Source organism: Nonomuraea sp. NPDC049758, from assembly GCF_040674635.1.
Taxonomy (GTDB): domain Bacteria; phylum Actinomycetota; class Actinomycetes; order Streptosporangiales; family Streptosporangiaceae; genus Nonomuraea.
In genome coordinates this window covers 1-57671 of record NZ_JBFAMZ010000018.1, presented here as the reverse complement: position 1 = coordinate 57671, position 57671 = coordinate 1, and the positions used below count along the sequence as shown (strand labels likewise).

Below are 57671 nucleotides of genomic sequence, written 5' to 3'. Positions count from 1 at the left end.
CTCGATGAGGTCCTGGTGGCGCAGCCGGCGGCTGCGCACCCCCTCCCCGATGGCCCAGGCCGCGCCGAGCTGAAGCGCGTTCTCGACCAGGCTCTTGACGATCGCGAAGGTCAGCCCGGACCTGATGAGGTCGGGAACGAGGATGCCCGCCATCAACACCAGGGCCAGGACGCCGTCACGGTAGCCCGCCCGGCGGTAGGCCGCGACGGTGTAGAGGCTGACCAGCACCGGCGGGGCCTGGAATCCGTTGGGGTAGCCGGCCAGGCCGCAGCCGATCAGGCCCACCGTGATCACCGCGAGGACGAGGATGGGGTGGCGCCTGCGCAGCACCAGCGGCGCGCTGGTGAGCACCGCCAGCAGGTACGCCAGCACGACCGGGTCATGGGCGGACAGGGCGGCCTGCGTCACCGCCAGCGCGGTCGACACACCGGCCAGGAGGCTGTCGGCGACCATCACCGGCAGGCCGCGCCACCAGCGGCCCCATCGTCGCACCACGTTCATGAGACGAAGGTAGCCGCCAGCGCGACCCGCTTTGTCCTCCTTTGGGAGGAGTCGTCGTTAGGGCAGCAGTTGCAGAGAAGCGGGCGGTTGGTGTGCCGGTGGCAGGGCCCGGATCGACCTTCCGCACGATGTCCGGGGGCTGCTCAGGCCCCTAGTTTGGATACAGCCGGCGATCAGTGATCAACAGGGGGCGCCCCTGAGACCGGACACATCACTACCGGAGCGTCGAAATCCGACGCGCGCCGGATCCGCACGAAACAACCCCTTCACCAAGGAACGACGCATGCTCCTCATCAAGAGTGGAACGGCTGCCGCAGTGGCACTCACGGCCGGAATCGGATTGGGCGCCGCAGGACCGGCGCAGGCGGCCACCCCCCTGGACCGCTTCCACCATCAGACGATCACCTGGGGCGCCTGCGCAACCGGACCCGGCGATCAGATGGGCGAACAGATGGACGCCGCCGGTGCTCGATGCGCCACCGTCCTGGTCCCGATGGACTACCGCAGACCGCAGGGGCGGACCCTCTCCATCGCGCTCTCCCGGATCAAGGCCACCGACTCCGCCCGGCGCCGCGGCGTCCTGCTGCTCAACCCCGGCGGGCCGGGAGGCGCCGGCCTCCCGATGCCCCTCCTGGGCAAGGAGATGCCCGAGGTCGCGGCCCGTTACGACCTGGTGGGCATGGACCCCCGATTCGTCGGCCGCAGCACACCGATCAGCTGCCGGTGGCAGACCGACACCTTCCTCCGCTCGGCGGGACCCGACCGGCGCACCTTCGATGAGGGGGTGCGCCTCGCCGAACAGCTGGCGGCGGGCTGCGCCGAGGGCAATCTCCAGACCCTGCCGTACGCCACGACCAGGAACACCGCACGCGACATGGACGTGATCCGGGCCGCGCTCGGCGAGCAGAAGCTGTCCTACCTCGGTTACTCCTACGGCACCTACCTGGGTGCGACCTACCTGCAGATGTTCGGCTCGCGGGCCGACCGGGTGGTGCTCGACAGCGCCGTCGACCCGCAGGTGTACGGCCCGCGCATGTTCTCCCGCGCCGCCCCCGCGATGGACGCCGCGCTGCGGCGCTGGGCGTCCTGGGCCGCCTCACACGACAAGGAGTACGGGCTGGGCGGGACACGTGACGCCGTCCTGGCGACCGTAGAGAAGATCAACCGGCATCCCGTGAAGATCGGCGCATACCGCGTCGATGCCCATGTCGTGCCGTACTGGCTGTTCGCACGCCTCTACAGCGACGGCCCGCAGTCCTATGCCGTCCTCGCCGAGGAGGCGCGGGCGCTGAGCCGCGGCGGCGAGACACCGCCGCCCGCCTCGCTGAAGGAATTCCTCGACGGCCTGTTCACCGGTTCCGGAGAGGCCTCGGACCGGGCGGGCACGGCGATCCTGTGCGGTGACCGGGCCGCACCCCGCGACCCGGCGACCTACTACCGCGACATCCAGCGGCACCGCACCGCCGAACCACTGTTCGGACCGCTCGTCCGCAACATCTCCCCGTGCGCGTTCTGGCCGGTCAAGCCGCTTGAAGCGGCCACGAGGATCGGCAACTCCGTACCGGCGTTGGTCGTCGGCGCGACCGGCGACCCCGCGACGCCCTATCCGGGCCAGCAGGCCATGCACCGGGCGCTGACCGGCTCCCGCATGATCACATTGAACGACGCCTTCCGCCACGGCGTCTACCTCGCGGCGGGCAGCGCCTGCGTCGACACCAAGGTCACCAGCTACCTGGTCGACGGTGTCCTGCCCGGTGAGGACGTCACCTGCGGCCGCCCGGCCGTCTGACACGTTCGCGCCCCTGGGGCCGGCGACGGCGGTGGGCAAGATCAGTTCTGGTGTCCCTCGCGACTACTGTGCGGCTGGTGACACGAACCCGGGCCGCGGCCCTTCCAGGAGCGGCAGGCCCGCCGCGTACCGTCGGAGGAAGCCGGCGGTCGGGGTGTTCGCGGTTGCGACGGCGTCCGGGGTGCCCTCCGCGACCACCGCGCCCCCGTCCGGACCGGCCCCCGGCCCCAGGTCGATCACCCAGTCCGCGGACGCGGCGACGGGGATGTCATGTTCGGCCACGACGACGGTGTTGCCCGAGTCGAGCAACACGTCGAACGCATCGACCACCCGCTGGATGTCAGAGGGGTGCAGGCCCGAGACGGGTTCGTCGAGAACGACAAGACCGGCTTTGCGGCCCGCGGCGCCGCGCTGGATGGCGGACGCCAGCTTCAGCCGCTGCGCCTCGCCGCCGGACAACTCTGTGGCGCTCTGGCCGAGCTGCAGATAGCCGAGCCCGACCTGGTTCAAGGCTTCCAGGGTCTCGGCGAGTTGCCGGGGTTCGGAGAACTGCTCCACCGCCTCGGCGACGGTCAGCTCCAGCACCTGATCGATGGCCAGTCCCTGGTACTTGATCTCCAAGGCCTCCGGCGTGTAGCGCCGCCCCTGGCATGCGTCGCAGACCACCCACACATCCGGCAGGAAGTGCATGTCGACCAGCTTGCGGCCATAACCGGTGCAGGGTTCGCAGCGGCCACCGCCCGCGGTGTTGAAGCTGAACCAGGACGCATTGACCCCACGTGCGCGTGCCATGTCGGTACCCGCGAACAGCTTACGGACGACGTCGAACGCCTTGCTGTAGGTGGCCGGGTTGGATCGCGGCGTGCGCCCGAGCGGTTCCTGATCGACGACGGCGACCCAGTCGAACCCCTCCAGGCCGGTCACCTGTCGCACGGTGTCGATCGCCGTCCCGTTCAAAGCGGCCTCCACGCTCGCCGCGAGCGCGCCGAGCAGGCTGCTCTTGCCGCTGCCGCTCACCCCGGTCAGGCAGGTGAGCCGGCCGGCGGGGAAACGCACCACGTCTGCGGTCACGTTGTGCGCACGCAGGCCGTGCAGCTCCACCCAGCCGGTGTCAGCCCCGGCCGGACGGCGGGTCCGGCGCAGCCGTGGCCCCTCACCGGCCAGGTAGCGTCCGGTCAGTGACGTGGGGTGGGCGGCCGCGTCGGCGGGAAGCCCCGACACCAGGATCTCACCGCCGAGGCGGCCCGCGCCGGGCCCCATGTCGATCACCCAGTCGGCCCGGGCGATCAGTTCGGGGTCGTGCTCGACCAGGAGCACCGTGTTGCCGGCCTCGCGCAGCTCCAGGGCGATGTCGAGCAGGTGCGCCTTGTCCGCCGGATGCAGCCCGGTCCCGGGCTCGTCCAGGACGAAGACGATGCCGCTCAGCTCGGTGCTGAGCTGCGCGGCGAGCCGGGTTCGCTGCAACTCGCCCCCGGACAGTGTCGCCGCGCTCCGGGACAGCTGGAGATGGGCCAGGCCGAGGCGGTCGAGGATCCCGAGTCTGCGGCCCAGGTCCTGCAGCAGCGGCTCACCCACCTCGCGTTGCCGGGCGTCCAGGTCGCCGGCCACCCGCTCGGCCCAGCCGCGCACCTCCCGTACGTCCACCTGGAGCAGGTCGGGAAAGGTCAGCCCGCCGAGCCGCACGGACCGGGCCACCTGGTCGTACCCGCTGCCGCTGCAGGTGCCGCACGGCTGCTTGCGCATGTACGGCAGGTAGCGCTGCTTGGCGCTGGCGGTCTGGGCGTTCAAGAACACCCGCTCCACCTCGGCCAGCGCCCCCCGCAGCGGCTGGCTGGAGGTGTAGGTCACCGAGACCGTCTCCTTCTTGCTGGTCATGTCGACGGTCGCCTCGACCTTCTCCTCACCTGTGCCGTACAGCACGCAGCGGCGGAACTCCTCCGGCAGCGACCGCCATGGCAGGCCGAGGTCCACGCCGCGCTTGTCGGCGAGCGCCGGCACGAACGCGTGCTCCCCCGACCGCCACTTGGCGTACCAGGGCGAGGCCCCCTCGAAGAGGGGAAGCTCCGGACGGGTGATGACGAGGTCCTCCTGCGCCTGCCAGCGCCCGCCCACGCCGTGACAGTCCGCGCAGCTGCCTTCCGGGGTGTTGCGGTCGAAGTGAGCGGTCGTCAGATGCCCGTTGGCGCTCTGCGCCGCCGGGTCCGGGCCGATCCCCGGAAGGCGCGAGTACAGCAGCCCCAGATGCCCGTCGATGCCGGTGATCGTCGCGACCGTGGACCGGGGGTTGCGGTTCAGGCGGCGCTGGTCGACTGCGAGCGTCGCGCCGAGTCCCAGGATGCGGTCGACCTTCGGCCGATTGCGCTGGGTGATGTACTGCCGTACGAACGGCGAAAGCCCCTCCAGGTACCGCAGCTGAGCCTCGTTGTGCAGGGTGTCGACGGCCAGCGAGGTCTTGCCGCTGCCGCTCACCCCGGTGAAGGCGGTGAGCCACCCCTTGGGGATGCTCACCGACACGTCCCGCAGATTGTTGGTACGAGCCCCCACCACCTCGATGGCCTCTCGCCCCATACTGGCGACGTCCCGTACGAACGCAGTCAACCTTGATCCACCCTCTCGCAACACAGCAGAACACAGGCGGACGGACTCCCGCCCATGTCGAACACGTTGATTCCGCCACTACGCGGCCGTTCGACCAGATCCCTCGGCACGTGGCCGGTCCAGAGTCGGCCCGTGCCGCAGATCAAGACCGGGACACCCCGGTGAGCTTGTCGATGCCTGGGGCTACGCAGCCGGCAGTAGTACGCGAGCAGGTACGGCCGGTCCGCCGCCGGCTCCCCGTCCTCGGGGGTGAGGATTCCACTGTGCCGTGCGTGAACACGCCCAGATCGTCACCGCGCATGTGTGCGGCGCCGGCGGCGGGACGGGCGGCCAGGTGGCGGGCCTTGGCGGCGCTGCGCGCCGTGCCGATTCGGGTGATCTGCTCCGCGGTCAGGGGGTTCGCGGTGACGATCGAGCGGAGGTGCGGGGTGGAGCGGGACAGGGAGGCTTCGAGGAGCTCCTTGAGCTCCTTGAACTCCTCGGGCGTTTCGCGCATTCAGGTCCTTGTCTATCCATGAGGCCCCCGGTCCACACCCACATCGGCGCCGACCGGTGCATTGATGATCACTCCGAAACCCGACGCCTTGTGTCATGTTTTCCTCCCTGTCCTGTCCCGGGACATGCCTGACACGTCGATCCCAAGACATGGGTGACAGGTGCTGTCTTCGGCCCGTCTGTCGTACGTCGTTGCGGCGTCGCGCGTCAGGAGGCCGGGAATGGCCCTGGTCGATATGTCCGTTGTCGAGCAGCGGTATCGGGCTGTGCCGGCGGTACAGGCGGGGCTCGGCGGGCTGGTGACCGGCGTCGACGACCACTCGCGCTTCTGTGTGATCGCCAAGGCGCTGGTGCGGGCCACCGGCCGGGCTGTCCGCCTGGCCTTCGTCGAGGCGTTGCGGGGGCGGGGGGCGGGGGCGGGGGGCGGGGGCGGGGCGCCGCGCGAGGTGCTGACCGACAACGGCTCCTGCTACCGCACCCACCTGTGGCGCGACACCCTCACCAAAGCGGGCGTCGCCCACAAGCGCATCCGCCCCTACCCGCCGCAGACCAACGGCAAGGCCGAACGCCACAACCGCACCAGCAGGTCGTCACGGGACAGAACAGCTAGACGTCGTCGTCCGGGCGTAGGGCGTGCAGGACCGCAGAAGTGTCCAGGTAGAACGGGTGTATCTCGGCGATGCGATCATTCCTGATCGTCATCAGCTGCATCACCGAGGTCTCCAAGGCCCGGCCGGTGGCGCGGGCGCGCAGGATGCCGCGGTTCCAGACCACCACACTGCCGCCGTCGACCACATACTTCTGCTCCAGGAACTCCAGGGACTGCCATGCCTCGCTCATGGCGGCCATGAACTGCTCGATGCCGCTCGGTCCGCGCCAGGTGCCCCCGTAGGGCAGGGAGTCCGCCTGGTACATCACGACCTCTGGGTCCAGGCACTCGGCAAGCTCGCCGAAGTCGGCCTTCCCGAAGCCCCCTGCGGCGATATAGGCGACTTCCGCCCGGTAGAACCTCTCCAGCACCGCCAGTGAGCTCCTGCCCTCGTCGCCCCCGGAAGCCGGACCGTCATTCGTCATTGCTTCTACCATCATGCGCTCATCATGTCCGCCCCGGACAGGATGCATCCGGCGGAAATCGGACCCCTAGGCGGCAAGCTCGCCACCGACGACCGGCCCGCACTACTGGACGCGCTGTCCTACCTCCGGGACGGGGACATTGCGCCTGCCGATGCTTACATCCGCCCAGGTCATGGCCATCTGGAGGCTTCACGTCGCGGCGCGAGCCCCCAACCACCGGGAGAGGGCGAACGAAGGACCGAGCCTTCCTTGCCGCTCTCCTGACCTCGCTGCCCCGCGAGGTCCCCCGCCGGCTGCGGCAGCTCATCCGCCCACCCACGGTCCGCTCCATCCGTGCCCTCATCCTGCGTCCGGTTCGGGAGAACCCTGGCTGGGGCTACCGGCGGGTGCCTGGTGGTAGGCAACTCGGTGCTCGGCAGACAGAAATTCCGCAGGCACAGCCCGCACGGTCGCGATCTCCTCCGACTGGCCGTACACCCAACGACAGCATGCCGGGAACGCAAGCCCGGGCGCGCCGTAGGATGGCGCGCCCGGGCCGGAGGCGAACCCGTCCAGCTCCCGCCCGTGTCAGCGCAAGGGGAAGGCGCGGGTGGTGGTCTGTTCGACCTTGTTGCCTTCGGTGTCCCAGGCTTCGGCCTTGAGCGTTACGGCGCCCTTCGTGTCCGCGAGGGCGGGGTAGGTGAGTGTGGTGGTGTAGACGCCGGTACCCACCCGGCGGACCTTGGCGTCCTTCCAGGTCCGGCCGTCGTCGGTGCTGTAGGCCAGCTTCAGCCCCGCGACGGCCGGCATCCGCTCGGCCGACGGGGAGTGGGTCACGTCGATCTGGAACGTGTGCCGGCCACCGGCCCGTACGGAGGTGTCCAGGGCCTGGGTGTCACGCAGGTCGTAGCCGACGAACACCAGCGGCTGCGGGTTGCACGACCCGGACGAGCCCATGGTCGGGTGGCAGTCGGCCGTGGGCGGGACGGTGTCCTCGTCGCGGGCCCTGGAGTGGAAGGTCCAGGCGTTGACGGAGCCCGAGCCGCTCTGTTCGAGCCGGTAGACGCCCTCCTCCTTGGCCAGCGTGAACATCGGGAACGCGGCGCCGGCGACGCGCGGGATCTCCTTGCCGTCCCTGAACAGCTTCGCGTTGGTGTTGACGCTGCCGCCGGTCATGGCCAGCCGTCCGTCGCCGGTCACGAAGGTGTAGGCGGGCAGGAACGTGTCGCCGCGCCGGCACATCGCGCACAACACCTTCTGCTCGACGCCGGGGACCTCCGGGACCACCATGACGCCCGGGGTGGCCGGGCCGGTGCCCCAGCGCCTGGTCTCCCTGCCGGGCTTCTCGATCGTCGTATCCAGTCCCCAGGTCTTCGTGTCGGTGCCGCTGACGGTCCCCTCGCGCAGCGTGTCCGCGCCGGACAGGCTGAAGTACTCCATCCGCCTGGAGGGGGCGGCGAAGTGGAAGGCCGTCGAGAACGTGACCCGTTCCAGCGGCTTGCGGCTGTGCCAGATCTCCATCTGGTTGTCGAGGCTCATCGGCGTGTGGTACGCGGTGTCCACGGCCCGCAGGCCGCTGTCCGTGAAGCGGTAGACGGGGTCGGGGACCCTGCCGTCCTCGTACTTCAGGAGCTGGTAGGTGTAGTCGATGATCGGGTGGCTGGCGATCTCCAGCGTGACCGGGCCGGTCGCGAGCTGGGCGCGGAGCTGCTCGCCGACGGCCTTGAAGATCTGAATCACCGGCAGTTCCGGCTTTTCGTCCCCGCTGGGCGGGGCGGGGATCGAGCAGCCGGGGTACACGCGGTCGGCGAAGAGCACGACCCCGGCGACGCCCGCGGCCTTCAGCGCCTGGAGGCGCTCGAGCTCGATGACGCAGGTGTCATCGGGGTCGATCGTCATCAGCGCGAGCTTGCCGCTCAGGCCGCCCTGCGGGTTCGCGCCGCCGCCGACGTACGCGAGGTCGTAGCGGCGGGTGCCGGCCGGGAACGGGATGTCCCAGCCGAGGTCGAAGCTCAGCCCACGGTCGAAGTACTCATAGGTTCTGGCGTCGATCGCGTACTTCCGCGGGGACACGGCGCGCACGGCCAGTTGCGGGTTGGCGGCCGTGGCCTGCACCGAGAACAGCAGCTTCCCCTTGGTGACCTTCTTGGTGGGGCTGATGTACCAGTCGTTCATGCCGAGGGCGCCCATGTTCCCGGACGACAGCGGGGTGCCGTCCCAGGCCGTGCGCACGAAGGAGAAGGTGCCTCTGGCGTGCCGCCAGTCGATCGGCTTGGGCGTCTGGACGCGCAGGAGCACGGCTTTGCGGGCGTCGAGGGTGATCTCGGCGCCCTCCTCCGGCACGACCACCTCGGGGTCGTACAGCTGGGCGACCGGAGGAGGCCCGCTGTCGGTCGTGTTGTGCTGGACGCCGGCCTGGACGCTGTAGGTGCCCGGCTCGACCATGTAGCGGTAGACGCCGTCGCTGACGAACTCGCCCGAGCTGACGCCGTAGGTGTCGGGGACGTCGACCGCGCTCGCGTCCACCCAGCTCACCACCGGCGAGGGCGGGTTGCCGTACCTGTCGATGAGGTGCACGGTCAGCGGCACCTTCTTGGGCCCTCGGCGCAGCCCCACCGGGGTCCTGACGTGCGTGCCGGACGGGCCTGTGGCCACCACGGCGCCGGTGTAGCCGCCCTTGGGCAGGCCGTCCGGGCGCAGGGTGACGGTGACGGACGCGGTGCCGCCCGCCGGGACGGTCACCGACGGGGCGCTGAACGTCAGCGCGTCCTCGGCCTCGCCCAAGGTGGCGGCGAGGGTCAGCGTCACCTCGGCGGCGCCGTCGTTGGCGTAGGTGACGGTCTTGTCCACGGTGTCGTTCACGTCCACGGGGATGACGCCGTAGTCCAGGTTCGGCGTGGTGGAGACGACGGCCTGGGAGACGGCCCTGGCCACGTCGACGCGGCCGGCGCCCTGCTCGTAGGCGGAGTATCCGGCGTCCTTGGCGGTCGACATCAGCACCGCCTTGAGCCGCTGGCCGTCCCAGGACGGATGTTCCTGGGCCAGCAGCGCGGCCGCGCCCGCGACGTGCGGGGTCGCCATCGAGGTGCCGTTCAGGCTGGTGTAGAGGGCGTCGACCGGGCCGCCCAGGGAGGTTCCGGCGGCACGGGCGGCGACGATGCCCACGCCCGGGGCGGCGATGTCCGGCTTGAGCGCGCCGTCCACGGCCCTCGGCCCGCGGCTGGAGAAGTTCGCGAGCTGGTCGGACTTGTCGGTGGCGGCGACCGTCAGCGCGGACGCGGCGGCGCCGGGCGCGCCGATCGTCTCCTTGCCGGGGCCGTCGTTGCCCGCGGCGACCACGAACAGCGCGCCCGTCGAGGCGCTCAGGTCGTTGACGGACTGGGACAGCGGGTCGGTGCCGTCGGTGGGGTTGCCGCCGAGGCTCATCGAGACGATCTTCGCCTTCTGCTCGGTGGCGGCCCACTCCATGCCGGCGATGATGTCGGAGGTGTCGCCCGAGCCCGAGTCGCCCAGCACCTTGCCGATGACGAGCCTGGCGCCGGGGGCGACGCCCTTGCGCGTGGCGTCCGAGCCCGCGCCCGAGCCCCCCACGGTCGCGGCGACGTGGGTGCCGTGGCCGTGGTGGTCGGTCACCTCCTGGCCCTCGACGAAGCTGCGGCTGTCGGCGATCCGGCCGGCCAGGTCGGGGTGGGTGGCGTCGACGCCGGTGTCCAGCACGGCGACCGTCGTGCCGGAGCCGTCGAAGCCGGCCTTCCACGCCTCGGGGGCGCCGATCAGCGGCACGCTCTCGGCCAGGTCCGCCTTGACCTTGGCGTCCAGCCAGACCTTGCCGACGCCGCCGGCCAGCTTCGTCCTGCCCCTGGCCGAGTCGCGCAGGGTGGCCCAGAAGTCGTCCGCCTTCGCCTTGTCGACCGTGAGCGCGGCGCCGTGGATGCTCGGCAGCGACCGGGTGGCGGTGCTGTCGGGCAGGGCGCGGGCGGTGCTCTTCTGGGCGCCCTGGTATTGGACGATCAGCGGCAGGCGGTCGGCCGTGCCGTCGGCGTAGCCGTTCTCGGCCAGATAGCGGACGTCGAACAGCTTGAGGTCCAGGAGGCCCGCGTCGAGGGCGGGCTGGGCGTCGTCGGGGATCACGAAGACCCCCTCGGGGCCGGCCTCGCTGCGGAACAGCGGGGTGTGGCCGTCGGGGCGGCGGACGGCCTCGGGGGTCGCGGTGTAGCGCCCGTCGCCGTCCCTGGTGAGGCGGACGGTGTCGCCGGTGATCAGGGTGAGGTTCCATTCGCCCCCGGCGGCGCCGGGGAGCGTGACGACGCCTGGGCCGCCCTCGGCGGGCGCGGCGAGGGCCGTCGCCGGGGTGAGCAGGCCCACGGCCAGTGCCGCTACGGCCGCGCCCGCTGACACGCGCGGCCACGGCCGCCTTCTGGTGGTTGGCATCGGGGGTTCTGCCTCTCTCCTCATACGTCGACCCAGCCCTCTTCGAGTTCGGCCTCGGGTTCGGCCTCGGGCTCGGATGTGTCCTGCTCGTCCTTCGGATCGGGCTCTTCGGGCATGCGCCTAGCGTCACAGGAGCGACAGAGGGCTACCTATGGGGCAAACACCCCAATAGTCAGGCGTCGAGGCGGTGCGCCAGCCCCGCGCGGGAGCGCAGGCCCAGCTTGCGCATGGCCGACCCCAGGTGCTTGTCCACGGTCTTGGCCGACAGGAACAGCTCCTTGGCGATCTCCTTGTTGGTCAGGCCGGTGGCGGCCAGCCTGGCCACCGCGTCCTCCCTGGGAGAGAGCGCGGACCCGTAACCGCGCGGGCCGCCGCGATGCCGGGCCGGTACGGGCAGGCCCCAGCGCCTGCTCAGCCGGCCCGCCCGGTCGAGGTCCCAGGCGGCGCCGAGCCCGCCGTACGCGTGCAGGGCGGCCTCCAGCATCGACGCCCCCCGCTCGTCACCGGCGGTGAGCAGCAGCCCGGCCGCGTGCTCGCGCGCCTGCGCCGCCTCGTACGGCGCCCCCAGCCGTTCGTACGACGCCGCCGCGTCCGTGAAGCGCACGGCGTCGGCGGACAGGAAGCCCCACGCGTGGCCGAGCGCCGCCCGCGCGAGCGGCGCGTCCAGCGCGGCGAGCTCGCCTTCGAGACGTGACACCAGCTCCCCGGCCTCCTCGACCCTGCCCAGCCCCACCAGGGCTTCGACCAGCGCGGGAACCGCCCGAACACCCACCGGCCACAACCCCTTGGCCGCCCACAACGAGAACGCCTCGCCGGTACGCGCCACGGCCTCCCCGGCCCGGTCCTGTGCGACGGCCAGCCGCAGCAGCGCGCTCACCGGCAGCGCGAGCACGTCGGCCGCGCCCGTCTCCAGGTTCGCGCGCACCAGGTCGTCGAGCCGCGCGGCGTCGGCCCACCCGCGCGCGAGGGCCAGGCAGCCGGACACGGTGTCCGCGGTGAGACGGTAACTGGGCAGGTCGGCGAAACGCACCCGCAAGGCTTCGAGCTCGTCCGCCACGCCGTCCCAGGAACCCCGGCAGTACGCCAGAGTCGCCAGGTTCAGCCGGCACCTGGACTCGATCAGGCCGGTGACGTCGTGCTCGGCCGCCTCGGCCAGCGCGGCGTCCAGCAGGCGGTACGCGGTGTCGTGATGCCCGGCCAGGCAGGCGACCTCGCCGATCGAGTCGTAGGCCACCACCTCCCACCGGTTCGTCGGACGGCCGCCGGTCCGCGCCACGACCTGCCCGGTCAGGCTCGCCCCGCGCGGGTCGCCGACGAGGGTCAGCACCATGGCGACCTTGCCGAGCACGGAGATGCGCCGCTCGGGCTCCGCGATCTCGGGCAGCCGTTCGAGCGCCAGGTCGAGCCAGCGCAGGTGCTCGGCGAGCGGGACGCCGGGGGTTCTCGGCATGCCCAGGCCCACCATCGCGTACGCGGCCAGCACGGGGCGGTCGGCGAGATCGGCGACCGCCTCGATCATGGCCTCGCGGGTGAGCTCCGGCGCGGCGCCCCCGGCCTCCAGCTTCAGTCCGATGAGGTAGTTCAGCTCGCCGCGCACCGGTCCGGGCGGCTGGCGGGCGGCGGCGGCGCGCAGCAGGCCGATGAGCTCGTCGGCGCCCAGCGCGTAACCGCCCGCCCAGCCCAGTTTCGCCGCGAGCCTGCCCTCGCGTTCCGGGTCGAGGGGCGCGTGCCGCAGGACCGCCTCCAGCAGGCGTTCGGCCTCCGCGTCGTTGGCGAGGGCCACGGCCCGGTCGGCCGCCTTCTCCGCGGCGTCCACCCACGCGTCGTGCTGGCCGGCGTGACGGTGGTGGTGGGCGATCTGGCCGAGCGGCGTGGGCTTCTGCCGCGCCACCGCCTTGGCCGCGCGGACGTGCAGGTCCTGGCGTCTGGGCAGCGGGATGCTCCCGTACACCGCCTGGACGGCCAGCGCGTGCCTGAAACCCGCCGTGCCGGCGTGCTCGGCGAACAGGCCGCGGTCGAGGAGCTCGTCCAGGCCCTCGTGGGCGTCCTGCTCCGGTACGCGGCAGGTGGCCACGAGATCGGGCACCGGCACGGCCACCCGCAGCACCGCCGCGGCCTCCGCCACCGCCTGCGCGTTCGCGCTCAGGCCGCGCACCCGTTCCAGTACGGAGTCGCGCACCCCGGCCGGTACGCCCAGCTCGTCGAGCGTCTTGCGCGCCCACCTGGTACCGCGCTGGACCAGGACGCCGCGGGCCCGCAGCAGCGCGACCAGCTCCTGGATGGCGTACGGCAGGCCCGACGTCCGCTCGCACAGGTAGGCGGCGAACTCGTCCGACACCTGCGCGGTGCCCAGGATCGAGGCCGTCAGCTCGTTCGTCCGGGCGGCGTCCAGCGGGGCCAGCACGAGGTGGGCATGGGCGAGCTCAGGACGTAACCGCGCGGTGAGCGCCCGCAGCCCGGGACCAGCCTCCTCACCGCGGAACGTGAGCACGAGGACGAGCCCGGGCGGCGGGTCGGCGAGCAGGTAGCCGAGGAACTCGACCGTCTGCTCGTCGGCCCAGTGCAGATCCTCCAGCACCAGGACGGCCCGGCCGACCGCGGCGAGCAGCTCCGCGAGCCCGCGGAACACGCGATGCCGCAGCCCGGCGGGGTCGTCCAGCGGGCCGGGCTCGGCCGGGAGGACGGCGGCGAGCTCGGGCAGCAGCGGGCGCAGCGCGCCGGTCACCGGCGACAGGCCGCCCTCGGGGAGCCTCCCGGCCGCGCCGCGCAACGCCTCGATGACGGGCCCGAGCGGGAACGGCTCCCGAATCTGCGGGCACCCACCGACGAGCGGCGGCCGATCAGGCGGCTCGGCGACGGGCGGCGGGCGGTCACGCAGCTCGGCGGCCAGTTCGCTGACCAGCCGCGTCTTGCCGATGCCGGCCTCGCCCTCGATCATGACGACGGCCGGGGGACGCCGCGCCGCCGCCCGCAGCCGCCGCAGCTCCGCGTCCCGGCCGACGAGGACGGGCGAGACCACCCGCTCCGCCGCCATTTCGGCATCGTCCATAATCGAGCCATTGAAGCGCCACCCGCATGAAATGTCACATCTGTCTTACCTGGCGGCTGACCCCTTGGGCTCGGCCGCCGCGACGGGGGTGGCCGCGCGGCCCGTCCTGGCCGACTCCTGGGCGGCGACGGCGAAGGCCAGGACCTCGCGCCACTGCTCGCCGGTGAGCGCCGGAGGCGTGCCGCCGAGCAGCCTGTCGACGGCACGAGTGAGCGGGCTCCGGCAGCGCGGAGATGGTGGACCGCGTTGTCAGGTACGCCCGGCCGTCCAACGCGCGGACGGCACGGACGCGCTGGCAAGATCACCACGGCGTGCCCGGTCACCCTGCCTCGAGAGAAACCGGCGCCGCATGGAGAGTTTGATTTGGCCTTCTCGACTTTTGGGCTGCGCTTTTTCAGGCCCACCGCTCGGGTTGGCGCGACCGGACGCAAGGTGGCTCTGCGCAGTCGAGGGCGGGGTCGCTCAGGCGTCCTCTGCGGGGGGACAGAGCCGGTAGTGCTTCCGGGCGGGTCAGCAACGCCGGCTACCGTGGCGAACGGCTCATCGCTCCATCGGAACCAAGCTCGATCACCCTTGATGCAGCAGAACTCGGCGACCGGGAAGTCCAGCGCCCGGTCCAGGCCGAGCGCGTCACGATAGGCGGCGAAGCGGATGTTGATCGGGCAGAAACCGATCCGCGGGCCGCGCTCGGCGGGCCGGAGCGCGCCCGCCTCGGCGGTGCTGAACAGAGGCCGGACCTCGGTGTCCCACCGCTCCAAGATCTCCGCCCATGGCCGGACGGTCAGCACACCGCGCCGTTTGGGCGGCGAGCCCTTCTGCGCCTCGCCATGGCGCACGAAGAGCACGCCGTACTCACCGAACTCCGGCCTGTCGGGATTGCGGCCGAAGTCCACCACGTCCAGTATGCGTGGGCGGCTCACCGCGATCGGCGGTTGTCGGCTATCGCCCGGTGTGCCGGAGGATCGCGGCGGAGATCCGAGGGATCACCGGCGGCGGGAACCCGTGCCCCATTCCCTCGATGGGCAGGAACTCGCTGCCGGGAATCGCCGCCGCCAGGGCCTGGCCGTGAGCGAAGGGCGCCATGGGATCGTCCGAGCCGTGAATCACCAGAGTCGGAGCGGTGATCGAGCCGACCAGCCCGGAACGGTCGCGGGAGGCGAAGGCCGCGAGGATGTGGTTCTTCGAGGCGTGGCCCGCATCGGTGGCGTTCTCGATCTCCCGCTCGATGATCGCGCGCGTGGCCGCCTCGTCGAACGCCGCCAGCTGTCCGGCGAGAATGCGGGCCAGCTTGAGATGCGATTCGACGTGCTCCTCCCGGGTGCTGGGCGGGTTGGCGATCTGTTCGGCGTCCCAGGCGGCCAGTCGTGGATCGCGTACCGTGCCCCGGAAGGTGTTGGTCGCGGGGTCGAGGGGCTCGGCACTTGACATGATGATCGTCAGGCTGCGCAGGCGGTCAGCGTGTTCGAGCGCGATCTCCTGGGCGATCATGCCGCCCATCGACGCGCCGACCACGTCCGCCGTGGCGATGCCCAAGCCGTCGAGCAGGCCGATCGCGTCCTGGGCGAGGTCGATCATGGTGTACGGGTTGGCCTCGTAATCCACGCAGCCGGACAGCCCGGTGTCGCGGTTGTCGTAGCGGATGACGTACCGGCCTTCCTTCTGGAGAAGGCGGCAGAGCTCATCGGGCCAGGTGGCGCCTCGGGCGCCGAGCCCCATCACGAGGAGCAGCGCGGGGTCGGCCGGGTCACCGAACGTCTCGCACCACAGGCGGATCCCGTTGGCCTCGACCATGCGTTCCATCATGTTCTGCCCCTCGTTCTGGCTCGCACCAGTGGCGACGACTGGCGCTACGACGTCCCGTACGAGGACGAGCGCTCACGGACCGTGCGCCGAGTCCGCTCCCACAGCGCCCTCCCACAGCAAAAAGTATATACGCGTTAACTTTTTGCTTGATCCAGAGCCGTCACAGTCCAGCCGGCACATGCAGGACGGCGAGCATCTGGGCCCGCAGGTGCACGCTCAGCGCCCGGACGTCATTGCTCAGCCGGGCGGCGAGCACCGCCGTCACCATCCCCATGACGGAGGTGACGGCGATCCGCGCCGCGAGGTCCGACAGCTCCGGCCGTACCTCGATCAGCAGTCCGACCCACTCCTCACGGATCTGCCGCATCTGGCGGTTGAGTCGCCGCCGATCCTGCTCCGGCAGCCACAGCAGCTCGGCCTGCATGATCAGAGTCAGACTCCGGTTCTCGACGGACGACCGGGAGAACCAGTCCACCAGGGCGATCAGCGCCTCCTTCGGGTCCCGGTCCCGGTCGGCCAGCGCGGCTTGCGTCCCCTCCTGAAGGCGTTGCAGCGACAGCTCGATCAGGGCGAGGAGGATGGCCTGCTTGCCGGGGAAGTGCCGGTAGACCGCGGGCCCGGAGATGCCCACCGCGGCCCCGATGTCGTCGATCCCGGTGTCGGCGTAACCACGCTCCACGAACAGCCGGGCCGCCTGCAGCAGGATGACCCGCTTGCGCACCCCATGTTTGCGCCCCTGAGAGATGAGCGATTCCAGCTCGTCGGACTCGGCCACACACGTACCTCTCTGATAGAAACAGCAACCACGGTTAACATATTGGATGGAAGCTTGGCGCGCGCGTCCACGGCCTCCAGCCGTCCAGCGCCGGGCGACGTAGGGGTCCGGAGCCGCGGCTGTCAGAGATGACCTGCGAAGATACCGCCCGGAAGGACGGCTCAGCGAGGGTACCGGTGGCGTCCAGGGCGGCCGCGATCGTCCAGTCGAGAGGCATCAGCGCGTCCCTGAGCCCATCGGCGCACCTGGCAGGATCGTGACCCATGATTGACGATTTCGCGAAAGACAACCTGCACGAGAGACTGCGACGGGACCGCAAGGCGCTGCTCTGGAAACTCGACGGCTTGTCCGAATACGACGCCCGCCGACCTGCCGTGGTGGCCGGAGTCAACGCTGGCCTGGCACATGAACCTGTTCGCCATCATGGTTCATGTCCTCGGCGAGTCCACCCGGCATGCCGGGCACGCCGACATCCTGCGCGAGGGCCTCGACGGCCGGACCGGGTCGCGCGCCGAATACGAGGAGCAGATCGACGAGGAAGCCCGTGCTGCCTACTGCGCGAAGATCGAGCAGGCCGCCAGGACGGCCCGGACCAATTAGGGCTCAACCCACATCGCGCCACCGTGGCCGCGCTCTTGGCGGCGCCACGGTTCACCTCCGCCCCCACCACCAGGCCCTCATCCCACCCGATTTCGGGGAAGGTGTCCTCGTCGCGCGGGTCCGTCCCGACCCGGCGCAATCGACAGACGTCCTCGGCCGAGGACGATGCCGCTCACAACCACTCCGTTCGGTGGCCCGGATAGTCGAACCGGTCCGGCGCGGCGGCCATCCGCAGCGTCCGGCACGGGTATTCGGGCCGAGGGGCACACGCCGCGAACCAGCAGCCGTTCAGAGGGTTCTCGCGCGGTGCCCGGCACGGACTTGTGGACGATGATCTCCTTCGGGCCTTGCATGAGCCCCCGCCGCCCGCCGGCGCTCCCGCTGACTTCACCCTCAGGAAGGGCGCTGATCAGGGCTCACAACCCTCGAATGTCCTTCGTCACAGCGCTGTTGACGACAGGCCACCTACGACCGGGCGCAAGGTGTATGCGATCAACCCGCCGGCCCTGGCCCGCTACCGCGAACGCCACACCGTCGCCCGCGCCAAGTCCGACCACGCTGACGCCATGACGTTGGCCAACATCCTGCGCATCGACGCCACCACCTTCAGCAGGCTGAGCGTCGGTGCGCTCCACACGCCGGCGAACAGGCGGGACCGGCCCGTTCAGGCGACGACGGGCTCGCCGCTCAAGGCGACGCCGGCCCGGCGCAGCTCGTCCAACGCGGTGCGCGTGGTGTCGGCGGTGTAGTCGAGCAGGACCTGAACCGTGAAGCCCGCGCGCGCTCCGTCCAGCGCGGTGGCCTTCACGCAGTGGTCGGTCGCGATGCCGACGACATCGAGGTCGGTGACGTCACGGGCCTTCAGCCGTCTCGCCTTCCTCGGTCAAGCCCTCGAAACCGCTCTTGGAGGCGGAGTGAGCGCCCTTGAAGAACACCTCGTCGACGCGCCCGGAGGCGACGGCGTGCGCGAACTCCGGATGGAACTCCCCCCTCCCTCGCTACCGTCCTGGAAGTCGGGGTTGTCGGAGAAATGAGCGCCCGGATCGATGTGGTGGTCGCGGGTGGCGACGACGAAGGCGTACTGCCCATCGAGTTCGGTGATGGCGGCGGCCCGATCCGCGCCACCCTTCACCGGAACCCTGCCGCCCTCGCAGAAGTCCTTCTGCGAGGCGATCAGTGCACGATTCACGGACGATCCCTTTCTCCCAGGTGTAGCTGTCCTGCGGACATCCTCCCGGCGGGCGGGCACGCCACTCCTCGGCGAACTGCTCCGCGAAATCGACGCCGCGGCGGGAAACGACCACGCCGAGACGTCCCAACTTCTCCACAAGGAGATATTCGGAGAGTGAGGGCGCGGCCGACGGGGGTTCTCCACGCCGGCCGCGGACCGGCACGACGGCCCAACAAAGCCTCGGGCGAGCCACGTGCTTATGAGAGGCCGCTGAAGGGCGGCCGACGATTACTTGGCGTAGGACTTGGGCAGGCGCATGCCGCGCTCGGCCATGATCTGCCGGACCCGGTCCGGGTAGTCGGTGATGATGCCGTCGATGCCCATGTCGATGAGGGCCGCGATGGTGGCCGGATCGTCGCACGTCCACGGGATGACCTTCAGACCGCGCTCGTGCGCGTCCGACACCATCTTCTCGGTGACGTAGAAGCGGAAGGCGGGATCGCTGATCGTGCCGTTCTGGGGAAAGCCGTACACCGGGGACAGGGCGGTGACACCCGGAATGCTGGCGGCTGCGCTGACGAAGTCGCCGCCGAAGTCGTCGGCGTCGATCCCGCCGAGCCAGGGGGAGGCGCCCGGCTTGCCGACCTGGAGGAAGTCGTAGTTGGTCAGGGCCACCAGCGGCCATTCCGGCGCGAGCCGGTGCATCTCCGTCAACGCGCCCCAGTCGAAGGACTGGATGGTGATCTGGTCCTCAATGCCCGAGGCGCGGATCTCCTCGAACACGCGGCGGACGGACAGCTCGCGCGGCGCGGTCTGCTGCGGCGCGCCCGCTTCGACCTTGGTCTCGATGTTCAGCTTGACCTGCTTGGCCCGGCGAGCCCTGACGAGGTTCAGTACGTCCTTGAGTTCGACCATCCGGAAGCCGTCGACCACCTCCTGTTCGGGGAAGCCGGGCAGCTGCCGGTACCCGCAGTTCATGGTCTTGATCTGGGCCAGGGTCAGATCCTTGATGAACTTGCCGACGTAGGGGAACATCGGGTCCCCGGGGGTGAGGGGCGCGGTGTCCTGGCACTTCTGGGCGCTGATCTGCCGGTCGTGGTTGACCACCACCTTCAGGTCCGCGGTCACATGGGTGTCCAGCTCAAGAGTGCTGACCCCGAGGCGCAGGGCCTTGGTGAACCCCTCAAGTGACTCCTCCGTCGTCATGCCGAGGCCGCCGCGGTGGGCTTGCAAGTCGAAGTGGGTCTTTTGGGGCAGCACGCCGGGGCCGCCGGCCGTCGAGGCGTGGGCGGCCGCCGGAGCGGCGAGCAGGGAAACGAAGGCCAGACTTGCCAGGGCATGGCGACAATGCACGGGATGTTCCGCTCTGTAAGGTGTGAAATGACCTTGGCGACGCTAGAGGCCCATCCGCCCTCCGCTGCGGCGACGGCATGAGGAGGTCATGAACGTTCGCAGAACGCCCAGGAACGCCGGTTTTCCCTCGAAGGCCGCGAGCACGGCGGGCGGGCACGCGCCGAGGACGATACCTTGATCAACCGTTCGTGCGGGCACGATCGCGGGAGACGGTCTTCGCGCACCCCGCTCACTCTCTGGCCACCATCGCCGACCGCTCGCGACCGGAGCTCCTCCGGCGACCCCCTGGCCGTCCCGGCCCCGTCGATGTGGTGCTGCCGGCCACCGGCCGAACCTGCCCAAACTCACCGACCTGGGCGCACTGGCGCGTGTTTCGAAAGATCACAGGGGTGAGCCTGCCGCATTGGGCAAGGGGCGTCCGCCGAAGTGGAGCAGGCGGCAGTTGATCGACGGGATCCGATGGCGGCTCCGGACGGGGGCGCCGCGGCGGGACGCGCCTGGCTGCTACGGCCACCGGTTCTCCGTGTACGGCTTGTTCCGGCGCTGGCAGCGGAAGGGCGTCGCTCCGGTGCCGCTGCCCTTCGTGCCCGGCATCGAGGTCTCCGGCCACATCCGCGCCCTCGGCCCCGGTGTGACCGGCCTGCGCGCCGGCCAGCCCGTGGCTGCGCTGACCGTCGTCGACAGCAGCGGCTACGCCGAGGTGGTCACCACCTCCGCTGACCGGATCGCCCCGCTCGACGACCTCGACCTCGGCCTGGACGTCGCCGCGGCGATCCCGTCCAACAGCACCACCGCTTTCCTCGTGCTCGACAAAGTGGCCCGCATCGCGCCCCGCGAGAGCGTTCTGGTGCATGCGGCGGCCGGCGGGGTGGGCAGCCAGCTCGGTCAGGCAGCCAAGCTGCTCGGCGCGGGCCGCGTGGCCGGCACGGTCGGCAGCCACGCCAAGATCGAAACCGCCAGGGGCTTCGGCTACCAAGAAGTGGTGCTCCGCGAGGAACACCCTTCCGGCTTCGACATCGTGATCGACATGGTGGGCGGCACGACGCGCCGTACCGGAATCGACGCGCTCAACCCGATGGGCCGCCTGATCGTCATGGGCAACGCCAGTGGCGCCGAGGACGTCGGCATCCCGGCCAACGAGCTGTGGTTCACGGACAAGACCGTGTCGGGATTCAACTTGGCCGCCTTCTCCGCCGCCTTTCCCGCAGAGGCGGGACGTGCACTGCGCCGCGCCGTCGCCGCCGTGGCGGCAGGCGACCTGCTGCTGCGCGTCGAGGAACTGACGCTGGATCAGGCGGCCGAGGCCCACCGGCGCCTCGAGTCCGGCACGACCACGGGCAAGCTCGTGCTCAAGGTCTCCTGATCAGCAGGACAATCCAGACGCGTGCTGCTCGGCGCGTCCACCATGGCAGCGGCGGTGTGGTCCCGCTGCCCCCGCAGCATGCTGGGCTCGACGGCGGCGGAGGGAAGCGGCTTCAGTGGCTGGCGTGCCGGAGCCGGCCGGTGGGCCAGGCTCGGCCGGCCCGGGAGCGCGCTGCATGGGTGAGCAGGCCGGTGAACCGGTAGGCGGCATGACCGTCCGCAGCGCCGGCAGGAGAGCGACCGCGGGCATGAGTGAGAGCGTGATCTTCGTCCCGGCGAGGGCTCCCAAGCGTCCCCGCCGTCATCACTCGTGAGCGGGCCATTCCTCGGCCAGGAGCGCGTATGAGAGACCGTCGAGCCATCCCTTGGTGCGGTGGAGTGAGTCTCTCACCGTGTGCTGTTCGCGGCGCATCCCGACCCGCTCCATCAGCCGCCACGAGGATTCGTTGTCGTAGAAGCAGTCCGCGTGCAGGCGGCGCAGGCCAAGACTCCTGAAGGAGACGTCGATGAGGGCGCGCACCGCTTCGGTGGCGTAGCCCTTGCCGCCGTAGGCGGGATCGAGCGTCCACCCGAGCTCTCCTTGGACGCTTCTCGCCTGGTCAGCGACCTCTTCCTGGGCCCAACCGTCCTCGACCCTCAGTGTCAGGTCGCCGATCACCCGGCCGTCCAGCTCGACGATGAGCAGGTCTGCGAGCCGCTCCTCGCTGAGGAAACGCTCACGGTAGTCGTCGTAGGTCTCTGTGGCGGCCGCGATCCATTCGTGAGTCTCCGGCAGCTGCCGGAAGGCCCAGGTCGCGTCCAGGTCGTCAGGGGAAGCCCGGCGCAACAGCAGCCGCTCGGTGGAAATCGGCCAGTCCAGCGTTTCAAGAGGGTGACGCATGGGCCCTCATACTGACAGCGGGCTGTGGTGACACACAAACGGATTATTGCGGACGACGTCTCCGAAAACGACGCGGCGATCCCCTACGGGAACCGACAGGACACCGAAGCGACCAGGGCTCCCGGAAGCCCGCGTCCGGGGCGGGATTGGTCGGGTATCACAGGGCGGGCTCCGTCTGGGGCGTCGCGGAGGGCCTCGGCGACGGCGTGCCGCGAAGCTCGGATGAGCAGGACGCGTTCAGATCAGTCAGTTGGAAGAGCAGCACCGTCCTTGTCGGCGGCGGCCGGTCAGGTCCAGGCGCGGCCGGTATCACGAGCGCGAGCAGCGGCGCTGCGGCGCAGCCCGCCGCGGCTACGGCGATGGCGCCGCTGATAGCGGCACCTCCCAGGGGAGCCGGTCGCGGCTCACAGCACGGCGGCCAGTGCGATGGACGGCAGGCCGAACAGCAGTGCCCACGCCGCCATCCGCCCGTGCAGGTCGGCTTGCAGGGCGCCCGGTGTGGTGAGGAGTTGCCACGGGGCGGTGCCGTCGAGGGCGTAGGTGTGGATCGCGACCATCGCGCCGAACGCGGCTGCCGCCGGGCCTACCAGGGCAGCGCCCTGACGGGCCGCGGAGCACCAGGCCGGCGGCTGGTGCCGTGGTAGCCATGCTCTGGCCTCCACAAGGGCTCTTCCCCGTTCGTTCTCTGCACCATGCCGAGCCTGCGTGCGAGTGGCACGCCGCCCTGGACAGCGGGGAATGGTCATTTCTCGCAGGAGCGTTTCCCTCATTCTTTGGAGCGCCGTTCACGAATGGGTCTGAGCTGAGCGAATGCGCGGGCTCTTATGATCTCTCCCCAGCGCAAAGATCGTTTCCCGTACGGGAAGCTCTGGTGCCTTGATCGATCAGTGCGGGGATTTACGGAAAGACGTTCACAGGCCGGCGGCATCGTCGATGAGTTCACGCAAGAGATCTGCATGCCCGGCAGTTCACGAGCACGCGATCAACCGCAGAGGGTATCCGACCAGACCTATTGGTTCGATTCCGGTTACAGCGCTAGCGATCCTGTCTCGCGGGTCCAAGACGGCTGACCTGATAGGGCTCAAGGTCGGTGAGTGGCTCGGCTGACCGGAAACGTGTGCGTTCACTGGCCGGAAACCGAGCCTGGTCGGGATCGAGGAGATCAATGAGCTCGACCAATTGATGCTGCATCCGCACAAGCCGCTCCGTCGCCCCGTCCGGCGAGTGCGCTGCGTTCTCGATGTGCTGGAACAGCTCCTGAGTCCAGTCCCGAAATTCGTCGTCATCTTGGACCTTGCGGGTGAATTCGGCGTAGCCGCGACACCAGCGGTTCCCAGGACTGCTGTCATCAGCGATCATAAGCTCACCGATAGCCCGCTGGTCGGCTCGGAACAGCCGATAGTCCGTTCCCGGGATGCGGGCGGTGCTGAGTGTGCGGCTGATGCTCGCGAGGCAGAGCAGCACTCCGCGGTACGGCGATTCTTGCCGAGGTCCAAGAATCGGATGTCCCGCCGGAAGATCTCGGCCCATCCGAGATATTCCGCAAAGACATATGCAGTGCTGAATCGAGCGTATTTCGCTTCACGTGCGCTTCCGTCAAGCATGAGCGCCTGCATGAAGCCAGCACCTGCAGCACGGTCGACCTGATGGCCGAAGAGGATGTTGTAGATCCTGCTCTGTAGATCAAAGGCGACCCATAGTAGGGAGTTCCGATAGCGAGTCATGTAGTCCAGACGCTCGACGTTCTTCAGACGAGACTGCCACCAGAAGCCGATCCCTGCCGTCGAGACCGCACCCAGCACCGCGATGACAGCCGATATCAGACTGACCATGTGCCTCGCCCTCAGGAAGAGAATCCGTGCCTGTCCCGTGCGCTGCCAGGATCCCCTGCACACCGTGAACCTTCAATGGTTGTCCCGGTGAGAGTGCGTTCCGCGTCGGGTGTGCAGGTCGGATGTGGCCGGGCATCTGCCATCCCGGTCCAGCTCTGAGAATGGGGCGATATAGGTGGTCCCGCCCACCATGGTCTCGGACGACACGGTGGCGCACACGCTCGACCTGGTCGACGTGCAGGTTGCGCGCGGCGTGGACGGGTCTGGCGGGAGGCTGTCAGGAACCGGCCGCTCCGGCGATCCCGTCCGTGGCGCTCGGCCCGCTGGAAGCTGACCCGGAGGTGGAATGGACCGGCGAACATGAGCGCTCGGTCGCAGCCGCTCTGAACCGGACGGTGGGCGGCGAGCTGACAGCCGCCGCGCGGGGGCCTGGCCGGGACGGGCGTGTGATCACAGGTCGTCGCCGGTCAGGCTGCCGGGTACCACGGCGACCTGACCGGCTCGGCTTGACGGCGGGGTCAGCCGAAGCGGCGCTTCTCGTACTCGTCGATGGCCTTGCCCAGCTTCGCCAGGCGCTCAGTGAACCAGACGTTCTCCGCGCCTGTCGCGGGACGGTTCGGGTCGACGTACTGGTAGCCGAGGTTGGAGAACAGGGCAACGACGTACGTGCGGCCGCCCTTGCCGGGCAGGGCCTTCACGATCCCCGCGTCGGCGCCGGAGTTGTTCACCCAGCCGTTCTTGTGGGCGTAGGTCACCTCGGCCTTCTGATCGCACGGTCGCACGTCGCGGCCGTAGGAGATGCCCTGGCCGGGAATCGTCACAGTGCCGTCGGCGCCGAGCCACCGCGAGGGCGTGAGCTGCGGGATGCCGGGAGAGGGATAGTCCGCGCCGCACCAGTTGGTGGTGGAGAGGGTGACGTTCATGCCCTGCTCGGCCAGCCTGCTCCTGAAGAACGTGCGGGAGGCGTCGCTCAGGACGTCGGCCGTGACCGCGGTGCCGCCCGTAGTCTTCCACAGGGTTCCCGCCCCGCCGTTGACCAGCGTCAGCAGCTTCGCCGTGTCGAGCGACGTCATGGTGACGGGGTTGCCCCATCGCGCGCCGTTGTCGGGATTGGTGTTCTTGAGCTGGAGCGTCTCCAGGCCGAGGTCCTGGAAGGTCTGGTTGAGGCCGTTCACCGCGCCCTTGTCGTGCAGCAGCTTGACCATGGCGCAGGCGGCGGCGTTGGACGACCAGGTGAGCGCGGCGTCGAGGAAGTTGCGGACCGTGTCGCTGCGGGCGGGGCCGCACAACGAGCTGACCGTGACCGGCTGGTAGGCGTAGGTGTCGTCGAGCGAGATCTGGCCCGCGTCCACCAGTCGCAGCACCCCGAAGCCCACCATCAGCTTCAGGACGGAGGCCGGGTAGGGGCTCATGAAGTCGATGGCGGCGTTCTCGCGGCCCGGCACGATGTCGATGCTGCCTTGGCCGCGGTTGGCGTACCAGCCGGCGTCGTCCCACTGCCTCCAGCGGACGGCCGAAGTGCGCAGCTTGTCGTCCATCGGGACGATCTTGCCCTCCGGGTACTGCGGGCTCATCAGCACGGTGCCGGAGGACAGGGGGCGGCCGAGCCTGTCCAGTTCGATGACGGTCAGGTCGATCTGGGGCTGCTGCGTGATCGGCGCGGCGGCCGCGGCGGCCGCGCGCAGGTCGGCCTTCTGCGGGACCTGCTTCGCCTCCTTGGCGGCCCCCTCCCGCCGCAGCGCGTTCAGGTCGGTCGCACTCGTCGGCGGGCTGGTGTCCAGGACCTGCTCGAACCGCTGACGGCCGAGCGCCTGTTGCAGGAAGTACGCCAGCGCGCTTGTGGAGCCGTTGTCCGCCTCCGCATTCGCAGGGAGCGGCGCGACGAGGCCGCCCAGCAGGACGGCTGTGGCGGCGAGCCCGGACAGGACACGCCGCCGACGACTTGTTGATCTAGTCAGAATCACGGGGCCACCCTAGTCAGAAATGATCTCTGTTATCCGGCAGTTATGAAAGATCTCACAATTAGTACGACTCGTGAGCATCTGATGGGATCCCAGCAGCAGTGCAGAAATGTCCAGCGAAGTAGCGCCTGAGCTGCGATAACGCAGCGTCCTCCGATTGGCGTCTCGGTTCGATCGCGACGTCGGATCATGGTGAAGGACAGTCCGCGGCCCGGGCGCGGACCAGGGATCACCGCCGTTGCCGCGGATTGCCGGCTTCGGCGCTCAGCTCGGTGATGCCGGTGTCGTGGTCGCGAAGCATGCGCATGACCGTGGCCGAGGAGGGGGCCGGCCTGTCTGGGCGGCCTGGGTGATGATCAGGCGGGAGGCGATCTCGCGCGGACTGAGGCCTTGGTCGCGCAGGTGCAGGGCCATGGGCGGCATGGGCTCATCGGTGACGATGACGCCGCCGATGCCCTTACCGTTCCTGCGGCCGGATCCGTGGCCTTCCCGATCGTTGTCTCGGGTTCATATCCTCTTGCCGCAGGTCAGAGCTTGATGAATGGCACCCGGCGAGGGATGCGAGTCGCCTTGATCTTGGCCCTCGCGCGGGTGATCCGCTGCCCGCGGCGCTCTCCTCTGCCAGGAAGCACAGGCGATCTCGGACACGGTCAGGCCGGAAACCAGGCAAACCCAATGTCACAGACAAACATCGACGGATACTAACGCACTGTGCAACCACAGCTGAGGTCACGTAATTGGACAGTTGAGCGGTAAACCATGCCGGAGCGGACGCGTCCGGAGGCGCACGCTAGCATCGGGGTCCCTGGTCCCCCGCGCGGATGCGCCGCGACGGATGCCCGGCCGACCCGCCACGGAGCCCGCGTGCCCACGATCGACCCCCGACGTCTCCTCATCCTCCGTGCCTTCGTGCTGTCCGACTCGGTCACCGCGACCGCGGCGGCGCTGCACCTGACGCCGTCCGCCGTGTCGCAGCAGCTCGCGGCGCTCGAACGCGAGGTCGGGCACGCGCTCGTCGTCCGCACGGGGCGCAAGCTGGTGCTCACGCCGGCCGGGCGCATCCTCGCCGGGCACGCCGAGGAGATCAGCTCACTCCTGAAGATCGCCGAGGCCGACCTGGCCGCGCACGCGGGCGGTGTCCTGGGGCAGCTCCGGATCGGCGCGTTCCCCACGGCGATCAGCTGGCTGGTGGCGCCCGCCATCGTCGAGCTGCGCCACAAGGCGCCGGGGGTCGACGTCACGGTCGTCGACGCGGAGGTGCACATGAGCCACCGGATGCTGATGCGCGGCGACATCGACATGACCGTCAGCCTGGAGTACGAGTCCAACCCCGAGCGCGACTCCCCCGACGTCGTGAAGTTCCCGCTCTACATCGAGCGGTTCAAGGCCGTCCTCCCCCAGGCGCATCCGCTGGCCGGTGAGGAGGGCGTCGCGCTCACCCAGCTCGCCGAGGAGGGCTGGATCATGCCCTCCCCCGGTAATCCGTGCCGCACGATGGTGCTGCAGGCGTGCGCGGAGCTCGGCTTCCACCCGCCGATCAGCCATGTCTCGGACGACTACCGCGCCGCGCTGGCGCTGGTCGCCGCGGAGGCGGGGATCTGCCTGGTGCCGGAGTCCGCGCTCTACGCCCGCGACGCCGACTGGGTGACGATCCTGCCGACGCGCGGCATCGCGCCGCTGCGCAAGGTGATCATGACGACGCGGCGCGACAACCAGCGTCATCCCGTCGTACGGGCGGGGCTTGAGGCGATGCGGGCCGCCGTCGCCGAGCCGGACTCGGAGATCTACGGCCCGCTCGCGCGATCCGACACCTTCAGCGTCGAGTGACGGTTCCGGCCGGCGGCGCGTTCTCGCGGAGGAAGGCGTCGACGTGCCGGTGGTACTCCTCCGGCTTGTCACGGCGCACACAGTGGTGGGCGCCCTCGATCACGACGACGTCGAAGCCGGGCGCGACGGCCGTGAGCCGCTCACGGGAGTGCTTGTCGACGATGACGTCGCCGGTGCCGGTGACCAGCAGCGCCGGCACGCCGGCCGGGCCGACCGTGATCTGCCGCGCGGTCGGCGTCCAGATCCGGCGCTTCTCGTGGACCCGCTGCTGCATGTAGTCGATGTCGACGGCCTTCATCGCCTCGGCGAGCGGCCGCAGCTCCTGCTCCGACCAGTGGGGCTTGAGCTCGCGCTGCATGTCCATGAGCTCCTCGACCGACGCCGTGTCGGCGTAGTCGAAGGGGTCCTTGGTGGTCTGCTCGACGCTGAGCCACGGGTTGGGGCCGGCCTCCGGCACCCACCATGGCGGGTCCTCGAGCACGACGCCGGCCACGAGGTGGGGGGCGTCCGCGGCGACGAAGGCCGCGATCCGCGCGCCCATGGAGTGCCCGACGACGAGCGTCCTGCGCCCGGTCTCGTCGAGCATGTCCTTGAGGATGTCGATCGCGTCCTGCACCATCACGTCGGTGGACGGAACGCCCTCGTGCTCGGGCAGGCGGCCGGGCGACTCCCCGTGGCCCCGTGCGTCCGGCGCCACGATGTGGTAGTCGCCGCCCCAGCGGTCGACGGCGTCACCGTAGCACGCGCCGGACTCCACGGCGCCGTGGAGGATGAGGATGGAAGGCGCATCTGCTGCGTCCCGCCCATACTCTCGGACGAACAGGTCTGTTCCCACGTGTCCTCATTCACTGCTCTGTCGCGCCGGCCCCCGGCCGGCTCACGACGGGGTTGTCGTTCGGTGGATCATGGTCATGATCGTGGCACGCCTCTTCGGCGTCGCGCAACGCGCCCGCAGGTCAGGTCAGCAGTTCCGCCTCCGGTGTCGCCTCGACCAGCGCGCGTGTGCAGGGGTGCTGCGGGGAGCGGAAGATCTCGTCGGACGAGCCGGTCTCGACGATGCGGCCGCGCTGCATGACGGCGACGCGGTCGCTGTAGAGCCGGATCACCGCCAGGTCGTGGCTGACGTGGAGGAACGAGATCCCCTGGTCGCGCTGCAGGTCGGCCAGCAGGTTGAGGATCTGGGCGCGGACCGACACGTCGAGCGCCGAGGTCGGCTCGTCCGCGATGATCAGATCCGGTTTGAGGGCGAGCGCGCGTGCCACGGCGACGCGCTGGAGCTGCCCGCCGGACGCCTCGTGCGGGTAGCGCCCCAGGTAGTCGGCGCCGAGGCCGACCGACTCCAGCAGCGCGACCAGTTCGGCGGTCGACGTCGTCTCGCCGTGCGCGCGGAAGACGTTCTCCAGCGTCTGCCGCACGGTCTGCAGCGGGTTCAGCGACGCCAGCGGGTCCTGGAAGACCATGGCGACGTTGCGCCGCAGCCGCCGCAGTCCTCGCCGGCCGAGGCGGGCGACGTCCTGCCCGTCCGTACGGACGGTGCCGGACGTCGGCACCACCAGGCCGTTGGCCATCCGCGCCAGCGTGGACTTGCCCGAGCCGGACTCGCCGACCAGGCCGAGCGCCTCGCCCCGCTCGACGTGGAGCGAGACGCCGTCCACGGCGAGGAGGCCCTTGCGGCCGCGGCCGAAGCCGCCGGCGGTGCGGTACCGCTTGCTGACGTCGGTCATCTCCAGGATCGGCTGGCTCACGGGGCGACCTCCTGCGGTTCGGGGAGCCGATCGAGGTGGCAGGCCGCGAGGTGCACGCCGCCGCCCTCGCCGGCCGGGCGGACGGTGGGCAGCGGTACCTCCACGACACAGCGTGCGCCGACCTGGTCGGCGAAGCCGCAGCGCGGCGCGAAGGCGCAACCCGGTCCGGCGTCGCGCAGCGACGTGGGCGTGCCGGGGATGGCGCGCAGCCGGGTCCGCTCCCCACCGATGTCGAGCCGGGCGTCCAGCCGCGGCGTGGCCGCCCGGAGGCCGGCGGTGTACGGGTGGGCGGGCTGATCGAAGATGTCGCGGAGGCTGCCGTACTCGGCCTGGCGGCCGGCGTACAGCACGAGGACGTCGTCCGCCGCACTCGCCACCACCCCGAAGTCGTGGCTGATCAAGAGCATCGCCATGCCGTACTCCTGCTGGAGCCCGCGGAGCAGGGCCAGGATCTGCGCCTGCACCGTCACGTCGAGCGCAGTGGTCGGCTCGTCGGCGATGAGCAGCGCCGGCCGGTTCACCAGGGCCATCGCGATCACCGCCCGTTGCCGCATCCCGCCGGAGAACTCGTGCGGGAAGCGGCGTACGGCCTCCGCGGGCTCGGGGATGCCGACCCGGTCGAGCATCTCGACCGCACGGGCCCGCGCGGCGCGACGGGTGACCGACGGGGCGTGCAGGCGGACCGCCTGGGCGATGTGCGCGCCGATGTCGAGGTACGGGCTGAGCGCGGACATCGAGTCCTGGAACACCATGGCCACGTCGGAGCCGCGGGCCCGGCGCAGCTCGCGCTCGTCGGCGGAGAGCATCTCCCGCCCGGCGACGACGATCCGGCCCCGGGCGCTCGCCCCGCGCGGCAGCAGCCGCATGATCGCCCGGCCGGTGATCGTCTTGCCCGACCCCGACTCGCCGACCACGGCGAGCGTGCGGCCGCCGTCCAGCCTCACGGAGAGGTCCCGCACGACCTCGGCGGTGACGCCGCCGCCGGTGAACGAGACGCACAGGTCCTCGATCTGGAGTACGGGGTCAGGCACGGCGGATCCTCGGGTCGAGAAGCGGCATCAGCAGGTCGGCGATCAGATTGCCGACGATGATGAGGAAGGCGGAGAAGAGCGTCACCCCGACGACGATGCTCAGGTCGGACTCGTTCACGCCGGACAGCAGCAGGTCGCCGAGCCCGTGCAGGCTGAAGACCTTCTCCGCGATCACCGAGCCGCCCAGGAGCGCGGTGACGTCGAGCGCGAACATCGCCACGACCGGCACCATCACGCCGCGGACGGCGTGCCGGTTCACCCGCCGGGCCGACGCGCCACGGGCGGTCATCGCGACGAGGTGGTCGGCCGAGAGTTCGTTGAGCAGCTGCGTGCGGGTGACCCGGATGTAGCCGGCGGCCAGGATGAACGACAGCACCATCCACGGACCGATCAGGTGCCAGGCCCAACCCGCAGGTGACTCCGAGAACGGCACGAAGCCGGAGTACGGCAGCGCGTTGAGCATGAAGCCGAAGACCTGGACGACGAGCAGGCCGACGAGGAAGGTCGGGACCGACAGCCCGAACATCGCGAAGCCGATCGAGAACCGGTCCACGATCCCGCCCTTGCGTATCGCCGACAACGCGCCGAGGCCGATGCCCACGACGAGGCACAGAACGGCCGCGCCCAACGCGAGCGACAACGTGACGGGCAGCCGCTCGGCGATGAGCGTCGTCACGTCGCTGCGGTTCGGGAACGAGTAGCCGAAGCAGGGCGCCTGGCAGTGCACCTGCTGGGCGCCCTCGCCGTACGTACGGCCGGCGAAGAGGCCCTTCACGAACTGGCCGTACTGCCACACCGGGCTCTGGTCGGTCTGCATGTAGGCGCTGACCTTGGCCCGGGTCTCGGGCGGGCACGGCTTGCCGCACATGGCGCGGGCCGGGTCCTTCGAGGCCCCGAAGAAGAGGGCTATCGTCACGAAGGCGATCGCGAGGAGCATGAACACCGCGGTGGCCATGCGGCGGGCAATGTAGACGATCATGCGGAATCCTCCATGCGCACGTCGAGGACGTCGCGGAGCGCGTCACCGGCGAGCGTGGCGCCGAATACGATCAGGAACACCACGGCGCCCGGGAAGAGCATGTACCAGACGTCCGCACCGCTGTAGATCCACGGCAGCGAGTCGGAAAGCAGTTTGCCGAGGTCGGGAACGTCGCCACGCAGGCCGACGCCGAGGAACGACAGTCCCGCGACCACGCTGACGTTGCCGGGCAGTGACATCGCGAACAGGACGACGACCAGGCCGAAGAGGTGCGGCAGCATCTCCCTGCGGATGATCTGCCAGGGTGCGGCCCCGGTCGCGCGCGCCGCCTCGACGAAGGCGCGGGCGTTGAGGGCGCCGGCCTGGGCGCCGATGATCCGGGCCGGGACGGTCCAGCCGAAGAAGGCCAGCACGAGCACGAGGACCAGGCCCCGCGGCATCTCCGGCGGCACGATCGCCATGATCGCGATGACGAACATCAGGCCCGGGAAACCGAACATGAAGTCGATCACCCGCCCCGCGACCGCGTTGAGCCAGCCGCCGAAGTACCCGATCGCCGTACCGAGGACGGCGGCGAAGGCGATCGACAGGATGCTCGCCCCGAACGCGATGAACAGCGACGAGCGGATGCCGTAGACGATCTGGGCGAACAGGTCGACACCCGTCACCGGGACGACACCGAGCCAGTGGTCGGCGCTGACGCCACCGAAGGCGCCCAGCGGACGGCCGCCGTCCGGGTCGAGCACGTCGGTGTGCAAGGTGTTCGGGTCCTGTCCCTCCATCCACACGAGCAGCGGGGCGCAGAGCCCCGCGACGAGCGGCACGACCAGCATGACCAGGCCGGCGACGCCGGACCGCTTCCGGAGGAAGCGGCCGAGGACCGAGGCGCCCCGGCCCTCCGCCTGCTGGATCTCAGCGATCGACACCGACGACCAACTCGTTCGCGAACGGCGGGTAGGCGGGGACGAAGTAGTTCATGATCTTCGAACCGGCCAGGGCCTGCGTGCGCTGCACGAGGATCGGCACGACCGGGGCGTGCTCCATGATCTGCTTGTCGATCGCGGCCCACATCCTGGCGGCCTTGTCGAGGTCCGGCTCCGCGATCGCGGCGTCGATCGCGGCGTCCACCTTGGGGTCGGAGAACTTCGAGGCGTTTCCGCCGCCGTTGCCGATCTCGCTCGACGCGAACAGTGGCTGGATGGTGCTCATGCCGCTCGGGAAGTCGGCTCCCCAGCCGTTCGTCGTCATGTCGTAGTCGCCGTCGGCGGACGAGATGAGCTCGGACCAGGTGTTGGCGTCCAGGCCCTTGAGCTCGACCTTGACGCCGACCCGCGCCAGCGAGTTCTTGATGCTCTGGGCTTCCTTCTCCTCGATCGCGCTCACGTCGGTCGGATAGGTCAGCGTGAGCTTCAGGTCGGAGACGCCGGCGGCGGCGAGCAGTTCCTTCGCCTTGTCGACGTCGCCGGTGTCACCGCCGTCGTACAGGTTGTACTCGGTGTAGCCGGGGATGCCGGGCGTCATGATGGTCGAGGCGATCTGGCCGCCGAACTTCGGGCCGCCGTACACGCTCTGCAGCTCGGCCTTGTTGACCGCGTAGTTGATCGCCTGCCGCACGCGGACGTCGGACAGGCTCGGGCGCTTGACGTTCATGGCGAGGTAGCGGAAGTAGCCCGAGGGGCTGTTGGCCATGCGGCCGGAGATCGACGGGTCGGACTCGATCCGCTGGAACTGCGACGGCGAGATGAGCGCGTTGCTGATCGCGGTCCGGTCCTCGCCCTTGTCGTCGATGAGGCGCTGCACGATCGTGTCGTTGTTCAGGCCCATGTCAAGGACGATCTTGTCCGGGCCGGCGAACCGCACCTGGTCGCTGTCGGCCGTCCAGTTCGGGTTGCGGTCCAGCACCGCCTGCGACCCCTTGCGGAAACTCGTCACCTGGTACGGGCCGCTGGCGACCGGGTGCTCGCCGTACGTCTCCGGCTTGGTGTCGGCGGCGGCCGGCACCGGCGCGAAGGCCGGCATGCTGACGATCCACGGCCAGTTGCCGAACGGACGCTTCAGACGGAAGACGATCTTGTGGTCACCGGCGACCTCGATGGAGTCGAGCTCCTTGCCGTCGTACGGGCCGTCGTAGTCGGTGCCGCCGACCAGCAGCGTCTTGTGGTAGCCGAGGCCGCCCTGGAACATCGGCGCGAACGACCGCTCGATGCCGTACTTCACGTCCTGGGCGGTGATGGGGCTGCCGTCGGAGAACTTCAAGCCCTCCTTCAACGTGAAGGTCCACGTCTTGCCGCCGTCGTCCGTCTTGCCGGTGTCGGTGGCGAGGTCCGGCACGAGCACCGTGTCCTTGTCGGGGAGCGTCCGCCACGACGTCAGCCCGCGGTGCACCCACCGCAGCCGGCTGGTCGGCACCATCTGCGCGTTGGCGGTCTCGAAGGACTCGGTCGCGCGCCGCGAGAGGTAGTGCAGGGTCCCGCCCTTGGGCACGGACTCCAGCGGCGCCGCGTTCTTGCCCTTCGTCGGCTCGGTGGACTGCGAGGTGGACTGCGAGTTCGCGTTGCAGCCCGCCGTCACGAGGGCCAGGACGAGCGCGAGCCCTGCGGGCACCACTCTCCGGGATCGATTCGCCATAGATCGCGCTTCCTGTGAAGCGGCCCCGATCGGTCGGGTCCGCTGTGGATCTCAGGAAGGGAGTCTGTTGGCGAGCGAGAGCACGCGTCCATCGAGGAGTTCTGCAACGGATCTTGCAGAAAATCTTAAAGATCGCGGGAATCTGCGCGCGCGGCGTCCATGTTAGTCCGTCGGTCCGGGGGCCGGAAGACCGCGGCGCACACCCACGGGACCCGGCCTCCAGCAGTACCCGCCGAAATCCCGCACAACAACGACGCATCACACATCTGGCGCACGACCGAGGAAGTCGCAGCCACGCCAACCGTCCACCCTCCGCTGCCGGCGCGACGAAGCCGCCTCTGGGCCCCCTTCGCTCGGCTGACAACGCGCCCGCCCCTCTACAACGTCCACGACCTGCAGCAGTGGCTTGCCGGCCACCGCATCGACCGCTGCGAGGTGGCCTGATGGCGTCGCGGCCCGAGCTGCCGCCGGCTGGCGAGCGGAACGCTCCAGGGCGGGCGCCACCGCGCCTGATGGCGCCTGACAGGTACGGCGCGGCCCTGGCCGGACGTGCGTCCGACGAGGCTTGGGGTGGAACACGGCTGGCCACCTTGATGGTGATGGTCTCCGTCAGCTCGGGCGAGACCTCCTCAACCACCTCGGCACGAGCTCTGAACGATCACACGGCCACGCGGATCCGCAGGTGGACACACCGAAGATGCGGGGCGTACCGCGGTCGAGGAACCGCGTCCCCCTTCGGCAATCGGACGTTGCCCCCTTGACCCCCAGAACATGGGAGCAGCCGTTTCCGCACGTCAAACACACTCATGCACTGAGCACGCCATTCGTCGGCCTGCAGGTCGCGCCCGTGTGAACAGGGCGTGTGGTCCCCAGCGGGTCCCCAGTTTCCATCCGCTCGTACGAGAGGGACAGTAATCGACGCCCGCGGTCACAGGCGCCGATCCGACCCTGTCGGCAGTGATCTTGTTGAGACAAGCGGGCCTTCCCGCCGGAGAGCTAGCGGATGTTCCCCCGCTCCGGCGTAGCCTCCGGTGGCCGCGCCGACCGGTTCACGAGCTTCTGGATCTCCGAGCCGCTGACGTAGCTGAGTCACGCGGTGAGCGCGTCGCCGGCCACCAGGGCCTGCGATCATGAAGCACTGCGGTCCGGGTCAGGAGACCGTGTCAAGGTCGTGGACGTGCCGTCGGGGAAGCCGATGACGACCTCGCGGGCGGAGACGTCCACGGTGACCGCGTCGCGGAGGGCGGCCGGGTGCACGGCGTCGCCGGAGAGCACGACCAGCGAGACGTGCAGGCCGGGCTTGTCGGCGTGCAGGCACGGGACGGCCGAGTGCGGGCCGAACGCGTTGGACTCGACCTCGCGCGCGACGCTCGCCCGCCGCCAGCCGTACAGGGCGACGATCGCGGAGGTGAGGCCGTCCGCGCGGCGCGCCATCGCCCATCCGCGCCCGGTCGCCACCGTCGGCGGCACGTCCCCGGCCACGGCGAACCCACCTTCACGCACGCCGCCCTCGCCACCGGCGATCTCGTGGACGCGGAGCTCCCAGGGGCCGCGGACGACCGAGGTGCTGGTGACGAGCGCGCCGCCCGCGGTCCGATGGGAGGAGGAGGCGGTGGCGTCCGCGCACGTCAGCGGCGTGATCACGGTACGGCGCGAGGGGGTGCCGCCGGGCGCGACCAGCGCGAGGTGGTTGTCCAGATCGCGGGCCCAGGCGTGCTCGGCTGCCTCGGGGGCGGTGCGGGTGGAGTAGGCGAGCTTGGCGTAGTGCGGGTCGTCGGGCGGCGCGCCGTGGTCGCTGCCGTGGTTGAGCAGGCGGACGATCCCGTCGTGCCGGGTGCCGTGCAGGAGCAGCCCGGCGGCGGGGACGGCCGCGACGACGTCGTGCTCGTCGATGGGCAGCGGCTGCTCGCGCTCGCTCCACACCGGGTGGTCCGGCGGCAGCAGCAGCCCGAGGAACCCCTTCGACGCCCAGTACGGCGACGCGGGCCCCGAGTACGCCTGCGTCACCGGCAGGAACGGCTCGTACCAGCCGAGGGAGAGCAGCCCGTCGGGGCCCGGCACGCCGCGCTCGGCGAAGTGGCGCGCCACGGAGGAGGCGAGCTTCCTGGTCTGGCCCGGCGCGAGCGGGGTGGCGCCGGTGAGCGCGCCCAGCCAGACGGGCGCGAGGGCGGCGAAGCGGTAGGTGAGCGAGCGGCCGTGATGGACAGGCGCGCCGTCCGCACCGAAGAAATGCTGATATGTCGTGAGGAATTCGTGCAGGCGGCTCGTGTACACGCCGGCCCGCTCCGCGTCGCCCGACATGCGCGTCCACAGCAGCGGGTACAGGTGCAGCGCCCAGCCGCAGTAGTAGTCGAAGTTGCGCGAGCCGCCGTCGGTGTACCAGCCGTCGCCGGCGTACCAGTCCTCGATGCGTTCCAGGCCGCGGTCGATCTCCCGCTGCTCGTACGGCCCGCCCACCGACTTCAGGAACTCCTCCGTCACCGTCTGGAACAACATCCAGTTGTTGTCCCAGGTGCGCTTGCCGACGAAGCCGCCGAGCCAGTGGGCGACCCGGTCCCGTACGCCGTCGTCGAGCCGGTCCCACAGCCACGGCCGGGTCTCGTGCAGCGCGACCGCGATCGAGGCTGCCTCCACCATCTGCTGCGAGCAGTCGGTCAGCTCGGGCCACGCCTCGCCGCTGCCGGGGTCGGTGCCCGCTGCGAGGCCCCTGGCGTACCGCTCGGCGAGGTCGGGGACGTCGCCCGCCGCGCCCGCGAGGCGGAACGCGGCGAGCAGGAACGTGCGCGCGAACCCCTCCAGCCCGTCGAGCGCCACTCCCGACCAGCTCGCCCGGCCCGGAAGCCGGATCTGCGCGAAACCGGGCGAGGCGTACGGCGACACCGCCCCGAGCAGCCGGTCGGCGAGAGCCTCCCAGTGCGCGCGGGTCCAGCCGGTGCGCGAGGAGAGCACGCGGTCGGTCGGCGGCAGCGACAGGTACGGAGGGATCAACGTTCAGCCTTTCTTGCCGACGGCGAGCACGGCGGTGTGGGACCGGCCGCGGGAGCCGGCCAGTTCGACGGTGACGGAGGGCCGCTCGCCCGTCGTGACCGAGACGGTGTCGTCGGCCCTGACCAGGGCGTGCGCGGGATGGGGAAGTACGAGCGTCACCGCCGCCACGGTACGCCCCGGGTCGGAGACCGCCACGGTCGTCCGTCCAGCCGCCCGCCGGACCAGGACCGCGCAGGGAGCCGAGGCCGACACCCCACCCGCCTCCCCCGCCGCCCAGAACGTGGCCGCGAACAGCTCGCCGCCGCCCGCCGAGCGCCCGTGCGCGCGCACCGCCTGCACGGTGGCGGTGTTGGCCAGGATCTCGGCACGGTCGAAGTCGCGCGTCCGGTCGGGTGTGGCGCCCGGGAGCATGACCCAGGCGTAGTCCGCGCCGGACGGGCTGATCCCATGGTCGAGCCAGAGGGTGGTGTAGTCGCAGGTCACGGTGGCGTCCGTGCCCTGCGTGCTCGCGCCGTCGTTGATCGACCGCCAGGTGTCGGTACGGCGCTCGGTGACCGCGCGCGGCCGGTGGCCGGAGGGGAAGACGTACCCGGCGACGCTTTCGAGGTGCGCCCAGCCGTCGCCGGTGGTGAGCGGGGCGGAGGTGCGCCGGTTCTCCACGACCGTCTCGATCACGCGACCGTCGGCGCTGGTGATCCCGGCGCCGAGACAGACGACGGCGTCGTCGAGGCACACCCAGGTCTTGCGGGCGGTGAGCGTGGTCCCCACGGCCATCAGGTCGAGCGCGGCGACGCCGTACCCGTCCGCGGTGGCGCCGCCCGCCCAGGCGTTCTTCGGGCGGAACGTGCCGGTGCCGCCGGAGGAGACGGCCGGGTCGCGCGGGCGGGTGTCGACGGTGGTCCCGGCGAGCCGGTGGGAGTCGACCGTGGGCCAGTAGCCGTCGCTGTAGTGGCCGGCGTCGAGGTAGAGGTACGTCGCGCCGTCGCCCTGGTACCAGGCCCGGTAGTTCTCTCCGTTGCCGCACTCGTACAGGGCGATCCGCTTCGACGACAGGCTGATCGCGTACGACCAGCCGGGACGGCGGTGCACGACGCGGTCCATGTCGGCGAACACGTGGTGGCCGCTCGGCCGGGGCGCGGCGGCGACCGCGTCGTCGGCGAGCACGGCGACGGCCCTCGCGGTGGCCGCGACGTCCGCGCCCTCCTGGAACCGGCCGCGCGCGATCCACCCCTTGGCCAGCTCGCGGAACCGCGCCGCGTACGGCTCCCCCGCGCCGGCCGCCAGGCGCAGGATCGCGTCCACGGTGTCGCGGCCCGAGTCGTGGTCCCGGTTGAACTGCCGCGACACCGCCCGCCCGCGCACGCTGTCCATCATCAGCCCGTCGTGGATCCACGGCGCGTACGTGCGCTCCACCGCGTCCAGCACGACCCGCACCGCCGGGTCGTCCACCTGCCAGGCGCTCCCGCCGAGCAGGCCGAGGATCGCGCTCACCGACTGGAGCAGGACGACGCCGTACGAGCCCGTGTAGGCCACGACGTCATGCTGGACGAACGAGCCGTCGGCGTAGTAGCCGTCGCCGGAGGTGACGTGGCCGAACAGGGTGTGCTTCCCGGCGTCGCGCCGGTCGGACAGGCCGTCGCGGGCGAGCGCGATCTTGTCCGGGCTCTCGCCGACGATGCCGCGCAGGGCCACGATCAGCGCCTTGTCGGCCCGGTTCGCGCCGGTCTCGGCGAAGTTCGTGAGGTTCGTCCGGCGGTCGGGGTTCGGGCAGAAGCGGTCCACTGCGCGGATCCAGGAGGCCCGCCGTCCCGCGTCGACGGCGTCGTGCATGAGCACGCAGGTGTCCATCAGCGCGCGCGGGGCGCCGATCTCCCAGTGCCACCAGTTGCCGGTCTCGCGCTTGCCCTCGTTGTAGGCGCGCTCGTAGAGGAAGTCGAGGCCGCCGATGATCTGCGCGGCCAGGGTGTCGTCGGCGTGCAGGGCCGAGCCGCGGCTCGCCCAGGCGGTGGCGAGCGCGCGCAGGCGCTGGTGGCTGGCCGCGATGTCGCCGGACACGCCGGTCAGCGGGAGGTCCGGCCACAGGTGCGTACGTCCGGGAGCCAGGTTCATCGACGCCCGGTACGCCGAGGCGGCCGCGTCCAGGCGGGCCAGCGGCGCGGCGAAGGCCGGGTCGCGGGGGTCGAGGTCGCCGCCCGTGATCAGCTCGGCCGCCTTGGCCCGGAGCCCGGCGAAGTCGGCGGGACCCGCCGGTACGTCCGCCCCCGAGGCCGCTGTGCGGCGGATGGTTCCGGCCCAGGCCGGGGTCGCGGTGAGCAGGGGCGCGGCGGCGACGGCGCCGAGGAAGGCGCGGCGGCTGGTCATCGCTCGCTCAGCCGGGTCAGGTCGGCGTCCGGCGCGGGCAGGCCGAGCGCGGCCAGTTCGGCGTACCCGCTCTCCGGGATCGGGAACGCCCACGCGCGCAGGAATCCGGAGAGGTCGCGTCCGGCGACGCGGCTGAAGTACAGGGCCATCAGCGTGAAGCGCCGCGCCGAGTCCCCCGAGGACGACGGCGGCGTCTCCTCCCTGACCAGCCGGTGCACCCGAGGGTAGAAGTCGTCGCCGAACCCGAGTTCGAGCTGCCGGAACGGCACCAGCTTCTCGAACGCCCCGAGCCCGGCGTAGTCGGCGACCGGCAGCTTGACGAGCGCCGTCTCGTAGGCGTTGTTGGTCACCAGGTTGGACGGCATGCCGAAGTGCCGCTGCACGGCCAGGCTGTAGATGTTGACCGTGACCTCGGTGAGCTCGCCCGGCCGCCAGGCCATCTGCTGGTGCTGGTGCCCGAGCTCGTGGTAGACGCCCCAGCCGGTGGTCCGCACCTTGTCGGGCAGGAGCAGGCGGGTCGTGGCGTACGCGTCGTAGTAGGCGGTGTAGGCGTGGGTGGCGTACGCGGTGGACTTGGGGCCGTATTCGGGGCGTACGTTGACCAGGTGCCGGCCGAGCGGGGTCGGGGCGTGCAGCGGGGCGGAGCCGTCCAGGCCGGAGATCGCCGCCTCGACGTCCTCGACCTGCTCCAGCAGGGTCATGAGCTGGGCGTGGTCCTGGTCGCGCGCCTGGAGGAAGGTCTCGCGCCGGACGGTCACGATCATCTGCGGTGAGACCAGCTCGACGAAGGGCGCCTGGGTGAACGCGTCCACCTGCGCCTGGAACTCGGCCTCCGTGGTGCCCTCGGGCGCGAACACGGGCGCGGCGAAGGCCGGGCGGCCCTTCCACGCCGCCCGCGTCGCCGGCGCCGGGTCGCCGCAGCCGCTGCTCGGCGCCAGCACGTACGTCGGCACCGGGACGCCCTCCGGCCCGAACCGCACGACCGCGTTCGCCCTGCGGTCACCGGTGAACGACAGATACACCATGCCGCCGCCCGCGTCGGTGACCGTGTTGACGCCCTCGGTGAGCGGGTGGGCGCGCGGGTACCGGTAGGCGGTGTCGGGGTTGGTGTCGGGGGCGCCGACGTGCAGGGTGGGCCGGGGGCCGTCGGGGGCGCGTACCTCCAGGGTGAGGGGGCGTCCGGGCGGCAGGTACAGGCCGGTCGGCACGAACTCGGTCGTACGGTAGACGGTCTGCATGCGCAGCCGTTCCGCCTCCGCCGCCGGCCGCCCCCGCAGCACCACGGCCCTACGCGCCCCGGGCACCGCGACCCGCCGCACCTCGGCAGCCGCGACCCGGGGTGCGCCCGACAACGCCACACACCCAGCTGCGGCCAACCCCACGACCACCCCCCTGCGAGAAAGCCCTTCATCGGGGGTCGCCGGGGCGAGGCGAGCGGGCGTCCCATCGAGGGACGCAGCGACGGAACCGGCGCAGGCCCCGTCAAGGGGCGCCGGGGCAGGACGGGCGGAGCCCCCGTCGAAGGACGGCGAGGCGGGACGGGCAGAGGTCCCGTCAAGGGGTGTGAGGGTGGGGCGGGCAGGGGGCATGGGGGGCTCCTAGTCGGTGAGCGTCGAGGGGTCGGCGGCGGGGGCCGGGAGGCCGAGGGCGGCGACCCGGGCCAGGTACTCGGCGGTCAGCGGCGCGCCCCAACGGGTCCAGAAGCCCGACAGGTCGGCCCCCGCGATCCGCGAGGTGTAGATCGCGAGGTTGCCCCACCGCTTGGCGGACTCGGTGTAGTCGGAGGCCGGACGTTCCTCGCGGACCAGCCGGTGCAGGCGCGGGTGGAAGTCCTCGCCGAAGGCCAGTTCGAGCTGCCGGAACGGCACGAGCTTCTCGTAGGCCCCCAGCCTGCGGAAGTCGGCCGCGGGCAGCTTGGCCAGCGCGCTCTGGTACGGCGTGAGCCCCGTCCTGGCGTCGGGCCTGGTGAGGTTGGACGGCTGTGCCAGCGTGCGCTGCGCGGCCAGCGCGTAGACGTTGACCGTCACCTCGGTCAGGTCCTCCGGCTTGTAGGCCATCTGCTGGTGCTGGTGCCCGAGCTCGTGGTAGACGCCCCAGCCCCGGGTGCGCAGCCCGTCCACGGCGATGAGCCGGTCGAGGTAGGTGCGCGGGTAGGCGGTCCAGCCGTGGGTGGCGTACGCGCCGGCGCCCGTGGGCATGCGCGGGGCCTCGACGAGGTGGAAGGGCAGCGGGGAACGTTCGGCGGCGGACAGGCCGGAGATCGCGGCGTGCGAGGCGGTGATCGTCTCCAGGAGCCGGAGCAGTTCCCCGTGGTCCTGGTCGCGCCAGGCGAGCATGCCGTCGCGGGTGATCGTGACGATGGCGTGCGGCGAGACCAGCTCGGCCTGCGGTGCGGCGGTCAGCGTGTCGAGCTGGGACTGGAACTCGGCCTCGGTGCTCTCCCCCAGCGTGAACGTCGGCACGCGCACCCCGCCCGACAGGAACTTGACCCTGGCGCGCTGCCCGTCGCCGGTCAGCGCCAGGTAGACGAGCCCGCCGCCGGGGTCGGTCACGGTGGTGACGCCCTCGGTGAGCCGGTAGGCGCGCGGGTTCTTGTACGCGACGTCGGCGTGGGTGTCGGGGGCGCCGACGTACAGGGTGGGCAGCACCCCGTCGGGGGCGGTCACCTCGACGGCCATCGGGGTGCCGGCGGGCAGGTGGACGCGGGTGGGGTGGAACTCGGTGGTCCTGAGCGCCTGCTGGAGCCGGAGGCGTTCGCCCTCGGCCGCGGGCCTGGCCCTGAGTGTCACGGTGTGCCGCGCCTCCTGGCCGGCCGTGCGCGCCAGGGCCGGGCGGGAGCCGAGCAGGGCCGCGCCCGTCACCGCTCCGGCCGCGCCGATGGACGTGCCGAGGAAGGTTCTGCGTGTGAGGGGGGTCATGGCAGGGATTGTGTAAGCGCTTACTATGGCGGTCAAGGGCTTACTAGATCTTTCTGCGGCTTTCTATCCCTGCTCCACGCCGCAATCCGGAGCCATGATCAGTAAGCGCTTCCTACGGCAGCGGCGCGACCGAGGCCCTGACCACGATGCTCGTGCCGACCTTGGCCATCGTCTGCACGGGCGAGAGGTAGTCGTCGTCGTCCCCGACGTCGAGGCCGAGGCGTACGGCCTGGCGGCCCAGCTCCTCCAGCGGGATGCGCACGGTCGTCAGCTGCGGCCGCAGCTCCTGCGCGATCGGCACGTCGTCGTAGCCCACCACCGAGACCGCCTCCGGCACCGGCACCCCCGCGAGCTCCAGCCCCTGCATCGCGCCCGCCGCGACCGTGTCGTTGGCGCAGAACAGCGCCGTGAAGTCGAGCTTGTCGGCCAGCAGCGCGCGGATCCTGTCGTAGCCGAACCTGCGGTTGAGCTGCCCGAGGTGGATCAGCCCCTTGTCGTACGGCAGGCCGCGGAAGGCGAGCGCGCGCCGGTGCCCGGCGAGCCGCGCGACGGTCGTGGACAGGCTCGGCGGCCCGCCCAGGAAGACGATCTTCCGGTGCCCCTGCGTGATGAGGTGGTCCGTGATCGCGAAGGCGCCGCCCTCGTTGTCGTACTCGACGACCCGGGTCGGCACGTCGTCGCCGAGCGACGGCCGGCCGCACAGCACCAGCGTGGAGCCGCTGGCATGCAGCGCGCGGGCCCGGCGGGCGACCTGGGCGGCGTAGGCGCGGTCCTCGTAGGCGCCGCCGACCAGGATGACGGCGTCGGCCCGCTGCTCGTGCAGCAGGTCGATGAGCGCGAGCTCCTTCTCGTGGCTGCCGTGGGTGCAGCAGACCATGCACAGGCGGCCGTGCCTGGTGGCCTCGCGCTCGACGCCCCGGGCGATGTAGGCGTAGAAGGGGTCGATCACGTCGTTGATGATGATCCCGACCGTCCTGTTGGTGGCTCCGGCCAGGGCTCGGGCGTGGGCGTTGGCGACGTAGCCCAGCTCGGCGATGGCCCGCTCGACCCGCTGGCGCGTGACGGCCGAGACCGGGTAGTTGCCGTTGATCACCCGGGACACGGTCGCGCTGGAGACGCCCGCGCGTTTCGCCACGTCGGCCATCGTCGCCAGGCTCGGCTCGGTCACCGGCACCTCCTCGCTGTCGATCATGCCATTCGGTCGAGCTCGCCGCGATCGATCTCGTGCAGCAGCGGCAGCCCGGCGGCGTAACGGGCGATCTCCCCGAGCGTGGACTCGGCCAGCCTGCCGAGCTCGTTGCCCTGCGCGCCCGCCAGATGGGGGGTCACGAACGCGTTGGGCAGGTCGAACAGCGGATGGCCGGCCGGGAGCGGCTCGGGGTCGCTGACGTCAAGTATCGCGTCGAGCCGGCCGCTGCGTACCTCCTTGACCAGCGCGTCGGTGTCGACCAGGCCGCCGCGGGCGGTGTTGACGACGACGGCGCCGTCGCGGAGCATCGACAGGCGCCTGGCGTCGAGCATGCGGCGGGTCTCCCGGGTCTCGGGGGCGTGCAGGCTGACCACGTGCGACCGTCTGACCAGGGTGTCGAGGTCGACGGCCGTGCCGCCGAGCTCGGCGATCCCGGCGGGGTCGGCGTACGGGTCGTAGACCAGCACGTCCACGTCGAGGCCGCCGAGGAGCCCCATGACGCGCCGGCCGATCCTGGACAGCCCGACCAGGCCGACCGTGATGCCGCGGGTGCCGAGCCAGGGCAGGCCGGAGAAGTCGCGCCGGGTGCCGCGCTCCCGGTAGCGACTGGCCAGGGTGAAGGCCCGCTTGGCGCCGAAGACGATGGCGGCGAAGGTGAACTCGGCGACAGGCACCGCGTTGGCGTCGGCCGCGCTGCAGACCCGGACGCCGCGTTCCAGGACGGCCGGGTCGAGGAAGGTCTTGACCGTGCCCGCCGCGTGCGCGACGAGGCGCAGGCCGGGGGCGCGATCGAGCAGCCCGGCGTCGATCTTCGGGCAGCCCCAGCCGGTCACCAGGACCTCGGCCTCGGCCAGCGCGCGCAGGGCGTCCGGCGAGCTGACCTCGTGCAGCACCTGGTCGTGGAGCTCGGTCAGCTGATCGAGGCGGCGCAGGGCCTCGCGCCCGAACACCTCCTCGCGCACCCCGGGCGCCATCGCCAGCACGGCGCGCGGTCTCGGCCGGGTGTGCGGAGGTCTCACCGGCGCCTCTTGTCTGCCCACGTCCATCTCCCGATAGTAAGCGCGTTCTACGCACTGCTGCGGCACGCTAGGGCTTCACCTGCGCAAAGGTCAAGGAGTCGAGCCAAGAACGGCACGACTTCCGGCCAGGGGCTTGACGAAGCATGAAAGCGCTTACTAGCTTCCTCGCCAACTGGAAGGACCCAGCGCATGACCGCTACCCTCGACGCCCCCCGTGCCGGGACAGCGTCGTCGTCCGGCGAGAGGCCGCGCAGGCTCTCGCTGTGGCGGCGCCTCCGGCGCGACCGGGTGATGCTCCTGCTGACGCTGCCCGGGCTGATCTATTTCCTGGTCTTCCACTACGGGCCGCTGTTCGGCTACGTGGTCGCGTTCAAGGACTACCAGCCCTACATCGGCTTCATCGACAGCGCCTGGGTGGGGCTGCGGAACTTCGCCACCGTCTTCGGCGACCCCGGCGTCTGGAACGCCCTCGGCAACACCCTAAAGATCACCCTCACCCAGCTCGTGCTCTTCTTCCCCGCACCGATCGCCCTCGCACTGCTGCTCAACAGCGTGGTCAGCGACAGGGTGCGCAGGTTCGTGCAGAGCGTGGTCTACCTGCCGCACTTCATCGGCTGGGTGATCATCGTCTCGGTGTTCCAGCAGATCCTCGGCGGCGCGGGCGCGCTGCCGAACTTACTGCAGGGCGCCGGCCTGCCGCGCTACGACATGATGACCGACCCCGACGCCTTCCCGCTGCTGGTGACGTTGCAGGTGATCTGGAAGGACGCCGGCTGGGCGACGATCATCTTCCTCGCCGCCCTGCTCGCCATCAACCAGGACCTGTACGAGGCCGCCGCCATGGACGGCGCGGGCCGCTGGCGCCGTCTGTGGCACGTCACGCTGCCCGGCATCACGCCGATCATCATCCTGCTGCTGATACTCAACCTCGGCAGCATCCTGTCCGTCGGCTTCGAGCAGATCCTGCTCCAGCGCGACAACGTCGGCCCCGAGGCGGGCGAGGTGCTGGACACGTTCGTCTACTTCAACGGCGTCAAGGACGGCCAGTGGGGACCCGCGGCCGCGGTCGGCCTGGTCAAGACCATCGTCGGCACCGCGATGGTGCTCGGCGCGAACAAGGTGGCCCACCTGTTCGGCCACGAGGGGGTGTACCGCGGTGGCGACAAGTAGCCGGCCGGCCTGGATGGAGCGGCCCTCCACGCCCGGCCTGATCCTCAAGGGCGCGATCCTCACCGCGGTCGTCCTGCTGGTGGCCTACCCCTTCGTCGGTGTCATCGGCACCAGCCTGTCGGCCGAGTCCGACATCGCGCGGGCGGGCGGGTTCGTGCTGGTCCCGTCCGCGCCGAGCCTGGCGGCGTACTCGACGATCCTCAACGGCGGAGTGGTGACGCGGGCGCTGCTGGTCAGCGTGCTGGTGACGGCCGTCGGCACGCTCGCCAGCATGCTCGCCACCATCGGCATGGCGTACGGGCTGAGCCGCCGCGAGGTGACCGGCTCGCGCTGGATCCTGATGGTCGCCCTGCTGACCATGCTCTTCAACCCGGGCCTGATCGCCAACTTCCTGCTGGTCAAGCAGGTCGGCCTGATCGACTCGTTCGGCGCGCTGATCCTGCCGAGCCTGGTGAGCGCGTTCAACCTGGTCGTGCTGCGCTCGTTCTTCATGGGGCTGCCGCGCGAGCTGCTGGAGAGCGCCCGCATCGACGGCGCGGGCGACTTCGGCATCCTCGTCAGGATCGTGCTGCCGCTGTCGAAGGCGGTGCTCGCGGTGATCTCGCTGTTCTACGCCGTCGGCTACTGGAACGCCTTCTTCAACGCCCTGCTCTACCTCGACGACTCCGACAAGTTCCCGCTCCCGCTGATCCTGCGCACGTTCGTCCTGCAGGGCCGTTCGATGGAGACCGTGACGGCCGCCGAGGCGCCGGCGCCCGTGCAGGCGGTCCAGATGGCCGTGCTCGTGGTGGCGATCGTGCCCATCCTGCTCGTCTACCCCTTCCTGCAGCGCTACTTCACCAAGGGCGTGCTCACCGGCGCCGTCAAAGGCTGACCCCCCAACCCCCCAAGGAAGATCCCATGAGAGAAAGCGTCTCGCGCCGAGGTTTCCTCCGGCTCGGCGCCGCCACGGCGGCGGGTGTCGTCGCCTCCTCCGCCCTCGCGGCCTGCGGTGGCGGGTCCGCCGCGCCCGCCGCCAAGGCGCAGGGGCTGACCATCAAGCTGCCGACGTACACGCCGCTGGCCGGCACGCTCACCCCCGACCTGCCCGGCAGCCCCACGGGCGTGCCCGAGGGCTACTTCACCTATCCGGACAAGCTGTTCAGGGCCGTCGCCAAGCCGCCGATGTCGGGCGGGACCGTGAAGATCGCGGTGCAGACGTTCCTGCCGCCGCCGCCCGACCGCGCGGAGAACCCGGCGTGGCAGGAGGTGGAGAAGCGGCTCGGCGGGACGGCCGACGTGCAGGCGGTCTCGTCCGACGACTGGCCGACGAAGTTCAACACGATGGTCGCGGGCGGCACGTTGCCCGACATGTTCACCTACATCCAGTCGCAGGGGGTGAACAACCTGCCCGCGTTCGCGGCCAGCCAGTGCACCGACCTGACGGCGCTGCTCGGCGGGGACGCGGTCAAGGCGTACCCGAACCTGGCGGCGATCCCGCAGGTGTTCTGGAAGCAGGGCATCGTCGGCGGCAAGCTGTACGGCATCCCCATCCCACGCAACATGGTCGGCGGGCTCGGCTTCTACCGGGCCGACATGTTCGCGAAGGCGGGCGTCACCGACCTGGCGCAGATCTCCGACATGGACCGCCTGTTCGAGCTGCTCAAGGAGGTGACCAGGCCCAAGGACAACCAGTGGGGCGTGCTCACCATGGTCGGCGGCGTGTACGGCCTGTCGATCTTCTCGCAGCTGTTCGGCGCCCCCAACGCCTGGCGGCTGGAGAACGGCAGGCTCGTCCACGCCATCGAGACCGAGGAGTACAAGGCGGCCGTCGAGTACGTCCGCAGGCTCCGCGAGGCGGGCGTCATCTACCCCGGCTCGGAGGGCTTCGACGGCCTCAAGCGCAAGAACGAGTTCAACTCCGGCCACGCCGCGATGGTCTACGACGGCCTGCCCGCCTACCTCGGACCCACCGGATACCTGCAGACGTCCAAGAAGATCGACCCGACGGCCGATCCGCGGCCGCTCACGCCGGTCGGCCCGAAGGCCAAGGCGTTCCTCAACAACATCGTCGTCTCGATCACCATGCTGAAGAAGAGCGACGAGCAGCGGGCCAAGGAGCTGCTGCGGGTGGCCGACTTCTTCGCCTCGCCGTTCGGCAGCGAGGAGTACACGCTGTTCAACTACGGCCTGGAGGGCACCGACCACACGCGCGACGCCAAGGGCGCGCCGGTGCTGACCGAGCAGGGCGGGCGGGACACCGCCGTGCCGTGGAAGTTCGTCGCCGCGCCGACGCAGGCGCTGTTCGACTCCTCCTCGAAGGAGGCCGTGAAGATCATGCACGACGCGATCGGCAAGATGATCGCCGTGGGCGTGGAGGACCCGACGGTCGGGTTGTACTCCCCCGCCAACGAGAACAAGTACGAGTCGCTGTACACCATGCGCACCGACCGCGTGACCTCCATCGTGGCCGGGCGGGCGCCGCTGAGTGACCTGGACAAGCTGGTCAAGGACTGGCGGGCGCAGGGCGGCGACCAGTCACGCGCCGAGTTCGAGGAAGCACTCAAGCAGTCACCGAAGGCGGGCTGACCATGAAGCGGACCGTCATCGCCCTCGTCGCGGCCGCGCTGCTCGGCACCGCCGCCGCCGTACCCCCGTCGCCGGGCTCGCCCGGGGTCGGCGACCCGCTCTTCCCGACGCTCGGCAACGGCGGCTACGACGTGCGCCACTACGACGTCTCCTTCGACTTCACCCCGGTCACCTACGACTTCTCCGGCGTCGTACGGTTCACCGCGAAGGCCACCCAGGCCCTGTCGTCCTTCAACCTCGACACCGACGGGCACGTGATCGACGCCGTCACCGTCGACGGCGAGCCCGCCACCTGGGCGCTCTCCCCTGGGCAGAGCGGTCAGGAGCTGACCGTCACGCCCGCCGAGCCGCTGCGCGAGCACGTCCCGTTCGAGGCCGAGGTGCGCTTCCACGGCAACGGCAAGGCGCCGCGCGCGGGCCTGACCGGCTGGCGCTTCGGCCCCGACGGCGGGTTCGCCGCCGCCGCGCAGTCCAGCAGGGCCGACACGTTCTTCCCCGTCAACGACCACCCGTCGGACAAGGCCACCTGGACCTTCCGCGTCACCGCCCCCGAGGGGTACGTCGCCACCGCCAACGGCGAGCTGACCGGCCGCGACGGCGGCACGTGGACGTTCGAGGAGCGCGAGCCGATGGCCTCGGAGCTGATCGGCCTCTCCGTGGTCAAGGGCACGTACGTCTACGGCACCGGCCCGCACGCGCTCCCGCTGCGGCACGTCGTCCCGCAGGGCCAGGAGGCCAGGTACGCGCCGATCGCCGCCGAGACCGGTGCCCAGATCGCCTGGGCGGAGGCCAGGTTCGGCCGGTTCCCGTTCTCCACGTACGGGGTGCACATCTACCCGGGGTACAGCGACGCGCTGGAGAACCAGACGCTGTCGCTGTTCGGCACCGGGTGGTTCGACCGGCCCACGTACTCCAACACGATGGTGCACGAACTCGTCCACCAGTGGTTCGGAGACTCGGTGACCCCCGCCACCTGGCAGGACGCCTGGCTGAACGAGGGCCCGGCCGTCTACTACGCGGCCGTGTGGGCGCAGGAGCACGGCGGCCAGCCGCTGGCCGACAAGATGCGCGGCGTGTACGCCAAGCTCGACGAGGTCCGCGCCAAGGACGGCCCGCCCGGCAGGCCGAAGGGCCTGGGCGGCTACAACATCTACGACGGCGGCGCCCTCGTCCTGTACGCCCTGCGCACCGAGGTCGGCGAGGAGACGTTCGACCGGATCATGCGCCGGTGGGTGCAGCGCAACAAGGACGGCAACGCCTCCACCGAGGACTTCATCGCCCACGCCGCCGCCACCGCCCACCGTCCCGCCCTGGACGGATTCCTGCGCGCCTGGCTCTTCGGCCCCCAGAACCCCCCGCTGGAGGGAATGTGAACGCCGCGATCGCCCTCGCCCTGACCCTGGCCCTGCCCCCCGCGACCCCCGCGGCCGCCCCGGCCCCGAAGGTCTTCCACGTCGCCCCGGACGGCCGGTCCGCGGCCTGCAACCAGGTCAACCCGTGCTCCCTGGAGACCGCGCGGGACAAGGTCCGCGAGGCCCTGGCCGGCGGCATGGACCGCGACGTCGAGGTCCGCCTGGCGGGCGGCGTCTACCGGATGGCCGCGCCGCTCGTCCTGGACCGGCGCGACTCCGGCCCCGACGGGCACACGGTGACCTGGACCGCCGCCCCCGGCGCTCGTCCGGTGCTGTCCGGCGGCGTGCCGATCACCGGCTGGCGGCAGGAGGGACGCCTCCAGGTCGCGCCCGTCCCCGAGGGACTCTCGCCCCGGCAGCTCTTCGTCGGCGGCGTACGCGCGGTCCGGGCACGCGGCGGGTCGTGCCCGGCCTCGACCTGCGACGCGACGAAGACGGGCATGACCGGCGCGGTGAAGAGCGGCGTCGCGGGCTGGGCCGACCCGGCGAACGCCGAGGCGGTCATCAAGGTCAGGTGGCGGAACTACCGCTGCAGGATCGACCGCGTGGACGGCGACGTGATCACCTTCGTCCAGCCGTGCTGGACGAACTCCGCGAGCGGCACCGGCCGCACCGGGCCCGCGTGGGACTCGACGACGGTCGACTCCTCCCGGTACTCCAAGGTGTCCTTCTTCGAGAACGCCGCCGAGCTGCTCGACGAGCCGGGCGAGTTCGTCTTCGACCGGACCGCGCGTACCGTCTCCTACCTGCCCCGGCCGGGCGAGCGACTGGACGACGTGATCGCGCCCGCCACCGAGACATTGCTGCGCCTGGAGGGCGCGAGCCGGGTCAGGGTCGCCGGGCTGACCTTCGAGCACGCCGCCTACCGGCAGCCGGACACCGCCGAGGGGTACGCGGGCACGCAGGGCGGCCTCACCCTGACCGGCGCGACCGGCCCCGAGGACCACGCCGGCCGCTTCTACACCAAGCCGGCCGCGGCCGTCGTCGTGCGCGGCGGCCGGGACGTGACCGTCGACGGCGCCGCGTTCGCGCGCCTCGGCGGCGCCGGCGTGATCCTGGAGGGCGGCACCAAGGACTCGGCGGTCACCGGCTCGACGTTCACCGACCTGTCGTCGGGGGCGGTCTACGTCGGCGACACCGACCCCAATCCCCCGGCCGAGCTGCGCGGCGAGCGCAACACGGTGGCCCGCAACACCATCACCTGGACCGGCCGCGAGTTCACCGACGCGGTGGGCGTCTGGGCGGGCTACGAGTCCGGGCTGCGCGTGGACCACAACACGCTGGAGAAGCTGCCGTACTCGGGCGTGTCGGTCGGGTGGGGCTGGAACCAGCCGGTGGCCCAGAACCCGGACATGCGCGACAACCGGATCACCGGCAACAGGATCGTGGACGCCATGATGGTCGCCGAGGACCAGCACGACGGCGGCGCGATCTACACCCAGGGCCCGCAGCCCGGCACGGTGATCTCCGGCAACTACCTCAACCGGTCGGCGTACGGCAACACCGAGCGCGACGGCAACGGCGTCTACCTCGACGAGCAGAGCTCCCACATCACGGTCGAAGGCAACGTGATCACCCGCGTCGGCTACAAGTGGATCTCCAACTGGGCCGGGTACGGCATCGACAACCTCGCGACCGGCAACTGGACCGACACCACCGCGCCGGAGCTGTCCGGCCGCGGTTCGCGGCAGGTGGACAACCACACCGCCCTGGAACGGCTGCCCGACGCGGCGCTCGCCGTCGCCGCGGCGGCGGGCGCGAGCCCCCGCCCGGTCGAGCAGCTTGAACCCGACCTGGCCAGGACGGGCAGCGCCACCCAGTCGGCCACCGAGGGCACCGCGGCGGCCGCCGACGCCCTCGACGGCTCCACGGTGACCGACACCAGGACGACGTCCGCGCCCGGCTCCTGGTGGCAGGTCGACCTGGGCGGCCTGCACCGGATCGGCACGGTGGAGATCTGGAACGACGCCTCCATGACCACGGCCGACACCGAGCTGCTGGTCTCGGCCACGCCCGACTTCGCGCAGGCCACGCGGGTGCCGCTGCCGGGCCGGGCGCTGCGCCCGTCCGTGGTCGCGGTGGACGCCGAGGGCCGGTACGTGCGGATCCAGCGGACCGGCACCGGCAGGATCGGCCTGTCGGCCGTCATGGTGCACCCATGAGCTGGTTCACGCAGGCCCGGTTCGGCCTGTTCATCCACTGGGGCATCTACGCGGCGGCCGCCCGCCACGAGTGGGTGCAGTCGTACGAGAAGATGGACGACGAGCGCTACCGCCGCTACTTCGACCACTTCGACCCCGACCTCTACGACCCGGCCGCCTGGGCCGACGAGGCCGTCAACGCCGGGATGAAGTACCTGGTCGTGACGAGCAAGCACCACGACGGCTTCTGCCTGTGGGACTCCGGCCTGACCGGGTTCAAGGCCCGCCGCGACCTGCTCGCCCCCATGCTCGACGCCTTCAGGGAGCGCGGCCTGCGTACCGGTCTGTACTACTCCCTGCTCGACTGGCACCACCCCGACTTCCCCAACGACCTCTACCACCCCCGCCGGGAGGAGGACCTCGGCGAACGCGACATCACCACATACGCCGACTACCTGCACGGCCAGGTCCGCGAGCTGCTGACCCGCTACGGCCGCATCGACACGATGTGGTTCGACTTCTCCTACGCCGGGCGCGGGTTCGGCGCCAAGGGCCCCGACGAGTGGCGTTCGGCCGAGCTGGAGCGGATGGTCCGCGAACTGCAGCCGGGCATCCTCGTCAACAACCGGCTCGGGCTCGGCGGCGGCGACTTCACCACGCCCGAGCAGGTCATGCCGCCCGGCGGCGTCCCCGGCCACCGGCCGTGGGAGGCGTGCCAGACGCTCAACGGCAGCTGGGGATACCACCGCGACAACCAGGACTGGAAGCCGGTCGAGCTGCTGGTGAAGATGCTGGTCGACACCGTGTCCAAGGGCGGCAACATGCTGCTGAACGTCGGCCCGAACGCCCGGGGCGAGTTCGAGCCGCGCGCCCTCGAACGGCTGCGCGGGATCGGCGCGTGGATGCGCCTGCACGCCCGGTCCATCCACGGGGCGGGGCCCGCGGAGTTCGAGGCCCCGCCCGACTGCCGCTACACCCGACGCGGCGACCGGCTCTACCTGCACCTGCTGTCGTGGCCGATGCAGCACGTGCACCTGCCCGGCCTCGGCGGCCGGGTGGCCTACGCCCAGTTCCTGCACGACGCCTCGGAGGTGCCGTTCGTCGAGATCGACCCGAAGGAGCCGTTCCACCACTACCTGCGCGGCCTGCCGGAGGACACCCTGACCCTGCGGCTGCCGATCACCCGCCCCGACGTGACGATCCCGGTCGTCGAGCTGTTCCTGAGGCCCTAGTGCTGCGTTCCTCGAAGGGTGTAGGTGAACCGTCGGCGTAGCTGTCGTGGTGGCGGTGGTGTCCACGTTCATGGGGGAAGCCCCCCAGCTCGGCATCTTCGCGTGGCCGTGCACGGCCACCGGCACCATGACTGGCACCTTCCGGCCGTCGAGCTTGGCCGGTGCGCCTCTGCGGCCTCCACCCGCACATTCTCCAGGGAGCCTGTCGCGGCGTCGATCCTGCGGCCGTTCGCCGGCGGTTGTCCGGCCGTTGCGGCGGAGGGTCCGGCGCCCGTCAGGGCTGCGGCAGCGGGATGATCTTGCGGTACTTCCCTCCGGCCGACTGCTCCGGTGGCTCCTCGGCGCGCTCGATCGTCACGTGACCGGCCTTGTGCTCGGTGAGCAGATGGACGGCCCGGTCGTGGGCGGCCTGCCAGACGCGGTCCGCGTCGGCGCCGCCGGCGGCTCGCAGGCGTACCCGCAGGACGGTGGGTGCGGTCTGGACGAGCTGGAACTGTTCCATGCCGGGAACGGCCAGCGCGGTGCTGAAGGACATGGGCGAGATGCCGACGCGCTCGCCGGACCCGGTGGGAAAGGTGAGCAGATCGGCCGCACGCCCCTGCACCTGGACGGCCGGGAGCGGATTGCCGCACGGGCAGGGGTCAGGACGCATCAGGACGCTGTCGCCGAGGTCGTAGCGCAGGATCGGCTGGACCCGGTTGGCGAGGTTGCTGATCAGGACGGTGTGTGAAAGCCGCCCGGGTGGCACCGGCCGGTGGTCGGCGTCGACCGGCTCCAGGACGACCCAGTCATCGTTGACGTGGTACCAGCCCTCCCGGCAGCCGGCGGTGAGGAAGCCGCACTCGCCACAGGCGTAGGCGGCGCGGATCTTCGCCCCGAACGCGGCGGCCAGGCGTTCCCGGGTCTGCGGGCTCAGCGTCTCGCCGCCGGGGATGACGAGCGCCGGGCGGATGCGCAACCGGCCGGCCTCCTGTTCCCCTGCCAGCAGCGTGAGAAGCCCGACGAAACCGGCGACGCTGGCCGGATTGAACCGGTTGAGCTCGTCGACCATCTCCTCCATCGACTGGTCGGTCGGGATGACTCGCACCAACCGGCCCAGCCACGGCCGCTCCAGGGCCGCCCGTGCCGGCCCGGCGAGGGTGGCGAAGTGGCCCCTGGGTGCCGTGACGATGGCGGTGCGGCCGGCGCGGGCGAGCGTGCGCAGGACGTCGCGGGCCGACAGTCCGGCGCCGGTGCGCAACCCGGTGGCGGTGTGCACGGCCAGGCACCGATCGTCCTGCACGAACAGGCCGCGCTGCCCGCTGGTGCCGGTGGTCGTGGTGACCAGGTAACGGCCCAGGAACCGGTGGCCCACCACATCGGGATCGGCCACGAACTCCTCGACTCGCTCCCGGGTCACCTCACGGTCGGTGACCCAGTCGTCGAAGCGGGCCATCAGCGTCTTCTTGTCGGTGACCGGGAGCAGCTGCGGGTCGTCGGCCCCTTCCGGCAGGTCATGGTAGAGCTCGCGGTAGAAGGGCGAGTGAGCGCGGGCATGGGCCACCAGCTCGGCCAGGCGACCCCGCCGCCGCCGCGCGATCGCCTCCGGGCCTTCCCGTACGGCGCGCCGCATGTCGCGGGCGAGCCGCCGGATGCTTTCCTCCATGAACGTCTCTCCTGTCTGCGGTGATGCGTCAGGGGCTCGGGGTGGACGGCGGCACCGAGCGCAGACCACGCATGGCGATCTCGGCGCCGTGCCGGGCGGCCTCCCACAACTCCTCCTGGGACCGGCCGAGCTGGACGCTGGCCAGGCCCGCCTGCTGGATGGCGCCCATCAGGGCCCCGATCATCGCGGCCGCGGTGATCGGGTCGAGGCCGGGGAACGCCTTCAGCAACTCTCCGACGACGCGCTGCTGAAGGTCGAGCAGCAGGTAGAGCCCCTTGGCCTGGAGCGCCGGCGTGGTCAGGGCCAGCCGGGTCACGCCGGACAGCTCCGCGGCCTCCTTGGCGGGAATCTTGGGCCGGCGGTGGGCGGCGTACCGCTCGACCGCCCTGGCCAGCACCTCGCCGGGGCCCTCCTCGGGGCGGCGGTCCGCGATGGCTCCGACCAGCACGTCGAAGTCCTGCTCCATGTCGACGAAGAGCACTTCGTCCTTGGTGCGGAAGTAGTTGAAGAACGTCTTGGGATCGACGTCCGCCGCCGCGGCGATCTGCGTCACGGTGGTCTGCTCATAGCCCTGGTCCTCGAACAGGGCCATGGCCGCCGACACGATGCGCTGCCGGGTCTCCCGCTTCTTCCGCTCCCGCCGCGATTCCTGCATGCGAGCGAATATACTCGGACTAGAATTTTCCAGCAACTGGAAGTTTGGCGTGCTCTACGGCGCGTTCATGAAGGGGTGGGTGATGTCTTGGTCCCGTCCGTGACGATCACGGAAAGGCGCCATCCGCCGCATCCTCACCGCGGCCGACCTCGGCCCAGCGCCACGCCAGACCTCCCCGATCTGGCGACAGTTCCTCACCTCCCAAGCCTCCGGCGTCCTGGCCGGCGCCGACAGCCGGCGGCCGGTCCGCCGGATCCCGATCGGCTGGCCGATCCGGCCACCCGGCATCCGGTGACGGTGGACCCGACCACCACGCTCGGCGTGACGCAGGAGACGACGGTCAAGTCCCCGAACGGGGCGATGGGGCCCGGCCTGGTATCCCGGTCCAACGCCAAGTCCTGCCCGCTGCTGAGTCAGCTAGCTAGAAGGGATTCGAGACATCTTCTGACAGAGAGGAAGCGGCATTCACTTGACGCGTCCAGCCAGCCAGAAGAGCGCGAGGGCGACCAGTTCGACGCCGGCCGACACGGCGGGCAGCCAGCCGCTCCCGTGCCCGTCGAGTACGAGTCCGCCGGCCGCGCCGCCGGCCGACACCCCGACGTAGACCGCGCTGCTGTTGAGCGCGAGCGCCTGCGGCCCCGCCGGGCCGGCCAGGGCGAGCAGCCGGGTCTGCGCGGGCGGCGGGATCCACCAGGACACGGCCGCCCAGAACACCAGCAGCGGCAGCAGCGCCAGCAACGGGACCGGACGCAGGAACCAGCAGGCGCTGAAGACGGCCATCGCCGCCGCGAACCCCACGACCCCGATGATCAACGCTCGGTCGGATCCCCACCGGTCGGCGGCCCGCCCGCCGAACTGGCCGCCCGCGAAACCGGCGAGGCCGGCCAGCACGAACACCCATCCGAGCTCGACGGCCCCCACCCCGGCCAGGTCGCGCAGGAGCGGCGCCAGGTAGGTCAGCACCATCATGCTGCCCAGCACGATCGCCACGATCCCCAGCAGCCCCAGCAGCACCCGAGGGCCGGCCAGCGGGGCCAGCCGGTCCCGGATGGGCATGGCGGGCGCGGGCGGCGTCTCCGGCAGCGTCCTCCTGATCGCCACCAGCGCGACCAGCCCCAGCGCCCCGCCGAGCCCGAACGTGGCCTGCCAGCCGAACGCGCCGCCCACCCAGGTGCCGGTGGGCACGCCGAGTGCGAGCGATCCGGTCAGCCCGCCCATCACCAGCGTCAGGTAGCGCCCCTGCCGCCCTTCAGGGGCCAGGGTGGTCGCGATGGCATACGCGGCGGGCACGACGGCCGCCGCCGCCACGGCTGCCAGCACCCGCAGGCCCATGAGCAGCGCGTACGAGGACGTGAACGCCGCAACCCAGTTCGCAACGACGAACAGCGCCAGCGCCCCGGTGAGCAGCCCGCGCCGGGGCCAGGTGGCGGTCACCACGGAGGCCACGGGTGCCGCCAGTGCGAACGCGATCGAGAAGACGGTGACGAACTGCCCGCCTGCGGCCTCGCTGACGCCGAGGTCCGCTGAAATCGCGGGCAGCACTCCAGCGATGATGTAGTCGTCCGTGGCGAAGGCGAACGTGGTGAACGCCAGGGCGAGCAGCCACGTGGGCAGCCGCTGCCGTACGGCGACAGGCATGGGTATCCCCTTGATTAAGGTAACGAGTGTTTCCGAGATAGGGTAACAGTCGTCACCTCAATGGCGTCAAAGGAAATTGCGATGGCCAAGACCGCCGACCCGCAACGCCGCGCGGAGTTGCTCGACCAGATCGTCGACTACCTGGCCGGGCACGGCCTCTCGACGTTGTCGATGCGCCCGCTGGCCCAGCACCTGGGCAAGTCCACGCGGGTGCTGACTCATCACTTCGCCGACAAGGAGGCCCTGCTCTCGGCGACCATGGAACGCCTGGACGAGCGGCACCGGGCCTGGCTTCATTCGCTGCCGGGCTGGTCGGGCTCCGACAGCGTCGGGACGATCATCCGGCGGACCTGGGACTGGCAGACGCGGGAGGAGAACCTGCCGGTCGCCCGCCTGATCCACGAGATCGAAGGCCTGGCCGCGGCGGGCAAGCTGGCCGGTCACGTGCCCCGACTGCTGGCGGACCGGTCAGACTTCGTGGCGGGGCTTTTGCGTGAGCGGGGCATGCCCGAGGCCGACGCGTTGCGGGTCTCCACGCTGGCCAACTCGGCGTACACGGGACTGCAGATCGACTTCCTCACGACGGGCGACCGTGAGCGTGTGGAGGCCGCCCTGGAACAGCTCTGCGCCCTAGTGGACAACTGGGTCGATTCCGCGTGAACCACAGCACAACGCCCCGCCGAGATCGCCCTTGAGGGTAAGTCGCCAGAGTCTGCATGGGCCTAGAGATCCGAACTCCGTACAGGCTCTAGTACTACAGCGAGCCTTTGAGATCTGTAGCGTGTAAACATGCCAGATGACTTAACCGCTGCTGATCTGCGGGAGTGGGTTACGGGACTGGATGCGTTGTTCGGCCGGGTTGCGGGCCGGTT

At 70.9% G+C, this 57671-nt stretch carries 41 protein-coding genes and 2 pseudogenes (1 of these 43 running past the window's edge); 13 read left to right on the top strand and 30 right to left on the bottom strand.

Annotated elements, in window-relative coordinates; translation table 11 throughout:
* Positions 1 to 501 carry the 5' portion of a sensor histidine kinase gene (locus AB0J46_RS37245; protein ID WP_364338944.1) on the bottom strand. It extends 732 nt beyond the left edge of the window, so the window shows 501 of its 1233 coding nt (coding positions 1–501); the start codon lies at positions 499 to 501; its stop codon lies beyond the left edge, outside the window.
* Positions 502 to 940: 439 nt separating this feature from the next.
* Here AB0J46_RS37245 and AB0J46_RS37240 point away from each other — a divergent pair, with 439 nt between their 5' ends.
* Positions 941 to 2290, top strand: a complete 1350-nt coding sequence (locus AB0J46_RS37240) for an alpha/beta hydrolase (protein ID WP_364338942.1) — start codon at positions 941 to 943, stop codon at positions 2288 to 2290.
* 63 nt (positions 2291 to 2353) lie between these two features.
* On the opposite strand, the gene AB0J46_RS37235 is transcribed toward AB0J46_RS37240, so the two are convergent.
* Positions 2354 to 4858 carry an excinuclease ABC subunit UvrA gene (locus tag AB0J46_RS37235; RefSeq protein WP_364338940.1) on the bottom strand — a complete coding sequence of 835 codons (2505 nt, stop codon included), beginning with the start codon at positions 4856 to 4858 and terminating at the stop codon, positions 2354 to 2356.
* 172 nt (positions 4859 to 5030) lie between these two features.
* Positions 5031 to 5384 (bottom strand): hypothetical protein, encoded by a 354-nt coding sequence (locus tag AB0J46_RS37230; protein WP_364338938.1) that lies wholly within the window; start codon positions 5382 to 5384, stop codon positions 5031 to 5033.
* Between the two features lie 220 nt (positions 5385 to 5604).
* Here AB0J46_RS37230 and AB0J46_RS37225 point away from each other — a divergent pair.
* Positions 5605 to 5964: pseudogene (locus AB0J46_RS37225) on the top strand (DDE-type integrase/transposase/recombinase); the annotation flags it as partial.
* 25 nt (positions 5965 to 5989) lie between these two features.
* Here AB0J46_RS37225 and AB0J46_RS37220 read toward each other — a convergent pair.
* From AB0J46_RS37220 to AB0J46_RS37200, 5 genes are all read right to left on the bottom strand, one after another.
* Positions 5990 to 6472: a nuclear transport factor 2 family protein gene (locus AB0J46_RS37220; protein ID WP_364338936.1), complete on the bottom strand. Its 483-nt coding sequence runs from the start codon at positions 6470 to 6472 to the stop codon at positions 5990 to 5992.
* A gap of 552 nt (positions 6473 to 7024) precedes the next feature.
* Complete coding sequence (locus AB0J46_RS37215; protein WP_364338934.1) at positions 7025 to 10867, bottom strand: S8 family serine peptidase; 3843 nt, start codon at positions 10865 to 10867, stop codon at positions 7025 to 7027.
* A gap of 172 nt (positions 10868 to 11039) precedes the next feature.
* On the bottom strand, positions 11040 to 13916 hold the full coding sequence (locus tag AB0J46_RS37210) for an AAA family ATPase (protein ID WP_364338932.1): 2877 nt from the start codon (positions 13914 to 13916) through the stop codon (positions 11040 to 11042).
* Positions 13917 to 14855: 939 nt separating this feature from the next.
* Positions 14856 to 15719, bottom strand: a complete 864-nt coding sequence (locus AB0J46_RS37205; protein WP_364338930.1) for an alpha/beta fold hydrolase — start codon at positions 15717 to 15719, stop codon at positions 14856 to 14858.
* 160 nt (positions 15720 to 15879) lie between these two features.
* A complete protein-coding gene (locus AB0J46_RS37200; RefSeq protein ID WP_364338928.1) occupies positions 15880 to 16494 on the bottom strand; it encodes a TetR/AcrR family transcriptional regulator in 615 nt (204 codons plus the stop codon).
* Between the two features lie 405 nt (positions 16495 to 16899).
* On the opposite strand from AB0J46_RS37200, the gene AB0J46_RS37195 reads away from it, so the two are divergent.
* Together AB0J46_RS37195 and AB0J46_RS37190 are read left to right on the top strand one after the other, a co-directional pair.
* Positions 16900 to 17094 (top strand): DUF664 domain-containing protein, encoded by a 195-nt coding sequence (locus AB0J46_RS37195; RefSeq protein WP_364338926.1) that lies wholly within the window; start codon positions 16900 to 16902, stop codon positions 17092 to 17094.
* 482 nt (positions 17095 to 17576) lie between these two features.
* Complete coding sequence (locus AB0J46_RS37190; protein WP_364339317.1) at positions 17577 to 17843, top strand: hypothetical protein; 267 nt, start codon at positions 17577 to 17579, stop codon at positions 17841 to 17843.
* Here the strand turns inward: AB0J46_RS37190 and AB0J46_RS37185 are convergent.
* A pseudogene (locus AB0J46_RS37185) lies at positions 17759 to 18283 on the bottom strand (isochorismatase family protein). The gene AB0J46_RS37190 and the pseudogene AB0J46_RS37185 overlap by 85 nt on opposite strands.
* Before the next feature lie 270 nt (positions 18284 to 18553).
* Positions 18554 to 19618, bottom strand: a complete 1065-nt coding sequence (locus AB0J46_RS37180) for a glycerophosphodiester phosphodiesterase family protein (protein ID WP_364338924.1) — start codon at positions 19616 to 19618, stop codon at positions 18554 to 18556.
* Between the two features lie 403 nt (positions 19619 to 20021).
* On the opposite strand from AB0J46_RS37180, the gene AB0J46_RS37175 reads away from it, so the two are divergent.
* Complete coding sequence (locus tag AB0J46_RS37175) at positions 20022 to 20981, top strand: zinc-binding dehydrogenase (RefSeq protein ID WP_364338922.1); 960 nt, start codon at positions 20022 to 20024, stop codon at positions 20979 to 20981.
* 303 nt (positions 20982 to 21284) lie between these two features.
* Here the strand turns inward: AB0J46_RS37175 and AB0J46_RS37170 are convergent, their stop codons facing one another.
* The 5 genes from AB0J46_RS37170 to AB0J46_RS37150 form a co-directional block, all read right to left on the bottom strand.
* Positions 21285 to 21860, bottom strand: a complete 576-nt coding sequence (locus AB0J46_RS37170) for a GNAT family N-acetyltransferase (protein WP_364338920.1) — start codon at positions 21858 to 21860, stop codon at positions 21285 to 21287.
* Between the two features lie 404 nt (positions 21861 to 22264).
* Positions 22265 to 22417 carry a hypothetical protein gene (locus AB0J46_RS37165; protein WP_364338918.1) on the bottom strand — a complete coding sequence of 51 codons (153 nt, stop codon included), beginning with the start codon at positions 22415 to 22417 and terminating at the stop codon, positions 22265 to 22267.
* A 478-nt stretch (positions 22418 to 22895) separates the two neighbouring features.
* Positions 22896 to 23219, bottom strand: coding sequence for a hypothetical protein (locus tag AB0J46_RS37160; RefSeq protein ID WP_364338916.1), 324 nt, complete (start codon positions 23217 to 23219; stop codon positions 22896 to 22898).
* On the bottom strand, positions 23216 to 23692 hold the full coding sequence (locus AB0J46_RS37155) for a hypothetical protein (RefSeq protein ID WP_364338914.1): 477 nt from the start codon (positions 23690 to 23692) through the stop codon (positions 23216 to 23218). Before AB0J46_RS37155 ends, AB0J46_RS37160 begins: the two co-directional genes overlap by 4 nt.
* A 518-nt stretch (positions 23693 to 24210) precedes the next feature.
* Positions 24211 to 25656 carry a serine hydrolase gene (locus AB0J46_RS37150; RefSeq protein ID WP_364338912.1) on the bottom strand — a complete coding sequence of 482 codons (1446 nt, stop codon included), beginning with the start codon at positions 25654 to 25656 and terminating at the stop codon, positions 24211 to 24213.
* 861 nt (positions 25657 to 26517) lie between these two features.
* On the opposite strand from AB0J46_RS37150, the gene AB0J46_RS37145 reads away from it, so the two are divergent.
* Positions 26518 to 27480 (top strand): LysR family transcriptional regulator, encoded by a 963-nt coding sequence (locus AB0J46_RS37145; protein WP_364338910.1) that lies wholly within the window; start codon positions 26518 to 26520, stop codon positions 27478 to 27480.
* Here AB0J46_RS37145 and AB0J46_RS37140 read toward each other — a convergent pair.
* From AB0J46_RS37140 to AB0J46_RS37085, 12 genes are all read right to left on the bottom strand, one after another.
* Positions 27467 to 28315, bottom strand: a complete 849-nt coding sequence (locus AB0J46_RS37140; RefSeq protein WP_364338907.1) for an alpha/beta fold hydrolase — start codon at positions 28313 to 28315, stop codon at positions 27467 to 27469. The genes AB0J46_RS37145 and AB0J46_RS37140 overlap by 14 nt on opposite strands.
* A gap of 121 nt (positions 28316 to 28436) precedes the next feature.
* Entirely contained in the window at positions 28437 to 29225 is a 789-nt protein-coding gene (locus AB0J46_RS37135; protein WP_364338905.1) for an ATP-binding cassette domain-containing protein, read from the bottom strand.
* A complete protein-coding gene (locus AB0J46_RS37130; protein ID WP_364338903.1) occupies positions 29222 to 30256 on the bottom strand; it encodes an ABC transporter ATP-binding protein in 1035 nt (344 codons plus the stop codon). Before AB0J46_RS37130 ends, AB0J46_RS37135 begins: the two co-directional genes overlap by 4 nt.
* Entirely contained in the window at positions 30249 to 31235 is a 987-nt protein-coding gene (locus tag AB0J46_RS37125; protein WP_364338901.1) for an ABC transporter permease, read from the bottom strand. The genes AB0J46_RS37130 and AB0J46_RS37125 overlap by 8 nt, the downstream gene beginning before the upstream one ends.
* Positions 31232 to 32161 carry an ABC transporter permease gene (locus AB0J46_RS37120; protein ID WP_364338899.1) on the bottom strand — a complete coding sequence of 310 codons (930 nt, stop codon included), beginning with the start codon at positions 32159 to 32161 and terminating at the stop codon, positions 31232 to 31234. The genes AB0J46_RS37125 and AB0J46_RS37120 overlap by 4 nt, the downstream gene beginning before the upstream one ends.
* Positions 32148 to 33863: an ABC transporter substrate-binding protein gene (locus AB0J46_RS37115; RefSeq protein WP_364338897.1), complete on the bottom strand. Its 1716-nt coding sequence runs from the start codon at positions 33861 to 33863 to the stop codon at positions 32148 to 32150. The genes AB0J46_RS37120 and AB0J46_RS37115 overlap by 14 nt, the downstream gene beginning before the upstream one ends.
* Positions 33864 to 34991: 1128 nt before the next feature.
* On the bottom strand, positions 34992 to 36851 hold the full coding sequence (locus tag AB0J46_RS37110; RefSeq protein WP_364338895.1) for a DUF2264 domain-containing protein: 1860 nt from the start codon (positions 36849 to 36851) through the stop codon (positions 34992 to 34994).
* A 3-nt stretch (positions 36852 to 36854) separates the two neighbouring features.
* Positions 36855 to 39212 (bottom strand): polysaccharide lyase 8 family protein, encoded by a 2358-nt coding sequence (locus AB0J46_RS37105; RefSeq protein WP_364338893.1) that lies wholly within the window; start codon positions 39210 to 39212, stop codon positions 36855 to 36857.
* Positions 39209 to 40564: a M60 family metallopeptidase gene (locus AB0J46_RS37100; RefSeq protein ID WP_364338891.1), complete on the bottom strand. Its 1356-nt coding sequence runs from the start codon at positions 40562 to 40564 to the stop codon at positions 39209 to 39211. The genes AB0J46_RS37105 and AB0J46_RS37100 overlap by 4 nt, the downstream gene beginning before the upstream one ends.
* A gap of 246 nt (positions 40565 to 40810) precedes the next feature.
* Positions 40811 to 42130, bottom strand: coding sequence for a M60 family metallopeptidase (locus AB0J46_RS37095; protein WP_364338889.1), 1320 nt, complete (start codon positions 42128 to 42130; stop codon positions 40811 to 40813).
* A 112-nt stretch (positions 42131 to 42242) separates the two neighbouring features.
* Entirely contained in the window at positions 42243 to 43322 is a 1080-nt protein-coding gene (locus AB0J46_RS37090; protein ID WP_358295918.1) for a LacI family DNA-binding transcriptional regulator, read from the bottom strand.
* A complete protein-coding gene (locus tag AB0J46_RS37085) occupies positions 43319 to 44359 on the bottom strand; it encodes a hydroxyacid dehydrogenase (protein ID WP_364338887.1) in 1041 nt (346 codons plus the stop codon). Before AB0J46_RS37085 ends, AB0J46_RS37090 begins: the two co-directional genes overlap by 4 nt.
* A 168-nt stretch (positions 44360 to 44527) precedes the next feature.
* On the opposite strand from AB0J46_RS37085, the gene AB0J46_RS37080 reads away from it, so the two are divergent.
* From AB0J46_RS37080 to AB0J46_RS37055, 6 genes are read left to right on the top strand one after another with little or no spacing between them, the layout of a single operon-like run.
* Positions 44528 to 45508, top strand: a complete 981-nt coding sequence (locus tag AB0J46_RS37080) for an ABC transporter permease subunit (protein ID WP_364338885.1) — start codon at positions 44528 to 44530, stop codon at positions 45506 to 45508.
* Entirely contained in the window at positions 45495 to 46382 is an 888-nt protein-coding gene (locus AB0J46_RS37075; protein ID WP_364338883.1) for a carbohydrate ABC transporter permease, read from the top strand. The genes AB0J46_RS37080 and AB0J46_RS37075 overlap by 14 nt, the downstream gene beginning before the upstream one ends.
* A 26-nt stretch (positions 46383 to 46408) precedes the next feature.
* Entirely contained in the window at positions 46409 to 48076 is a 1668-nt protein-coding gene (locus tag AB0J46_RS37070) for an extracellular solute-binding protein (protein WP_364338881.1), read from the top strand.
* A gap of 2 nt (positions 48077 to 48078) precedes the next feature.
* Positions 48079 to 49449 (top strand): M1 family metallopeptidase, encoded by a 1371-nt coding sequence (locus AB0J46_RS37065; RefSeq protein ID WP_364338879.1) that lies wholly within the window; start codon positions 48079 to 48081, stop codon positions 49447 to 49449.
* Positions 49446 to 51650, top strand: coding sequence for a right-handed parallel beta-helix repeat-containing protein (locus AB0J46_RS37060; RefSeq protein ID WP_364338877.1), 2205 nt, complete (start codon positions 49446 to 49448; stop codon positions 51648 to 51650). Before AB0J46_RS37065 ends, AB0J46_RS37060 begins: the two co-directional genes overlap by 4 nt.
* Positions 51647 to 52861 carry an alpha-L-fucosidase gene (locus AB0J46_RS37055; RefSeq protein ID WP_364338875.1) on the top strand — a complete coding sequence of 405 codons (1215 nt, stop codon included), beginning with the start codon at positions 51647 to 51649 and terminating at the stop codon, positions 52859 to 52861. The genes AB0J46_RS37060 and AB0J46_RS37055 overlap by 4 nt, the downstream gene beginning before the upstream one ends.
* 274 nt (positions 52862 to 53135) lie before the next feature.
* On the opposite strand, the gene AB0J46_RS37050 is transcribed toward AB0J46_RS37055, so the two are convergent.
* The 3 genes from AB0J46_RS37050 to AB0J46_RS37040 form a co-directional block, all read right to left on the bottom strand.
* A complete protein-coding gene (locus AB0J46_RS37050) occupies positions 53136 to 54506 on the bottom strand; it encodes a hypothetical protein (RefSeq protein ID WP_364338873.1) in 1371 nt (456 codons plus the stop codon).
* Positions 54507 to 54534: 28 nt separating this feature from the next.
* Positions 54535 to 55161, bottom strand: a complete 627-nt coding sequence (locus AB0J46_RS37045) for a TetR/AcrR family transcriptional regulator (RefSeq protein ID WP_364338871.1) — start codon at positions 55159 to 55161, stop codon at positions 54535 to 54537.
* A 465-nt stretch (positions 55162 to 55626) separates the two neighbouring features.
* Positions 55627 to 56799, bottom strand: a complete 1173-nt coding sequence (locus AB0J46_RS37040; protein WP_364338869.1) for an MFS transporter — start codon at positions 56797 to 56799, stop codon at positions 55627 to 55629.
* Between the two features lie 81 nt (positions 56800 to 56880).
* Here AB0J46_RS37040 and AB0J46_RS37035 point away from each other — a divergent pair, with 81 nt between their 5' ends.
* On the top strand, positions 56881 to 57459 hold the full coding sequence (locus AB0J46_RS37035; RefSeq protein ID WP_364338867.1) for a TetR/AcrR family transcriptional regulator: 579 nt from the start codon (positions 56881 to 56883) through the stop codon (positions 57457 to 57459).
* Positions 57460 to 57671 lie beyond the last annotated feature (212 nt).

Excerpts from the sequence above, each read along its gene's own strand:
- AB0J46_RS37240 (WP_364338942.1), top strand. The coding sequence starts at position 941 with ATGGGCGAACAGATGGACGCCGCCGGTGCTCGATGCGCCACCGTCCTG.
- AB0J46_RS37235 (WP_364338940.1), bottom strand. The coding sequence starts at position 4,858 with ATGGGGCGAGAGGCCATCGAGGTGGTGGGGGCTCGTACCAACAATCTG.
- AB0J46_RS37230 (WP_364338938.1), bottom strand. The coding sequence starts at position 5,384 with ATGCGCGAAACGCCCGAGGAGTTCAAGGAGCTCAAGGAGCTCCTCGAA.
- AB0J46_RS37220 (WP_364338936.1), bottom strand. The coding sequence starts at position 6,472 with ATGATGGTAGAAGCAATGACGAATGACGGTCCGGCTTCCGGGGGCGAC.
- AB0J46_RS37215 (WP_364338934.1), bottom strand. The coding sequence starts at position 10,867 with ATGCCAACCACCAGAAGGCGGCCGTGGCCGCGCGTGTCAGCGGGCGCG.
- AB0J46_RS37210 (WP_364338932.1), bottom strand. The coding sequence starts at position 13,916 with ATGGACGATGCCGAAATGGCGGCGGAGCGGGTGGTCTCGCCCGTCCTC.
- AB0J46_RS37205 (WP_364338930.1), bottom strand. The coding sequence starts at position 15,719 with ATGATGGAACGCATGGTCGAGGCCAACGGGATCCGCCTGTGGTGCGAG.
- AB0J46_RS37195 (WP_364338926.1), top strand. The coding sequence starts at position 16,900 with ATGAACCTGTTCGCCATCATGGTTCATGTCCTCGGCGAGTCCACCCGG.
- AB0J46_RS37170 (WP_364338920.1), bottom strand. The coding sequence starts at position 21,860 with ATGCGTCACCCTCTTGAAACGCTGGACTGGCCGATTTCCACCGAGCGG.
- AB0J46_RS37165 (WP_364338918.1), bottom strand. The coding sequence starts at position 22,417 with ATGGTCGCGATCCACACCTACGCCCTCGACGGCACCGCCCCGTGGCAA.
- AB0J46_RS37160 (WP_364338916.1), bottom strand. The coding sequence starts at position 23,219 with ATGATCGCTGATGACAGCAGTCCTGGGAACCGCTGGTGTCGCGGCTAC.
- AB0J46_RS37155 (WP_364338914.1), bottom strand. The coding sequence starts at position 23,692 with ATGGTCAGTCTGATATCGGCTGTCATCGCGGTGCTGGGTGCGGTCTCG.
- AB0J46_RS37125 (WP_364338901.1), bottom strand. The coding sequence starts at position 31,235 with ATGATCGTCTACATTGCCCGCCGCATGGCCACCGCGGTGTTCATGCTC.
- AB0J46_RS37115 (WP_364338897.1), bottom strand. The coding sequence starts at position 33,863 with ATGGCGAATCGATCCCGGAGAGTGGTGCCCGCAGGGCTCGCGCTCGTC.
- AB0J46_RS37105 (WP_364338893.1), bottom strand. The coding sequence starts at position 39,212 with ATGACCAGCCGCCGCGCCTTCCTCGGCGCCGTCGCCGCCGCGCCCCTG.
- AB0J46_RS37095 (WP_364338889.1), bottom strand. The coding sequence starts at position 42,130 with ATGACCCCCCTCACACGCAGAACCTTCCTCGGCACGTCCATCGGCGCG.
- AB0J46_RS37090 (WP_358295918.1), bottom strand. The coding sequence starts at position 43,322 with ATGATCGACAGCGAGGAGGTGCCGGTGACCGAGCCGAGCCTGGCGACG.
- AB0J46_RS37080 (WP_364338885.1), top strand. The coding sequence starts at position 44,528 with ATGACCGCTACCCTCGACGCCCCCCGTGCCGGGACAGCGTCGTCGTCC.
- AB0J46_RS37070 (WP_364338881.1), top strand. The coding sequence starts at position 46,409 with ATGAGAGAAAGCGTCTCGCGCCGAGGTTTCCTCCGGCTCGGCGCCGCC.
- AB0J46_RS37065 (WP_364338879.1), top strand. The coding sequence starts at position 48,079 with ATGAAGCGGACCGTCATCGCCCTCGTCGCGGCCGCGCTGCTCGGCACC.
- AB0J46_RS37055 (WP_364338875.1), top strand. The coding sequence starts at position 51,647 with ATGAGCTGGTTCACGCAGGCCCGGTTCGGCCTGTTCATCCACTGGGGC.
- AB0J46_RS37050 (WP_364338873.1), bottom strand. The coding sequence starts at position 54,506 with ATGGAGGAAAGCATCCGGCGGCTCGCCCGCGACATGCGGCGCGCCGTA.
- AB0J46_RS37045 (WP_364338871.1), bottom strand. The coding sequence starts at position 55,161 with ATGCAGGAATCGCGGCGGGAGCGGAAGAAGCGGGAGACCCGGCAGCGC.
- AB0J46_RS37040 (WP_364338869.1), bottom strand. The coding sequence starts at position 56,799 with ATGCCTGTCGCCGTACGGCAGCGGCTGCCCACGTGGCTGCTCGCCCTG.
- AB0J46_RS37035 (WP_364338867.1), top strand. The coding sequence starts at position 56,881 with ATGGCCAAGACCGCCGACCCGCAACGCCGCGCGGAGTTGCTCGACCAG.